At 57.2% G+C, this 45083-nt stretch carries 42 protein-coding genes, 1 tRNA gene and 1 riboswitch (1 of these 44 running past the window's edge); of the genes, 26 read left to right on the top strand and 17 right to left on the bottom strand.

Annotated features, from left to right (window positions below; genetic code table 11):
• Positions 1-337: 337 nt before the first annotated feature.
• Complete coding sequence (locus tag QEH57_RS13620) at positions 338-1330, top strand: 2-hydroxyacid dehydrogenase (protein WP_309007301.1); 993 nt, start codon at positions 338-340, stop codon at positions 1328-1330.
• Between the two features lie 321 nt (positions 1331-1651).
• On the opposite strand, the gene QEH57_RS13615 is transcribed toward QEH57_RS13620, so the two are convergent.
• Positions 1652-2101, bottom strand: a complete 450-nt coding sequence (locus tag QEH57_RS13615) for a CopD family protein (protein ID WP_309007300.1) — start codon at positions 2099-2101, stop codon at positions 1652-1654.
• A gap of 679 nt (positions 2102-2780) precedes the next feature.
• Here QEH57_RS13615 and QEH57_RS13610 point away from each other — a divergent pair.
• From QEH57_RS13610 to QEH57_RS13595, 4 genes are all read left to right on the top strand, one after another.
• The gene (locus QEH57_RS13610) at positions 2781-3512 is read left to right on the top strand and encodes an NYN domain-containing protein (protein ID WP_309007299.1); all 732 of its coding nucleotides are present in this window, start codon (positions 2781-2783) and stop codon (positions 3510-3512) included.
• A 234-nt stretch (positions 3513-3746) separates the two neighbouring features.
• The gene (locus QEH57_RS13605) at positions 3747-6086 is read left to right on the top strand and encodes a hypothetical protein (RefSeq protein ID WP_309007298.1); all 2340 of its coding nucleotides are present in this window, start codon (positions 3747-3749) and stop codon (positions 6084-6086) included.
• A 4-nt stretch (positions 6087-6090) separates the two neighbouring features.
• The gene (locus QEH57_RS13600) at positions 6091-6561 is read left to right on the top strand and encodes a hypothetical protein (RefSeq protein ID WP_309007297.1); all 471 of its coding nucleotides are present in this window, start codon (positions 6091-6093) and stop codon (positions 6559-6561) included.
• Positions 6562-6724: 163 nt separating this feature from the next.
• Entirely contained in the window at positions 6725-7078 is a 354-nt protein-coding gene (locus QEH57_RS13595) for a hypothetical protein (protein ID WP_309007296.1), read from the top strand.
• Positions 7079-7143: 65 nt separating this feature from the next.
• Here QEH57_RS13595 and QEH57_RS13590 read toward each other — a convergent pair whose 3' ends face one another.
• The 6 genes from QEH57_RS13590 to hemW form a co-directional block, all read right to left on the bottom strand.
• Positions 7144-7635: a hypothetical protein gene (locus tag QEH57_RS13590; protein WP_309007295.1), complete on the bottom strand. Its 492-nt coding sequence runs from the start codon at positions 7633-7635 to the stop codon at positions 7144-7146.
• Between the two features lie 595 nt (positions 7636-8230).
• The gene (locus QEH57_RS13585) at positions 8231-8536 is read right to left on the bottom strand and encodes a hypothetical protein (RefSeq protein WP_309007294.1); all 306 of its coding nucleotides are present in this window, start codon (positions 8534-8536) and stop codon (positions 8231-8233) included.
• A gap of 65 nt (positions 8537-8601) precedes the next feature.
• Positions 8602-9240, bottom strand: a complete 639-nt coding sequence (locus tag QEH57_RS13580) for an RDD family protein (protein WP_309007293.1) — start codon at positions 9238-9240, stop codon at positions 8602-8604.
• A 235-nt stretch (positions 9241-9475) separates the two neighbouring features.
• Complete coding sequence (locus QEH57_RS13575; RefSeq protein ID WP_309007292.1) at positions 9476-9709, bottom strand: hypothetical protein; 234 nt, start codon at positions 9707-9709, stop codon at positions 9476-9478.
• A 37-nt stretch (positions 9710-9746) separates the two neighbouring features.
• Positions 9747-10163 carry a hypothetical protein gene (locus QEH57_RS13570; protein ID WP_309007291.1) on the bottom strand — a complete coding sequence of 139 codons (417 nt, stop codon included), beginning with the start codon at positions 10161-10163 and terminating at the stop codon, positions 9747-9749.
• 69 nt (positions 10164-10232) lie between these two features.
• Positions 10233-11399 carry a radical SAM family heme chaperone HemW gene (gene hemW / locus QEH57_RS13565; protein WP_309007290.1) on the bottom strand — a complete coding sequence of 389 codons (1167 nt, stop codon included), beginning with the start codon at positions 11397-11399 and terminating at the stop codon, positions 10233-10235.
• Positions 11400-11512: 113 nt separating this feature from the next.
• Here hemW and QEH57_RS13560 point away from each other — a divergent pair, with 113 nt between their 5' ends.
• The 8 genes from QEH57_RS13560 (at position 11513) to QEH57_RS13525 (ending at position 20487) form a co-directional block, all read left to right on the top strand.
• Positions 11513-12430, top strand: coding sequence for an IPT/TIG domain-containing protein (locus tag QEH57_RS13560; RefSeq protein WP_309007289.1), 918 nt, complete (start codon positions 11513-11515; stop codon positions 12428-12430).
• Between the two features lie 185 nt (positions 12431-12615).
• Positions 12616-12729, top strand: a riboswitch (TPP riboswitch).
• Positions 12730-12806: 77 nt separating this feature from the next.
• A complete protein-coding gene (gene thiC, locus QEH57_RS13555; protein WP_309007288.1) occupies positions 12807-14717 on the top strand; it encodes a phosphomethylpyrimidine synthase ThiC in 1911 nt (636 codons plus the stop codon).
• A gap of 418 nt (positions 14718-15135) precedes the next feature.
• Positions 15136-16392, top strand: a complete 1257-nt coding sequence (locus tag QEH57_RS13550) for an RNA polymerase sigma factor (RefSeq protein WP_309007287.1) — start codon at positions 15136-15138, stop codon at positions 16390-16392.
• A gap of 172 nt (positions 16393-16564) precedes the next feature.
• Positions 16565-17419: a YciI family protein gene (locus tag QEH57_RS13545; RefSeq protein WP_309007286.1), complete on the top strand. Its 855-nt coding sequence runs from the start codon at positions 16565-16567 to the stop codon at positions 17417-17419.
• Between the two features lie 15 nt (positions 17420-17434).
• Positions 17435-17797 (top strand): YciI family protein, encoded by a 363-nt coding sequence (locus QEH57_RS13540; RefSeq protein ID WP_309007285.1) that lies wholly within the window; start codon positions 17435-17437, stop codon positions 17795-17797.
• Between the two features lie 12 nt (positions 17798-17809).
• A complete protein-coding gene (locus QEH57_RS13535; RefSeq protein WP_309007284.1) occupies positions 17810-18181 on the top strand; it encodes a DUF1428 domain-containing protein in 372 nt (123 codons plus the stop codon).
• 15 nt (positions 18182-18196) lie between these two features.
• Positions 18197-18667 carry a VOC family protein gene (locus QEH57_RS13530; RefSeq protein ID WP_309007283.1) on the top strand — a complete coding sequence of 157 codons (471 nt, stop codon included), beginning with the start codon at positions 18197-18199 and terminating at the stop codon, positions 18665-18667.
• A gap of 161 nt (positions 18668-18828) precedes the next feature.
• Positions 18829-20487 carry a Na/Pi cotransporter family protein gene (locus QEH57_RS13525; protein WP_309007282.1) on the top strand — a complete coding sequence of 553 codons (1659 nt, stop codon included), beginning with the start codon at positions 18829-18831 and terminating at the stop codon, positions 20485-20487.
• 584 nt (positions 20488-21071) lie between these two features.
• Here QEH57_RS13525 and QEH57_RS13520 read toward each other — a convergent pair.
• From QEH57_RS13520 to QEH57_RS13495, 6 genes are all read right to left on the bottom strand, one after another.
• On the bottom strand, positions 21072-21515 hold the full coding sequence (locus QEH57_RS13520; protein WP_309007281.1) for a hypothetical protein: 444 nt from the start codon (positions 21513-21515) through the stop codon (positions 21072-21074).
• Between the two features lie 676 nt (positions 21516-22191).
• Positions 22192-23112: a DUF2059 domain-containing protein gene (locus QEH57_RS13515; RefSeq protein ID WP_309007280.1), complete on the bottom strand. Its 921-nt coding sequence runs from the start codon at positions 23110-23112 to the stop codon at positions 22192-22194.
• Between the two features lie 470 nt (positions 23113-23582).
• Positions 23583-24158: a hypothetical protein gene (locus QEH57_RS13510; protein ID WP_309007279.1), complete on the bottom strand. Its 576-nt coding sequence runs from the start codon at positions 24156-24158 to the stop codon at positions 23583-23585.
• Positions 24159-24234: 76 nt separating this feature from the next.
• Complete coding sequence (locus tag QEH57_RS13505) at positions 24235-24576, bottom strand: hypothetical protein (protein ID WP_309007278.1); 342 nt, start codon at positions 24574-24576, stop codon at positions 24235-24237.
• Positions 24576-24926, bottom strand: coding sequence for a hypothetical protein (locus tag QEH57_RS13500; protein WP_309007277.1), 351 nt, complete (start codon positions 24924-24926; stop codon positions 24576-24578). The genes QEH57_RS13505 and QEH57_RS13500 overlap by 1 nt, the downstream gene beginning before the upstream one ends.
• An 87-nt stretch (positions 24927-25013) precedes the next feature.
• Complete coding sequence (locus tag QEH57_RS13495) at positions 25014-25955, bottom strand: PIN domain-containing protein (protein WP_309007276.1); 942 nt, start codon at positions 25953-25955, stop codon at positions 25014-25016.
• A gap of 237 nt (positions 25956-26192) precedes the next feature.
• Here QEH57_RS13495 and QEH57_RS13490 point away from each other — a divergent pair, with 237 nt between their 5' ends.
• Positions 26193-26405: a hypothetical protein gene (locus QEH57_RS13490; RefSeq protein ID WP_309007275.1), complete on the top strand. Its 213-nt coding sequence runs from the start codon at positions 26193-26195 to the stop codon at positions 26403-26405.
• Positions 26402-26566, top strand: a complete 165-nt coding sequence (locus QEH57_RS13485) for a hypothetical protein (protein ID WP_309007274.1) — start codon at positions 26402-26404, stop codon at positions 26564-26566. Before QEH57_RS13490 ends, QEH57_RS13485 begins: the two co-directional genes overlap by 4 nt.
• A 427-nt stretch (positions 26567-26993) precedes the next feature.
• Here the strand turns inward: QEH57_RS13485 and QEH57_RS13480 are convergent.
• Positions 26994-27084: transfer RNA gene (locus QEH57_RS13480), tRNA-Ser, on the bottom strand.
• Positions 27085-27233: 149 nt separating this feature from the next.
• Here QEH57_RS13480 and QEH57_RS13475 point away from each other — a divergent pair.
• On the top strand, positions 27234-28016 hold the full coding sequence (locus QEH57_RS13475) for an MBL fold metallo-hydrolase (protein WP_309007273.1): 783 nt from the start codon (positions 27234-27236) through the stop codon (positions 28014-28016).
• Positions 28017-28022: 6 nt separating this feature from the next.
• Here the strand turns inward: QEH57_RS13475 and QEH57_RS13470 are convergent, their stop codons facing one another.
• Positions 28023-29075: a LacI family DNA-binding transcriptional regulator gene (locus tag QEH57_RS13470; RefSeq protein WP_309007272.1), complete on the bottom strand. Its 1053-nt coding sequence runs from the start codon at positions 29073-29075 to the stop codon at positions 28023-28025.
• Positions 29076-29281: 206 nt separating this feature from the next.
• Here QEH57_RS13470 and QEH57_RS13465 point away from each other — a divergent pair, with 206 nt between their 5' ends.
• The 5 genes from QEH57_RS13465 to QEH57_RS13445 all read left to right on the top strand — a co-directional run bounded on the left by QEH57_RS13465 (position 29282) and on the right by QEH57_RS13445 (position 34474).
• Positions 29282-30475, top strand: a complete 1194-nt coding sequence (locus tag QEH57_RS13465; protein WP_309007271.1) for a Gfo/Idh/MocA family oxidoreductase — start codon at positions 29282-29284, stop codon at positions 30473-30475.
• Entirely contained in the window at positions 30472-30786 is a 315-nt protein-coding gene (rhaM, locus tag QEH57_RS13460; protein WP_309007270.1) for an L-rhamnose mutarotase, read from the top strand. Before QEH57_RS13465 ends, rhaM begins: the two co-directional genes overlap by 4 nt.
• 20 nt (positions 30787-30806) lie before the next feature.
• Positions 30807-31076 carry a hypothetical protein gene (locus QEH57_RS13455; protein ID WP_309007269.1) on the top strand — a complete coding sequence of 90 codons (270 nt, stop codon included), beginning with the start codon at positions 30807-30809 and terminating at the stop codon, positions 31074-31076.
• Between the two features lie 65 nt (positions 31077-31141).
• Positions 31142-33559, top strand: coding sequence for a sodium/solute symporter (locus QEH57_RS13450; protein WP_309007268.1), 2418 nt, complete (start codon positions 31142-31144; stop codon positions 33557-33559).
• A gap of 27 nt (positions 33560-33586) precedes the next feature.
• Entirely contained in the window at positions 33587-34474 is an 888-nt protein-coding gene (locus tag QEH57_RS13445) for a glycoside hydrolase family 43 protein (RefSeq protein WP_309007267.1), read from the top strand.
• On the opposite strand, the gene QEH57_RS13440 is transcribed toward QEH57_RS13445, so the two are convergent.
• Positions 34467-35549 carry a PKD domain-containing protein gene (locus QEH57_RS13440; protein ID WP_309007266.1) on the bottom strand — a complete coding sequence of 361 codons (1083 nt, stop codon included), beginning with the start codon at positions 35547-35549 and terminating at the stop codon, positions 34467-34469. The genes QEH57_RS13445 and QEH57_RS13440 overlap by 8 nt on opposite strands.
• Before the next feature lie 22 nt (positions 35550-35571).
• Entirely contained in the window at positions 35572-36231 is a 660-nt protein-coding gene (locus tag QEH57_RS13435; RefSeq protein WP_309007265.1) for a DUF6250 domain-containing protein, read from the bottom strand.
• Positions 36232-36383: 152 nt separating this feature from the next.
• On the opposite strand from QEH57_RS13435, the gene QEH57_RS13430 reads away from it, so the two are divergent.
• The 5 genes from QEH57_RS13430 to QEH57_RS13410 all read left to right on the top strand — a co-directional run.
• Positions 36384-38399, top strand: coding sequence for a beta-galactosidase (locus QEH57_RS13430; protein ID WP_309007264.1), 2016 nt, complete (start codon positions 36384-36386; stop codon positions 38397-38399).
• Positions 38400-38416: 17 nt separating this feature from the next.
• Complete coding sequence (locus QEH57_RS13425) at positions 38417-40921, top strand: glycosyl hydrolase (protein WP_309007263.1); 2505 nt, start codon at positions 38417-38419, stop codon at positions 40919-40921.
• Between the two features lie 22 nt (positions 40922-40943).
• Entirely contained in the window at positions 40944-41906 is a 963-nt protein-coding gene (locus tag QEH57_RS13420; protein WP_309007262.1) for an acetylxylan esterase, read from the top strand.
• 109 nt (positions 41907-42015) lie between these two features.
• Positions 42016-43974, top strand: coding sequence for a family 43 glycosylhydrolase (locus tag QEH57_RS13415; protein WP_309007261.1), 1959 nt, complete (start codon positions 42016-42018; stop codon positions 43972-43974).
• Between the two features lie 399 nt (positions 43975-44373).
• Positions 44374-45083 carry the 5' end (the start) of a TonB-dependent receptor plug domain-containing protein gene (locus QEH57_RS13410; protein ID WP_309007260.1) on the top strand. The gene runs 2971 nt beyond the window's last position, so 710 of the gene's 3681 nt are visible here — the first part of the coding sequence; it begins with the start codon at positions 44374-44376; the stop codon falls past the right edge of the window.

Below are 45083 nucleotides of genomic sequence, written 5' to 3'. Positions count from 1 at the left end.
TTCGTTTAGTTAGTCGTACTGTGTGATGAGGGAAACGCGGCGTGCCCGGCGGTCCCGCCCTACCTTATGCGAATGATCAAACGAAAAATGCTCTATGAACGCCTCGCGCTTTAGAGCGGCTAATTCGTAGGGTCGGCGCTCGTCGCCGTACCGCAGAAGCGAGATCAAACCGGTGCGGTGCGGCGGCAAGCGCCGACCCTACGAGCTATTTTACCAAACGAGTGCGGCGGAAGCGCCCTCTGCGGCGACCTCGAGCGAACGTCTGCTCGGGTGGTTACAATCGCCACGGTCCGCTTAGACGTTGAAAGCTGCGCGGCTTCGGCTTTAGCTCGTCCCAATGAAAGTCGCCTTCTTTAGCAGCAAGCGCTACGACGAATCCTTCTTTAAGGAAAACAACGACGGCAGTCACGAGCTCTCGTTTTTCGAGACGAAGCTGGCTCCGCGTTCCGTAGCCCTGGCGGAGGGAGCTCAAGCGGTTTGCGTCTTCGTCAACGACCAGGTCGACCGCAAGACCCTGCAAGGCCTCAAGGCTCGCGGGATCGAGTACGTGGCCCTGCGCTGCGCCGGCTACAACAACGTTGATTTGCCCGCCGCCCAGGAGCTGGGGATCAAGGTCGTGCGGGTTCCCGCCTATTCCCCGCATGCGGTAGCGGAACACACCCTCGCCCTGCTGCTCACCCTCAATCGCCGTATCCACCGCTCCTACAATCGCGTTCGCGAAGGCAATTTTTCGTTGGAAGGCCTAGTCGGCTTCGACCTGCACGGACTGACCGTCGGGATCATCGGAACGGGAAAGATCGGGAGCATCGCCACCGAACTTTTCCAGGGCTTTGGTTGCCAGCTTCTTTGTCACGACAAGTACGAAAACGAGAGCCTCAAGGCCAAGGGCGCCGCGTATGTGGATTTGGATACGCTCTTCGCTCGTTCCGACGTCATCAGCTTGCACTGTCCCTTGCTCAAGGAGACGCATCACATCATCGATGCTGCAGCCATCGCCAAGATGAAGAAGGGTGTGACGATCGTGAATACAAGCCGCGGCGGACTGATCGATACCTCAGACGTGATCCAAGGGCTCAAGACCGGCCACATCGGGAACCTGGCGATCGACGTCTACGAAGAGGAAGAGTCGATGTTTTTCGAAGATCAGTCCGCGTTCGTGATGCAAGACGACGTCTTTGCCCGCCTGCTCACCTTTCCGAACGTGCTAGTGACGGGGCATCAAGCCTTCTTCACCGATACCGCCCTCACGCAGATCGCCCGCGTCACCCTCGCCAACCTCAGCCAGCTAGAATCCACCGGCAGCTCGGAAAACGAGGTCGCCCTCCCTTAGATGGGCTAACAAGCGAGCCTCAACCAAGCCAGTCCTCGCCCGGAGCGCAGCGAAGGGATCCTGGCGCCGCAGGCGATCCAGCGAGGCACGAGCGATGTTAAAAAATAAAGACCTATTAACTTAGAGGTTCGTATTAACAACGCTGCGCTTGACCCGCTACGCGGCGAAGATCCCTCCGCTGCGATCCGGGCGAGGACCATGATGAAGTCTGACAATGCTGTTCCCCCGCCATCGCCCTACTCCCCAATATCCCACCAATCTACGTAATCTGCGGGCAAAACACGCACCGCGTCCAGCTCCATGCACGCGATGCGAAGCTGATCAATAGAGCCAACCGATACGAAAGGAGGCGCCAACGAAGATCTGCAGGACTGCGAGCAGCGTGATGGCCCAAAGATGCCACTTCAGGCGGCCCGGTCCGCGCGTCTCGACTTGCGGCGCGAGGCGCAGCATCGCGTCCAGCAGGACGGCGAAGCTCGCCGCGAAGAGGAGCACCTTGAGACCGATTAAGCGGCCCATGGGGTTCTCGAGATCGAACCAGAGTCCGATGTCCGGGGTGTGCGCGTAAGCGAGCGCGAAACCGGTCAAGGCCTGCACGGCGAAGGCCGGGAGCCCGAGGTTGCGGTAAACCGATTCGATCCGATCCCAAAGGAGACCATCGCCCTCCTTCAGCAACTGCGGCATCAGCGAGCCCGCCAGCACGAAGTGCCAGCCCGCCCAAACGCAGGCTCCCAGCAAGTGCAAAACGATTAACGCTCCATAGGCATTCATAGGAAATAGGGCCCACCAGTCAGGGCCGCCTGCTATCAAGAGCCAGCTTTCCCCAAAGCTCAACCCGTAACGACCTGACTCCCTCCGACCGCCCGAACCAGTCCTCGCCCGAAGCGCAGCGAATGGATCCTGGTGCCACAGGCGGTCCAGCGAGATACGAGCGTTCTTAATACAACTAACACCTAACACCTTTTAGCTTAGAGGTTCGTATTAACAACGCTGCGCTTGACCCGCTACGCGGCGAAGATTCCTCCGCTGAGCTTCGGGCGAGGACCATGATGCGTTCCGATAAAGATGAGGGCTCCACGCCTGCTTACCGGCCATCGCCCTACTCCCCAATATCCCACCAATCTGCGTAATCTGCGGGCAAAAAAAGTTCAACCCGATCGAGACTCTAGGCACGATCAGGCTAAGTATTTCCTGCCAATAGCCTTGCCTCAACTAACAGCCGTACGTATTCATCTCGGCATTTCCTGTCGATCCCATCCTTGTATCCATGCCCCGTCTCTCATCTCCTATTTCATCTCGCTTGATCCTGCCGGACTCCCGCCCTGCCGCTGCGACCGTGGCCTGTACTGCGATTTCGAATACGGAAACCCACGCTAGACCAACTTTAGAATCGCCCGACCTGGCCGCCACTATCAAAGCCTAACCCAAACAACATCCTGACACTATTATTATGGCTAGCAACGTAACCGCTACGGACAACATTGCCCTCCTCATCGACGCCGACAACGCGCCGGCCTCGAAGATCGACTTCATCATCGCGGAGCTCGCCAGCTACGGCAGCGTGAGCATTCGGCGAGCTTACGGAAACTGGACCAAGCCGGCCCTGCGGGGGTGGGAAAAGGTGCTGCACGAGTACGCGATCCAGCCCATCCAGCACTTCGACCTCATCAAGGGCAAGAACGCCTCCGACATGGCCTTGCTCATCGAGGCCATGGACATTCTCTACACCAAGGACGTCGGCACCTTCTGCCTGGTGTCCTCCGACTGCGACTTCACCCCGCTCGTGCTGCGCCTGCGCGCCGACGGGAAGCAAGTGGTCGGATTTGGCGACGCCAAGACGCCCGACCCCTTCGTGGCTAGCTGCACGCGCTTCCTCTACCTCGACGACGAAAAGAAGGCCAAGGTGAAGCAGGCCGACAAGAGCGGCCCCACGCAAAAGCTCAAAAGCGACCGCAAGCTCATGAACCTGCTGCGCACGGCGGTAAACGCCACGGCCGACGAGGACGGCTGGGCCCGGCTCGGCCACGTGGGCCAGCACATCCAGAACCAAGGTTCCTTCGACTCCCGCAACTACGGCTTCTCCAAGCTCAGCGAGCTCTTCGCCGCCATCGACACCTTCGAAGTCAACAAATCGGAAAACGGCAGCGGCTCCGTCTTCTCCGTCCGCCTGCGCGGCAAGTAGGACCTCGATACGGGTTTCGAAGCTCGCCCTTAAAGGCCAGTCTATCCGCGCAAGAACCTCAAGTCTCCGCTCTTTTTCGTGAATCCTCGCTCTTTAGTTGTTACCGCCGTTGCATTAGCCGTCGCCTCTTTCCTGCAGGCTAGTCCCGTTAGGGATGCCTCTGTATTGAAGTCGCTGGAACGAGCGCGGAGGCCCCATATCCAAGAGTTCTATTCGGATACGGTTATACGCACGTTGAGCGGTGTTTGGGATTTGGATACGGATACTCAGTTAGCCAGCGGTGACGCTTTTGGCAGCTTTCTCGACTTTGACCTCAAGTCCGGCCTCGCTCTGTATCGGCAGGAAAACTACGATCCCATCACGGGCCGAGACTGGTTTACGGTGGAAGTACGGAACAAGGTCGGAGACTTGCTAATGAGTCTAGAGGACGAGGTTTCCCACGAGCCTGAAGCCTTCTTTGTCTCGGAGGGACAGTACGTTCTCAAGCGCACGAACGATCCCGACAGCTTGGAACTAACCCTTGAACTCTATCGCGTCGATTCAGGCGAACGGGTCTGGCGGCGCACCCCGGGCGGAAGTCCTCGTTGGCGGCTTTCCCAGGACTCGCGAACCCTCATTGAATTGCTCTCCGAGCGAAGCGAAAACGCGTTCCATACCGCGATCGCCTTCGATACGCTGACTCTGGCGGAGGTGGATCGCTGCGACTTGAGCGGATTTAAGGTCAGACGGGAAAGAAACTACCTGACTGAATTTAATACTCCCGTGGTTCCCTTGGCAGGGCAATCCGGAACCTTGCTGTTCCATGAGCCAAGCCAAAGCTTATCCGCGCTTCCGGAACTCACCTGGGGATTCAATTCCATGAGCGGCTCCCCAAAAACATCAGCCGATGCCGATCGCGTTTTACTGCATAACTATAGCAGTAGCCGAGGCAATTTGGCTTGGGCTGTGTTCGAGGCTCGAACGGGCAAGCGAATCGCTACTAGCGATGAGTTGCAAAACAGTCCCTACCCCTTTCTGAGAATCCAAGACCCCGCCCTTTCGCCGAGCGGGGAAATCGTTTTCCGAATCGTCGAAAATGGGCGAATCGAGGCCTGGAACGTGCAAAGCAAGTCCCTTGCCCGAGAGTTGTCCTATTCGAACGCGCCCTTTACCACGCTGGTTCCGTCGGCCGACGATCGCTACCTACTCGCCCTGGTGCTCGACGCCGCTGCCGACGACTTGATGGTCTTGATCGATACCGAGACCAACCAGTCGGTCTACACCAAGCTCAAGCGGGATCCTGACATTTTTTATCCGCCTGGCAACGGCTCGACTTTCGTCGTTGGGTTTACGCGAACCTTGAAGCTCTCGCCGTCGGGCACCCGCTTCTACCTTTCCACCGTGCAAGGATTCGAGGCCTTCGATTTGCTGACGGGCGAGACGGTCGAAGATGGCGCCGCGTTCGTGGGCAAGGCCATTGCGTCGCGGTACGTCGCTGGGGAAAAGTGTTGGGTCACGGTTTTCGAAACGGGCCGGGTGAGAATTGAACCTGACGACGCTTCGGCCCCGAATCGCTGGCTGCAACTGCCATCCACGACGGGAGTCGAATACGCTGCTATCGACGTGCAATCCGGGTCGGTCGCTTTTCAGCGCGACACAGCCTTCTACATCACCCACCCCTTCGACGAACGGGAGGACCAATGGATCGGCAATCTTAGCCTGGGCATCTATCCGATCAGCCTGCATGGCGGCGGCAAATGGTTGGCTGCCCACTACCGCGGTATTTGCGATTTGGAGACGGAATCTTGGCTCTCGCTCGGATCGGAGTTTTACGCGCGATACGCGATCGACAAGGAAGCGAAGCGCTGTGCTCTTTACGATCCCAGCCGTGACGCAATTCTGATCGCAACTCCGAGTACGGAGGCGCGGGTCGAGATCTCCTTCGCGGAAGGGTTTTCGATGTCGAACGCCCTCGCGTTCTCGCCTGATGGAGAACAGCTCTATGTCCTGGTCAGCCCCAAGGGCGGGGATTTCAACGCGCAAAGCATCCGCATCTTTGATATAGCAAGCGGTTCGATGCTCGACAGGGAGATCCCAATCAACAACGCGGCGGAAGAGTACCCCTTCACCCAAATGCGAGTTCACCCCAGTGAGAATAGTTTAGTGCTGGGGCGTCGCAACGGTACGGTTAGATCGATTAACGTAGATACCGGAGCGCTTTCGCTTCCTGCCTTTATAGAGCCTCTCTACTCGGCGGACTGGGACAACGGGATATACGACTTGTCCGCGCCGTCTCCAGATGGAGCGTATCGATTTGCGGACGAGTACGGCGACCTCTACGAGCTGCAACAAGGCGCGGCGCGACAGGTCCCTCTGACGTTAAACCTCACCGCAAATTCCGAAAGCGTCCTAAATTTCGAAAAGGCGTCTGACAGGACATATTGGATACAGTATTCCAAAGATCTAGGAACGTGGACGACCACCCCAGACCAGGACGCAGTAAAGCTCTGGTTCGCCAAGCAAGACGCGGGATTCTTCCGCGTGTTCGAAAGCGATCCAAGTCCGACGGAATCCCAAGCGTTAACAAATCCGTAGTGGCATGATCGTATTCAGTACCTTCTATATCTTCGGGAACGAGGTAGGCGCCGCTCATGGCATCTTAGGGTTAGTGGCAATAATCGCGGTCGCCATTGCCATGCGGATCGTGGCCGGCAAGTGGGACCGCGCTCGAATTAGAGAGGAGCTTGAGAGCAGCGGTTGTACCTTCGTCTCGGCAACTTGGGCCCCTTTCGGCAAAGGCTCCTTTGGCGAAGACAGTTCCCGTAGCTACGAGGTTTGCTATTTGAATCCGGACGGAGAAAGACAATACGCGTCCGTGAAAACCAGTCTCTTCACCGATGTATTCTGGTCAGGCGACGGTTCCCCGCAGCGATTTGGCGGCCGGAAACCGGAACCCTCACCCCAAGCCCCAATCCTCCCGAACTCCGAGGGAACTGATTGCTCAAACTGCGGTTTTTTCCTCGAGCTCGAACATCGCTTTTGCCCGCATTGCGGAGCGAAAAAGCAGTAAGCTTCAAAAAGCCTCCACTCGAGTTGAATTCCCGGATCCCGCCCCGCCCGAGCTGCCCGTGTCGAGAAAAGAACCTTTTCAACCTGGCACATTCGGGCCGCGTCTTCCGGCCTTTTTTAAACGTTTGCTTGAAGGGCGGATTCCTTGAGAGCATAGCGGCTCCATGACTTCCCTTTCTCCCAAACTGAAATTCGGACTGGCCATCGCTTTGGCCCTTTCCGTGATCGTCGCCCTGCTCGTTTTGTTCGGAAACCAAGAGAACCCCAAGCAGGTCTCGCTGCAACGCTTGGAGAAACTGGAGGTACACATCGCCGCCTTCGTCGAAGCCAACAAGCGAGCTCCGGCGAACCTGGCGGAGCTCGGATTGCCCGCGGAACTGCTGCAGGACCACATGGGCGAGCCCTTCAAGTATATCGTTAGCGACGAGTCAGTAACCGTGCTCAGCTACGGTTCCGACAAGCAGCCCGGCGGCAGCTTTTTCAAGGGCGACTACTCCGTAACGATCGAGCTGCCGTAGCGACCAGCTGGAGGGGGTTCGCCTGCTAGCAGGCATTGTTTTTTGGATACGCAGCGCCTTTCGGACTAAGCGCGCTTTTCGCCGCTGCCTTCGGCTTTGGCGTCTTGGCTGCCTTGCGGTTCGAATTCGCAAAGTCCGCGCCCTACGTCTTGGGCGTAAGCGAGCGCCCGTGCCCGCGTGGCGTAGTGCCGGTAGGTGCTGTTGGAAAGGCGTATGCAGTTCTTAGCGATGCCGAAGGTGCTCGCGTGCAGCCCTTCGAAAGTCGTCACCTGCAAGGTGTGGTCCTCGCTGATGAAAACGGAAAAGCCGGATTGTTGGAAGAAGGCGAAGAGAGTTAGCCAGAAAGGATCCGCTATTTCGGACAGGCGGTAGCTGAAGCGGACGATGTTGCCCGGCGATTGGGTATCTTCCTTTCCTAGGTCCTCAATGATCCGGACGTCGGGCGCCGTGAATACGGGAACATGCGCTCCGTCGGCCCGCAGCCAAATCGTTCTGTCCCCTCGCAGGGTTAGATCCTTGTCTCCGAAATGAGCTTTGAATATTTCGTCTGTAGTCAATGTAATGAGGATGGTTCGCTTCAGCCCAGCAGTTGGCATTCCAGAGGTCGCTAATAACGAAGCTTCGTTCGGTATTCCCAGTAAGTTGCTCTACCCTGCAATCAAATCTTTGTTTCTCAAGCTTAGATAAGCGCTTGGGTGATACGTTTTAGCGCATTTTCCGTGACGAGTTGACGGGTGCGAAGTTCGATTTAGCGCGAAGTGTAAAACCTAGTCGATTTCCCTAGTATCCAGGTTCCGGTTACAGCGTTTGGCGGCGCCGCTGCGCAGCGATCGTTACTGGACCTTGCTGAGCTTGCCTTCGCTAAGGCGCCAGAACGACTGGTCTGGAGTAAGGACGAAGAGATCAATGCGATGTAGGTAATTTAAGAATACGTGGGTTTCCTGGGCGCGTTCGCGCCACGCCTCAATGAAGGATACGAGTGCAGGGATCTGCGGCACGTCGCAAGCAGCCTTCGAGCTTTGAGCCTCGTCTCCCACGGCGACGGCCCTACACGTAAACGGCAATCCCACCGCTTTTGGTGGACGAACCCTTATGGGGGGAGGCTGTATAGCGAAGAGCAGACGAAATGATATAGCCTGACCGGCAGTTTGGCTACCTCCAGGAATGGTACTCCCCCTTTACGAGATGGTTGAGGAATTCCTCCACCAAACCGATCTTGCGGGGCGGCTCTTCCTTGCGGATCGCGTAGGGAATGGCGTCGACCTCCAAGCCGTCGATGTCGGCGATCAATTCTTCGCAGCTATAGGTCTCCTGGAAGAACCAGCCGCATTCCACGAAAATGGTGTTCCGGCAGGGCCTTTCGCTGAAGAAACGCAAAGCCGCAATTTTCGGCGACTCGGCTTCGATCGTCTTCGCGAATTCGGGCAGTCCGCCGTAGGCAACCTTATAGCGTTTCATTTCCTGCTGGGGTTCGTTTTCTGGAATCGCATTCCGGCTTCGTTTTCGCCCTGTATCGCGAGTCGTTAGGAGGCGCGCTCGAAGCGAGGCTCCTCTTGCTTCAGCTCGAGTTCTTCGGGAGTGGGACGGATCACCACTGTGCCGGCTATGAAGTCGTGCAAGGCGCGGCGCTTTTCGTTGGTCAGCATGGTTACGATTTCCGCTAGGAACCAAAACCCGAAAAGAGCCGGTACCCAAGCGACGTAGGGCGAGCTCTCGAAGTCGGCCATCCCTGCTTGCGAGAAAGCGTAAGCATACAAGAAAAGGGCCAAGGCCAGGGGAACGATGTCGCGCAGCAGGGCCTGACGCATGCCGATGGGCTGCTCGGTCTTGGCGTCCACTACCCGAATCCCCGTTTTGAGCTTACCGATCGTGCCTCCGTAGGTTCCGTGGAAATAGATCGAGTAGCCGTAGAAAAACAGGGTGACGGCAATGTTGACCGCTGAGTACGCCGCGGGAGCCAAGTCGAAAACGATAACGGGCAGCAGCGCGGTGACAGGCCACAGGATTACGCCGTCGATCGAGGGCGACAGGAAGCGCGGCCAGAAAGTGGAGTAACGTTCCCCCGGCGCCGCGACCCGGCTTTTGTAGTGATTATAAACGAGGGCCGCGATCAAAAGGGCGACGGCGAGGTTCACCAGCATGTGGATCAAGGAATTGGGCATGAGGGGGAGGATCTTTATTAGTTAAGCGAAGGCCGCAGGGGGCCGCTTGAGGAAAAGGAAGGAGCTTCCTGTATTCATTGTTCCGCGACACCGTTGGCGCCCTGCCGCGAGGGCGGAATGGGAGCGAAGCTGGATCGCAGGCGAACGGTGCCATAGCATTACGCAATAATACGGACAGTCAACCTGACAAAACGCCAAATAGCGCCGCCCCCTTTCGAATCGCCTCCGGGCAGCTTCAATAGCCCTGCTCTAGTTGTCGTCGAACCAGCAGGACGATTGCGAAGGCGACATGCACCACAATGCCGCTGGCCCAAGTCAGGCTGTACAGGCCTCCCAGGACCTGCAGGGCCAGCCCGACCGCAAAGACCATCACCGCCAGCAAGGTGGGCAAGGGGCGGATCGGCGGGGAAAAGACGAACCAGCAGAGCATGAGAAACGCGACGACGGGCGGAAGCAGGGCAATTTTCATCGGCCGGGAATTGGAAGGAAGCGGGCGGATCAGCTGCCTACAGGTCGCGGGTCAAGCGACTCAGGCCTTTGGCGTACTTCTTGAGCTGCTTGTTGGTGGGATTGTCGGCCAAATTGGAAATCATGTCGGCGATCTTCACTTTGGTGGCCAAGGGATTCTGGGCGACCCGTTCGAGGTAGTCCTCGTAGTCGCAGTTCTCCGGCTTGCTCAAGAGCTCCACCGCTTCGATGCAATGCTCGGGGATCCCGGCCTCGCGCAGTTGCTCCGCCGTGACCTCGCAATCTTCCAGAACGTCGTGCAGCCAGGCTACCACCTGCTCCTCGACTCCATTGCCCACGCGACTGACGACAGCCTTCGGGTGTTCGATATAGGGAACCGTTCCGCCGCGGCGAAACTGGCCTTGATGGGCTTGGGTAGCGATGCGTTGGGCGGCGACGGCGATGTTGGGATCCATGGACGAAGCATCGGCGATGCGCCTGGCCGGCACAACCTCGAAAAGCGCGTCCGCGACCTCCCTTCTCGATCAGCCGAAGCTTCCCAGCAGCGCTTCGCCGACCGCGTCGGCGACCATGCGTCCCTTGGGGGTGAGGCGCAGCGACGGCCCTACCCGCTCGGCCTGACCTTCCTCCACCAGCTGGTCGAAGAGAGCGATCTGCGTGAGGTCGCGGCCGAAGCGCTGTCCGAGCTGGGCCAGGTCGACGCCCTCGTTCATGCGCAGGCCGAAGATCAAGGAATCTTCCAGCAGCAGACCGTCGTTTAGCACCACGCGATCGACCAAGCCGCGCTCCCCTCGCTCCAAGCCTGCCAGCCAATCCTTGAGGTCGGGAGTATTGGTGTGGCGGGTCCCGGCCCATTGGCTGGATGCGGAGGGGCCGACGCCGATCCATTGGGCCATTTTCCAGGTATTCACATTGTGGAGGCAGGCGTGGCCGGGGCGAGCGTAGTTGGAAATCTCATACTGTTCGAAGCCTCCCCTTTGGGCTTCTTCCCACATCGCCGTGTAGAAGCGGGCTTCGCGGTCCGGATCGATGGAAACCTTGCCTTGCTGAAGCTTGATAAAAAGGGCCGTGTCCTCCTCGAAGGTCAGGCAGTAGGTCGACAGGTGATCCGGCTCGAGGGCCAAGGCGCCGCGTACGTCCGCTCGCCATTCTTCCTCCGTTTGGGTGGGGATGGCGAAGATCAGATCGACGTTCACCGAATGGAAGCCGACTTCGCGGATCAAGTCGTAGGCCTTGTGGATTTGCTTGAGCGAATGCTGTCGTCCTAGGGCGTCGAGCAAGCGCTCGTTGAGGCTTTGGATCCCCATGGAGATGCGAGTCACGCCGGCTTCCTTGAGGGCTTCGAGCTTGTCTCGCTTCACTGACGAAGGCGCCATTTCGACGGTCCACTCCTGGCTCGGCATGCCGAGCTCGTCGGTAATGGCCGCCCCCACCTTCAGCATGTCCGCCGCGGGCAAGAGGCCGGGCGTTCCCCCACCCCAAAACATGGTATCAAGTTTTCGGTTACCCGCGTCGACCAGTTCCAGCTCTCGCTTCACACCGTCGATGTAGCTCAGGATGCCCTTGCGGTCGGACTGGATCTGGTAGAAACCGCAAAAGTCGCAAGAGGTGGAGCAAAAGGGCACGTGCAGGTAGAGCCCGAGCGGCGTTTCTTGCTCGCTAGAGGCTTGCTTGGGTTTGCTTTTGCTCACGCTTTGTTCTCCATTTCCATTAAATCGCTGCGGACCGGTGAACTATTTGCTTCACCGCAAGTCCGTTATGTGATTGCAATACAGGCATTAATTCACTCTACCAGCCCGAAAACATGGACAAGCCAATTTCCAAAACCAACCGTAGAACCTGGCTCGCGATCATTCTCGCTCCGATTGCCCTATTCCTCGCAGGGTGCGACTTGAAGCTCGTCGACCTCACTCCGTCGACCCATAAAGCCAACCCCTCCCGCACTTACTCGATTACGGCCCAAGTTTCCGTGAAGAACAATGCGGTGGTGGAAGGCAGCGTACGTCCGGAGATCATCATCGACGGAAAGGCCCACGCCATGTCGCGCGTGCCGGGCAGCGATTCGCTCTACGAATACGACTACACCATGCCTCCGGGCCGCGAAAAGGCAGCCTACTACCTGCTGGTTCGCTACCAGCGCAAGACCGCCACCGCAGTGGTGTCCAAGGAAATTCCGACCGACGTCAAAACCATCCACGTGGAAAACCGCTACTCGGTCGAGCTCGAGGTCAATCGCGCTCCAGTCGGCACCCGCATCGCCATCTTGGGCCGCGGATTCACCCGCGACGACAAGGTTATCGTAGGCGGCACCCCAGCGGTGACCCAGGTGGAGAGCTCCACATCGCTCGCCTTCTACGTGCCGAGCCTGCCGGAAGGCCGCAACTACAACGTCACCGTGCTCGGCCTCAACGGCGAACTCTCCGCTGGCAGCCTGCGCATCGACGCCTCCAACATCCGCGTTTCGCCCAGCAGCCTCAACCTTCGCAAGGGTCAGCGCGGCATCCTCGCCTTCTCCATCCCCACCGAAGCCCCTCCGGGCGGCCTCGCCGTGACGGTTACCACCGACGTTCCCGACAGCGTGATCATGCCGGAAGTCATCATCCCTGCCGGCCAACGCTCCACCAGCATCCGCGTCGAAGGCGGCAATCCCGGTTCGGGCAACCTTTACGTGGAACTCGGCGGCTACTCCGACGTGGTGATCCCCATCACCGTTACCAACTAGCCCGCAAGCGCAGTATTTTCCAAGCCCCGCCGCTCCGCCAGAGCGCCGGGGCTTTTTCGTGCCCGGAAAAGGCTGGCTTCCAGCCCCGAGCGGCCGCAGCGAAAGGCAGACGGACGGGCTCGGTTTTTACCGAGCGCAGCGAAAAATTCCCTTTCCCTCCCAAGCTTCATCCCTCAAGGTTGCCGCTTCAAACATAGGGGAGTCCCGAGCGCGGGGCCGAGACAGGAGGACGAACGCTTCCCATACCCTCTGAACCTGATACGGGTCATGCCGTCGAAGGGAATGTTACCTCCGCAAGGAGAGCCCTCCCGCCGCTGACATGGCCTCGAATCGAAACGCTCGCTTCGCCCTTTCTCAAACCAGCACTTCAACAGCCATGTCAGATACTGAAACCACCTCCGCCTCGACCTTCGAGCCCCTGCCTAATTCCCGCCGCGTGTACATCGCCGGCTCCCGCGACGACATCCGCGTGCCCATGCGCGAGATCAGCCTCTCGGACACCCTCAAGCCCGACGGCAGCAAGGAGCCGAACGAACCGGTAAAGGTCTACGATTGCTCCGGCCCCTGGGGCGACCCCGACTACCACCGCGACGTCGAAAAGGGCCTCCCGGAAATTCGCCGCAACTGGATCCTCGAGCGCGGCGACGTCGAGGAGTACGAAGGACGCGAGCTCAAGGCCGCCGACGACGGCTACCTCTCCGACGTGCACCGCTCCAAGGCCGAAGAGTCCGGCAAGCTCAAGCGTTTCGACAATTCCAAACGCAAGCCCCTCCGCGCCAGCAAGGGCACGCCCGTCACCCAGCTGCACTACGCCCGCCAAGGGATCATTACGCCGGAAATGGAGTTCGTCGCCATCCGCGAGAACGCCAAGCTGCAAAACGCCAAGGAGTCGCTCAAGATGAACGCCAACGCTCCGCGCAACTCCTTGCTCAAGCAGCACCCGGGCAACCCATGGGGAGCCAACATCCCCGACGAGATCACCCCCGAATTCGTGCGCGACGAGGTGGCCCGCGGCCGTGCCATCATCCCGGCCAACGTCAACCACACCGAGCTGGAGCCCATGATCATCGGGCGCAACTTCCTGGTTAAGATCAACGCCAACATCGGCAATTCCGCCATCGCCTCCTCCATCGAAGAGGAAGTCGAAAAGATGCGCTGGGCCACCAAGTGGGGCGGCGACACCGTGATGGACCTCTCCACCGGCAAGAACATCCACCAAACCCGCGAGTGGATCCTTCGCAACTCTCCAGTGCCCATCGGCACCGTGCCTATCTACCAAGCCCTCGAGAAGGTCAACGGCAAGGCCGAGGACCTCACCTGGGAAATCTACCGCGACACCCTCATCGAGCAATGCGAGCAAGGCGTCGACTACTTCACCATCCACGCCGGCGTTCTCCTCCGCTTCATCCCGCAAACCGCCCAGCGCATGACCGGCATCGTCTCCCGCGGCGGTTCCATCATGGCCAAGTGGTGCCTCAGCCACCACAAGGAAAACTTCCTCTACACGCATTGGGACGACATCTGCGACATCTGCGCCGCCTACGACGTCTCCTTCTCCATCGGCGACGGCTTGCGTCCCGGTTCCATCGCCGACGCCAACGACTACCCGCAGTTCGCCGAGCTCGAGGTTCAAGGCGACCTCACCAAGCGCGCTTGGGCCAAGGGCTGCCAAGTAATGAACGAAGGCCCCGGCCACGTACCCATGCACATGATACAGGAGAACATGGAGAAGCAGCTCGAGTGGTGCCACGAAGCCCCCTTCTACACGCTCGGCCCGCTTACCACCGACGTCGCTCCCGGCTACGACCACATCACCTCCGGCATCGGCGCCGCCATGATCGGCTGGTATGGATGCGCCATGCTCTGCTACGTGACGCCCAAGGAACATCTCGGCCTGCCAAACAAGGACGACGTCAAGTATGGCGTAATCACATACAAGATCGCCGCCCACGCCGCCGACCTCGCCAAGGGCCACCCCGCGGCCCAGTACCGCGACAACGCCCTCTCCAAGGCCCGCTTCGAGTTCCGCTGGGAAGACCAGTTCTCGCTCAGCCTCGATCCCGAGACGGCGATGAAGTACCACGACGAAACCTTGCCGCAAGACGCCGCCAAGACCGCTCACTTCTGCTCCATGTGCGGCCCGAACTTCTGCTCCATGAAAATCACCGACGACGTGCGCAAGTACGCCGCCGAGCACGGAGTGGAAACGCCGGACGAAGCCCTCGCGGCCGGCATGGAGGAAAAGTCCAAGCAGTTCCGCGAAAGCGGCGGCGAAGTCTACCAGTAGGCCACGGCGCCTAGTGACGCCTCATGCATCAAACGTAGCGCTGCGCTTCAGCTAGAGCCTTTTTTCGTTTGATCATTCGCATAAGGTAGGGCGGGACCGCCGGGCACGCCGCGTCGCTCTAGCGTCCGCGTTGCAGGATCCATTCTCCACGGTCGCTGGCTTAAGTGAGGCTTGTCGCTTCGCTCGGGTCAGCGCTACGTGTCATACGAGATTGGATGCATGACAGCACGCAAGCCGCCTTCAAATACAGCTACGCCCGTTACCGCTTCAGCGGGGTTTCATCGAACAGATCCTGCACAGGTTCGCCACTAGTGCGGGAACTCCAACTTTCTTGATCCCGTTTCGTCGCCTCTGCGGATGCAGCCAAAAATACGATTGGCGCGGAGCCAAGCTCTGCTAGAGCTTGGCTTCGTCCAACATGCCCTCCGATCTTAGCCTGCAAATCGAAGCCGTCTACCGTGCGGAATCCGGCAAAGTGCTCGCCACCCTTGCGCGGCTTCTCGGTGACATCGATCTGGCCGAGGAGGCCCTGCAGGAAGCCTTCGTCGCCGCCCTCAAGGCCTGGCGCCGCAAAGGCATCCCCGCCCAGCCCGCCGCCTGGCTGATTTCGACCGGCCGCTTCAAGGCGATCGACGCCATTCGCAAGCGTTCCCGCTTGCACGAACTCGAGCCGGAGCTGCAGGCCCGCATCGAGGATATCCAGGCCGCGAACCTCTCCTTCGCCGAACGCGATATCCAGGACGACCGCCTCCGCCTCATCTTCGCCTGCTGCCACCCCGCCATCGATCCGAGTGTGCAAGTCCCCCTCACCCTGCGGGAGGTTTGCGGGCTGTCCACCGAGGATATCGCCGCGGCCTTCCTGGTGCCTACCGCCACCATGGCCCAACGCATCGTGCGCGGCAAAAGCAAGATCCGAGCGGCCAAGATCCCCTTTGCCATCCCCGACGCCTCCGAGCTGCCGGAGCGACTCGACTCGGTCCTCTCCGTCGTCTACCTCGTCTTCAACGAAGGCTACTCCGCCTCCTCCGGCGACTCGGCCCTGCGTGGCGAACTATCGCAAGAAGCCATTCGCCTCGCCCGCCTGCTGCTGCAGCTCTTGCCCGACTCCGAAGTCAAAGGCCTGCTCGCGCTCATGCTGCTGCACGAATCGCGTCGCACGGCTCGCACCGACGCTCGGGACGATATCGTGCTGCTCGAAGACCAAGACCGCCGCCTTTGGGATCGTGGCCTGATCGAGGAAGGCTTGCAGCTGGTCCAAGCAAGCCTCGCGACGCAGGAGTTCGGCTTCTACACCGTGCAAGCCGCCATCTCCGCCGTGCACGCCGAGTCGCCAAGCAGTTCCGCCACCGATTGGGCCCAAATCGTAGCCCTCTATAACATCCTGCTGCAAATCGACCCCTCCCCCGTCGTCGAGCTCAACCGAGCGGTCGCCGTCGCCATGCGAGACGGCCCGCAGGCGGGTCTCGAAATTGTGGATACGCTGTTTGCGAAGCAGGAGCTGCGACGCTACCACCTCGCCCACTCCGCCCGAGGCGAGCTGCTCCGGCGACTCGGACAAGAGAGCCAAGCGGAATCCGCCTTCCTGACCGCCCTATCCCTTGCCAAGCAGGAACCGGAGCGCCGCTTCCTGCAGCGCCGCCTGCAGTCCCTCGGCGCCAGCGAGAGCGCGAAATAGCCCGCCATCACTCGGCGCAACGAGGAGCTCCCGAACCCCGAAATACATTTTTTTCAGAAAAGAATACGAGCCCTGTCGAAAGCGCGGCCTCCCAAGCGACTAGTAGCTGAAAACCAATTCCGAAAGGGGATCGCTCCCCGACGAAACAATTAAAAGAGAAAGCGCTACGACAATGAGAGTAATGGTAATCGTAAAAGCCACCGGAAGTTCCGAAGCGGGAGAGATTCCCGATCCGGAGCTCATGGCGGACATGGGCAAGTTCAACGACGAGCTGATCGCCGCTGGAATCATGAAAGCCGGGGAAGGCCTGAAGCCGTCCTCCGCCGGGGTTCGAGTTCGCTTCAGCGGCAAAAATCGCACCGTAACCGATGGCCCCTTCGCCGAAACCAAGGAGCTCATCGCGGGCTACTGGCTTTGGGAAGTGCGGGACCTCGACGAAGCGATCCAATGGGTCAAGCGCTGCCCCAATCCCATGCGGGAAGATTCCGATATCGAAATACGCCCGCTCTACGAGATGGAGGATTTCGCTTCCATGGACGACTCCGGCGAACTGGCCCAGCAGGACCTCGCCCAGCGGGTGGAGGTTTCGATGCAATCCGCCCAAGTGCAGCCCTACCTGTTTTTCGGAGGGCGATGCGAAGAAGCGCTCGAGTTCTACAAGCAAGCCCTGAACGCCAAGGTCGGCATGCTTTTGCGACACTGCGACTCCCCGGAACCCGCCCCCGCAGGCACCCTGCCGGAAGGCTTCGAAAACAAGATCATGCACGCGGAATTTACGGTGGGAAAAGCCACCCTCATGGCTTCGGACGGCTGCGGAGATTCCGTGGATGGCGGAGGCTTCAGCCTAGCCCTCACCGTTCCCACCGAGGACGATGCCCGTCGCGTATTCAACGCCCTCGCCGCAGGCGGCAAGTCCGTCATGCCCCTCGAGAAAACCTTCTGGTCGCCTTGCTTCGGCGTTGTTGCCGACCGATTTGGCGTTGGCTGGATGGTGATGGTGCCGGATCCCAACCAACCACAATCCTAAACCTTGTACCCAATTATGAAATACATGCTACTTATCTACGGCACCGAAAGCTCTTGGACCGAACAGGAGCGAGAGGATTGCATGCTCGAATCGATGGCGATCTGCGACGAGCTGGAAGCCCAGGGGAAATGGATAGCTTCCTCGCCCCTGCACCCCGTTTCCAGCGCCACCAGTTTGCGGATACGCGACGGCAAGCGCCAGATCACCGACGGTCCCTTCGCAGAAACCACCGAACAGCTGGGCGGCTACTATATCATCGACGTCGAAGACCTCGACGAAGCCATCAGCATCGCGGAACGCCTTCCGCCAGCCAAGAAAGGCACGGTCGAAATACGTCCCATCTTCCCGCTTCCCACCATTAAAACCACAGAAACCTAAGGAGAAATTGCCATGTCAGAATACATCGACGGATTCGTTATCCCACTTCCCAAGAACAAGCTCGAAAGCTACCGCAAGATGGCGGAAGTCGCCAATCAAGTTTGGCGCGAGCACGGCGCCCTCGACTATCGGGAGTGCATCGGCGAGGACCTCGAGGCCAAGGAGGGCTGCGGCTCCTTCCTCGCTGGCCTAAACGTCAAGGACGGCGAAACGGTCGCCTTTTCCTGGATCACCTACAAGTCCCGCCAGCACCGCGACGAAGTGAACGAAAAGGTATTCAAGGATCCGCGGCTTGCCGAGATGTGCGGCGGAGACGACATGCCCTTCGATCCGCAGCGCATGCTCTACGGCGGTTTCCAAGGCTTCGTGCCGGGCGACAAGTAAAGGAACGTTTGTCCGATGCAAATCACTACAAAAGTAACTCCTTGGCTTGGGTTTAAGGACCAAGCCGAGGACGCCGCTCGCTTCTACACCTCGATCATCCCCAATTCTCGGATACACAGCGTAACCAAGAATCCGGGAACCGGGGAACCCTTGGTCGTGCAATTCGAACTCGGCGGGCTCCCCGTCTCCGCCCTCAACGCCGGACAGGACTGGAAGTTTACCACTGCCTTTTCCTTCTCCGTGGCCTGCGACGACCAAGCGGAGCTCGACCGGCTCTGGGACGCCCTGTCGGAAGGCGGCGCCGAGATGGAGTGCGGATGGGTCACGGACAAGTTCGGCCTCTCCTGGCAGATCGTTCCCGCCGCGCTTCCCAAGTACCTCGATCCCGCCACGCCGGAGCGGGCCGCCCGCGTGCTGCAGGCGGTTTGGAGCATGACAAAGCTCGATATCGACGCCCTCGAAGCCGCGTATTCAGATAACGGATAAAAGCAGGCCTGCCAGAAGCGCTGGCAACGCCCGGAAAGGTCAAGATACGCCTGCCCGCCGAAAACGTCCCCGTCCCTCCGGCCGGGGATTTTTCGTTTCCTCGTCGCGTTATTCGGATTTGCCGCTTCACACGCAGCAGTTCCTATGTCACTCTCCTTCAGATGGATACCCCAAACTTCGCCTCCCTATCCTTTTCGCTCCTCGGCGGACTCGCGATCTTTATCCTCGGCATGGGCCACATGACTCAGGCCCTCACCAACATCGCCGGAGCCCGCATGAAGGAACTGCTCGCTTCCTTCACCCGCAACCGCTTCGCCGCCGCCGCCTCCGGCGCCGCTATCACCGCTGCGGTACAGTCCTCCTCCGTGACCACCGTGTTGCTGGTCGGCTTTTCCTCCGCAGGCCTGATCAGCGTTGTGCAGAGCGTGGGAGTCATCCTGGGAGCCAACCTCGGCTCCACCGTCACCGCTCAGATCATCGCCTTCAAGATTTCGGAAGCTGGCGCCATCCTCATGGCAGTCGGGCTTGCCATTACCTTTATCCGCACCCGCGAACGCATCGCCCAGATCGGAACCTTGCTGCTCGGGCTCGGAGCCATCTTCTTCGGCATGCAGCTCATGGGGGACGCCACTCGGCCGCTCCGCGGCTACCAGCCTTTTCTCGAGGCCATGCAAGCCATCGAGAGCCCCCTCTGGGGCGTGGCTATCGGGCTCGTATTCACGGCTATCGTACAAAGCTCCGCGGCGACGATCGGCCTTTCCATCATCTTCGCCAACCAGCAGCTAATCTCCCTCGAGGCAGCCATCGCCATCGCCTTCGGCGCCAACATCGGGACCTGCATTACCGCGGCCTTCGCGGCTCTGGGCCGTCCCGCCGCAGCCTGGCGAGTGGTATTCATCCACGTCGTCTTCAACGCGCTCGGCGTAGCGCTCTGGTTTGCCTTCATTCCCCAGCTCGCAGGGCTTAGCGAGCTGGTAGGAGAACACCTCCTGCACGACGCTACCCAAGGCCGCCAAGTCGCCATTGCCCACACCCTCTTCAATCTCTGCAACCTGATCCTCTTCATCGGCTTCACGGAGCCGCTGGCCCGCCTCGCCACCCGAGTCGCTCCCGACAAGGTCAAGCAAGCCAGCCAAGGCGGAAAGCCGCTCTACCTGGATCCCCTCTACCTCGCGACCCCCTCGCTCGCCATCGATCGGGCCCGCATGGAGTGCGGACGCCTCGCCACGCTCACCGTATCCATGGCGGAAGACATTCCCCACGCGGCCTTACGAGGAGACCTGTCCGACCTCAAGGCCCTGGCCCGCCGCGACGACCAAGTGGACGAGCTGCAAACCGCCATTCTCAACTACCTGGCCCGCATCGACGCCTCGAAGCTCGACACCAAGGCTCAACACGCGATCAACCAAACCATCGCCCTGATCAACAGCTGGGAGAACATCGGCGACCTGCTCGACACCCATGTGCTTCCGCTCGGCTACGACCGCCTGCAAGCCGGACACCCCATCGGCGATGCGACGCTGGAAACCTTGTCGCAGCTCCACCAAGCCCTCCTGCAAGACCTGCGCTTAGCCCTGCTGGTAACCACCAAAGGCGATCCCGCCGACATCGAAAAGCTGCTCGCCAGCAAAGCAGCCTTCCGTCAGCTCGCCGAAGACGCCGAAAGCGACCTGCGCAGCAGCCTCGTCGGACGCGACCCCGAACGCATGGAGCTCTTTCGCCTCGAGTCCGACCTGATCTCGAACTTCAAGCACATCCACCACCACACCCGCCGCCCCGCCAAGCTCCTAGCCGAGGCGCTGAAAGCCAAGACCGCGTGATCCGCAACCCGTTTTCCAAAATCCAGTAACAACAACGACAGAAGCCTCTCCCTGTTGAAAGTTCGGAACCGGTGCGCAAGTCAGCCTCTACCACTCCCTACCGTGTTTGGCTTAAGCCAGGTTTCGACTCAGCTCGAATACTCTCACGAAAAATATGATCATGACAACAAACGCGGCCAATGCTGCGTAATGCCCAATGAAGGGGACAAAACTCACGAGCGAGCAGATACAGATCGTCAATGCCAGTGACGCTCCCATGTCTCCAGATGGCCTGCTTTCACTCTGGGCGTAGTAGCTTTTTAGTGATTCTGAGATCTTAGGATATACGAAAAACTGCCATAACAGGGAAAACAGAGGAACCAACAGGAGGAAGCTCATGGCCGGATGTTGTTGTCGGTGTGGCTCAGGAATCCGGCTTAATACGATATAAGATAAAACCGCTGGAATCACCATAGGAACGAACAGTACGAAAAGGAAGGTCCACTCAGACCACCCGAGGTTCATGAAAGCTAGGATTTGGTGGTTTGTTATCATAAAATCTTTTTAGTAACCTGAAGGCCTTATGCCTAGGCAAGTGTGGTGCACTACCCAGTGCTGCGTGCACCGACTGCTTCTGGATTTTCTTTCGTTAGCCTCTGGATCAAAATCATGAGAATCGATGCTAATCCGAAGAGCAACAGATTGTTTTCTACGGGAAACTGAAAGTTCCAGGTTTTCAAGATCCCTTCCTCAACCCATACCTCCCTATGCGTCGTATACTTGGGCACGCTGACCAGGATCGGAATCAGCAAGAGTATCGGCAAATAGGAAACCTTCCTACGACCTCTCGCCTTCTGTAGTTTTCTCAACACGACGACCACAATGATGGCTGCAATAAGGATCATACTGGAGATTTCAAAAAAGGAAGTAACATTCACCACGTTCAAGCTCGATCCTTCCGAAAGATCCTTTTCTTGCTCCTCGATTCGCCAGTTTCCCAGGATCGCAATAACTGCGATCGCGACATATACTAAATAGACCTTTTTCATATTTCTCTAACTATTTATATAGAGCCAACGACTTCACCATTTGGTGAAAGGAGTACCCTTTCGTTAATCAATTTTCCATCCACTGGTTCGCATTGTCCTCTTCCAGCCAATTTCCGTTTCCACCCTACAAGGCACTGGAATGAACAAGTCGTTTCGCCAGTTATCTTCAGTTCTACGAACATAGGGTCCGTTTCGCCACTTTGATTGGCGGTCCTTCCTACGAATACGTTGTTCTCGAGCACCCAAGCCTGAGTGAAATCCCCTTGCGGGCGACCGCCTTTTTCTTGTTCCGATCGCTTATCAACAAAAACATCGCCGTCTTATCATAATAAACCTGATGCTGCGTACTTCGTATTTTCTCCTTACTGCCGTTGTTTAGCATTACGGTGTTTTCGGTCCTGCTAGATGCGAGAAAATCGAAGTACCAATTTCGAACCTCATCCTTCGCCGATACCAGATTGAACATCAACAGGGTAACGATTATGATGTATGTATTTTTCATTGTTTCTGAATTAGAGCCAAGCCAGTTCAAAAATGATAACGAAAATAGTTGGGGCATTCCTGTAATTTCGTCGAACGCAGAGGTGTCACGCGGAGGTAAGCGCGGAGCGCTGGCCAGAGCCGTATGCACAACTTGTTGGCGGTTTTAGATGTTCAATTATTTTTTCCCAAACGATTATGGACCAGGGCTCCGACCAAAACTTGAACTGGTGTCGAATAAGATCCTGTACCCAGAGTGGGTGCAATACAGCTTATTGTCTTCAAGGAAGTAAGCATCTCCGGAAACAGATTTACTTTCGTATTTTGTCCATTTTCGATTGTTCGAGAATCCCTTCATCAATGCTTCAATCTCTGCATCCGAGAGTTGCGTTCTCATCTTTTCAACATAAGTGGCATTTTCATCCGGCAAACGAATTAGCGCAATTTTTGTCAGTTCGTCCTCTATAAAAAGAGCGTCGTAGTGATACCCTGCCCAATCTCCTTTAAGCACCGTGAATGATCTGCCTTCGGTCTCTAATTCCATGCGCTCTACCGGTGATCCAAATATTCTAGTAAACGCTGCTTCACCGAAACCGAAAACGCTCAATGCGTACTCGCCGTTATACACCAGTTCTGGGCTTGTTGTGCGACCACCGACTATACCTTTGTAGAATGGGGTCGTCCATTTTGCATCTGTGAGGATGGCTGTAACGTAACTGCGAGCTTCCGATCTACGAGCATTGACCCAGTCCGTTGCGGATTCATTCAAAGGTGGAACGTTAAAGCCACCCTTAGGGCCTGTTGAAGCGAGCCATTTTCGCCCAACTTCAGACATGTTGAAACTTAGAATAGCGTTAAGTTCCTCATCGGTGAACTCCTTCACGAGGTAGTCGACTAAGTCAGCTTCTAGCAATGCTTGGTTATACTGGCATTCATGTTCGAATGTGAGTCGCTGTTCATCTGTTAAATTCTGCCAGTGCTGCCAAGGCATGTTCAGTTTAGCTTCGATCATACCTGTTGATTGTACGACCAGCCTTGCTGTCTCTCGAATCTCCGCGAACGAAAAATTGGTTACAAAATGCGAAACAAGCAATATGAGGAGTGAAGCTCTGGTCATCGTCTTTAATTTTTGGTAGTCTTATCCTTCTTGATTAGAGTGTTTATTACGGCATTTGAGAAGATTCCATAATATGGATGAGGCTCAATTTTAGGGATCGTGCGTCTAGACTTGTTAGCCATATGTTCCTTCGTGTCCGGTGGGGTCAGCGTTACTGGAAGCCTTGCCCCGAATGGGATGGTTCGCTTGTCTTTTATCGCAGGTTCGAATTTAGCTTTCTTTCGAATAACGCCGAGCTCAGGCGACAAGACCTAGGCTATGGTTTGAGTTCTTTGGGCCATTGGGTTTCATGGGGTCGTCTTGAAAGACGCCGACCACGGATCTGACGCACTGGACCATCAGCATGTACTTTATTGGTTTGGGCTTCGGTTCCTTAGGCGAGCTCATTTAGGGTCGGATTCTTCGAAGTTAATTTTTGCTCAACATAGAGATGAGGCGCGGCCGTAAGCCGTTGCCTCGACTTGCTCAAACTACATCTCTTTGATGATTTGCTCTGACAAATTTTCAATTTCGTCCCGCTTTTCTTTTAGATATTTAACCTTGTCATCTACGAATTTGATGAGCTCTCTTTGTAGTTTTTCGGCTTCTTCGCCTCGATTGTCTGCAACAGAAAACTCATACGACAGCCCATCTAGACGATCAAAGACATCATCAATGTCGTTTATTATCGAAGTCTCCCTACACTGAAGTGCTCCTAGGAAATTCTCGATCTGCGACATTTTGCCAGCGGCTACTGTAGCTCTGACAGGATTGAACAGCTGGTTAAACTCGTCGCACAGCTCATACAAACTTCCGCAGATATGGAATTTATCGCAGGTATCCAAGAGTTCAGCTCGCGCATTTCTCAGATAGTCTACCTTGCCTTGCTCAATTGAAATACTCTTTGCGCCTTCAAGATAGTTAACAATCAGAGCAACAGCTCGGCCTAGGTCAGAAGATAACCGCAAGACACAGTTTCGTATCTTACTTCGGCCATCGCCGTTCATGGTTTTACCGACTGATATAATGCTTCTTGCCGCTTTTATAAACTCAGTTAATAGACCCATATTTTATTCCTTTCTTCGAACGCTAAGCACAGACGGCGAGCGCTTGCGCTCGTTTTCTGCTGCGCATTGTTGTGCCTTACTCGTATCTTCCTTTTTTCGATTTTATCACCTTTACGACGCTGTCATGAAGTGACCCATCAATGACGTCTTTCAGAATCAATTGATTCGTATCTTTGTTGTACTGCACGTGAATCCTCCACCCTGAGATTTTACCTATGTCGGCACGGTATATGGCCTGCTTTACTCCTGATACCTTGTGCAACCTAGTTTTAGGAAATATTCTAGTTCTGTGACATTCATTGTCTTCGAGCTCAGCAAGGGATTCCAAAAATAGCAGTTTGTGCTCCTTGTCTGGAAGCGTCTTATTTGCTTCGTGAATGATTCCGAATTGATCTAACAGTATTTTTATTTCAGCCATCAATCGTTATCCTCCAACTCAAGTAGCTTTTTTTGATAAATAGAATCAGCCATACTGCTAAATGCCTTTTTCATCCCGTCGTGTGATACAACTCTCAAAAGGGTGACGATTGTTTGTTCGAACAGCGGGTCAGGATCGATCGTCAAAACAATTCGTACTTTCGGCGTTGCTCGATAGACGTAGAGGGTGGAATCAAGACCTTCCGTTAATTTGATAGAAAGCGGTCTGAGCAACTTGATATTGTGGCTGTGGCCCTGTGTGGATACTTCGTGGCCTAGTCGATTGATTGCAGAAATCGTTCTCTTTTTCTCCTCTGGGCCGAGCTTAGAGATGCCTTTCTCAAAGGCCATAGTGCTCTCGTATGTTATTTCCATTATTTTTTTCACAACGCCGTGTACAGGCGGCGAGCGCTTGCGCTCGTTGTCTGCTGCGCTTTGTTAGGCATTCTTCCCTGAGTTTAGGATGTCATCGATAATTTTGTCGATATCGTCCTCTTTTTCCTTTTTTATGTCGGCCAAAATAGAATTGATGATTTGATCAAAAATGGGATTTGCTCTGTAGTCAGATTCCGAATCTGAATGACTTTTTGATTCGAGGTGAGAAGACGACTTTTTTAGTGATCGAACTTCCGCCTCGGATTCTTCTCGTGTCACTTTTACCTCTAATGCTTTTAGTGCCTCAGTTAGCTTTTTTGTGAATACTATCGATTTGTTTCCAACTCGCTCTCGAAATTCTTTCTTCAATTGGTCGTTTAGAAAGTAAGAACTATTGTGTTCGCAACCGTAGTCCCCATCGCGAGAAACAATATAAATTCTTCCCTTTAGTTTTTTGCTTGTTTCGATAATCCATTCCCAGTTTATGGCATCGCCATAGCTCGTGTCCTTCGCTTTTCGAGGTGGATATCCCAAAAGAAATCTTTTGTACGCGAGCTCTTTGATTTCCTCCTTGATTGGCATGTCTCGAGTTAATACGTGCTCTGCTTCATTGCTGAATATGCCTTCGAGAACTCTGTAAACTCGATCTTTCCCGTTGGGGTCAGATAGGATTGATGATATCTTTTTGTTGATTTGAGATATCTTTGTTTTCGAATTCTTTCGTATCTTTTCGAGTGCTTCCTTGTTATTCGAGTCTATGGCTACAGCAGGAATCGAACCTGTAGTTGTACTAGATATTCCATTTATAGTACCGAGAAGAGTCGTCTGGCGGTTCTTTAGAAATTCCATCTCTACTTGATAGGTAGATATAATCCTGTGGCGTACCGAGTTGAGCTTCTCAAGAAGGGTCAAGTTTGCCTCGTTGCTTGTTCGGTAGAAATCTAGAAAGATGTTCGTGTCTATGAAAGCGTAGGACTGTATCGGGGCCTTGGTTCTTTTTTTCATTTTTCTACACAACAGGTGATTGTAAGATTTCCGAATAATATCCTGACCGAAACGGCCGGAGGCAACTCATTTCTAAGTAATTACGCTTAACCCTAATCATTGAACGCCTTTTTTTCGGATGTTATCCAAACGTTTGGATAATATCCTGTGGTCGGAATTCCCAAACGTGCGCTGGAACCATTCCAGGACGCACTCGCAAACGAGCATATCCTAGAAAGGCAGAGGCAATTCTACGAGATGTGGCTCCGATTCTACCTCGACTTCTGCGACAGGAACGAATGCCCGGAAGGCAACGCAGGCAGTGTCGACCTTTTCGTCATCAGCCTGGAGAGCAGAGGCAAGGAGGCCTTCCAACAACGGCAGGCTGCCAATACGGCGGAGCCATCCGGTCCGCGGTCACCGCGAAGCCCGCACGGCACCTCGTTTTCCAACCGGTCCACCTTCGAGTGAGCAGACTCTGTTTCGAAGCCAACCTGCTGACCCTTCCAAGCGGCAAGGACGATCAAGCCTGCATCGCCCCCTCCCCGCCTTCCGAGGCTGGCAAGCCAGACCTCCTCTTACTTGCGAAAGGCAGGGCTAGCGCCATGGGAGCCGTAGCTCGGAGAGCGTAGACTGCTCGCGGCAAGTCCACTCCCAGCACTCGGACGATCGTGCCGGCGTCGCGGGGCATTCGCCGCGAAATCGTAAAGCATTTTGCTAAGGCAAAAAAATGGCGGAGTACCGAGGAGCATCGCGACGACACTTGAGGAGCGCAGCGACGAAACAAGGGGGATTGGTTGAACTGCGTCCAAGTCCTGCGGACTCACGCTGAGCGTGCCCCATCTTCGCTCGCATGCTCGCTTCGTCGAACTCCCCCTCGGGGGCTCTCATCCCCCTTGGCCACATCAAAAATGCAAAAAACGCCGCCCGGTTGGACGACGTTCATAGAAATTTAAAATGGCAGAGTACCGAGGAGCGTCGCGACGACACTTGAGAAGCGCAGCGACGAAACAAGGGGTTCCCCGATCGGAGCCATTTTTTTTTGCTAAGGCAAAAAAATGGCGGAGAGAGGGGGATTCGAACCCCCGGTACGGTTTACCCGTACGACGATTTAGCAAACCGTTGCCTTAAGCCACTCAGCCATCTCTCCGCTAAGGAGTTGGAACACTGTTAATTCAGTTTTGGAGATCAAGCCCTAAAACCGCATATTCGCCAAGAAATTTACTTTCCCCCTAAAGCTCTCTGCGAGAAGGCTTTTTGCTTGGATTTTGAAAGCGGAGAAGTTGGAAATCTCCCTCTATGATTTTGAGCTTCATGGGAACTGGCACGTCGCAGGGCGTTCCGATGATCGGTTGCGACTGCCCCGTCTGCCACTCCGCAGACCCGAGGAACACCCGCTACCGCACCCATGCCCACGTGCAGATGGGCGGCCTCAACATCCAGATCGATGCCGCCCCCGAGTTTCGCCTGCGGGCCTTGGAATTGGCGATTCCCAAGATCGACCTCGTCCTCCTGACCCATGGGCACGCCGACCATATCCAGGGCTTCGACGACCTTCGCCAGTATTGCGACCAGCGGGGTGGCGAGGCGATCCCCGTCTATTCCAACAACGACGGCCTCGATCGCCTCAGGGAGGTCTACCCCTACGCCATTCGCGACAAGGCCGTCTTCAAGAGCTACCCTGCCTTCAAGGCCCTCGAAATGCCGGGCGTCCTGGACCTGGGAAGCGATGGTCGCGTGTATTCGACCGTGCAGGACCATGGCAGATTCGAAACGCTGGGCTTTGTCTTCGAGGAAAGCGGATCCGGCAAGCGCCTCGCCTACTTCACCGATTGCAGCGGGGTGAGCGAGGAAGCGGAACAGCTGGCCAAAGGGGCCGACGTGGTGGTGCTCGACGCCCTCCGGCCGATGAGCCACCCTTCCCACATGACGATCGGCGAGGCAATCGAGGCCGCCCAGCGGATCGGAGGCGCCCAAACCTACCTCATTCACATGACGCACCACGTGGAGCACGAATCGGTGGATACGGATTTGCCCGAAGGCATCCAGCTGAGCTTCGACAAGCTCGTGGTGGAAATCTAGCTTCCCTTAGCGATTGGAGTCGACGGCTTCCCTCCCGGCCGCCTTTAGGTCGCGGGTGGTCGGTCCATCGATCCAAATGGCAGGGATGGTAGTCGTAGACGCCGTATCCGGAATCCCATACGCGTTGCGATGCAGCTGCCCTACTAGCAGCTCGATCCCGCGGCGGCCAATCAAGTTCGGTCGCAGGTCCAATCCGCTGCAAGGCGCATCGCTCATCATGACGTTCAAGCAGCAAAAGCCGTGCGTCTGCGGAACCTTAGCCCCCATTTCCTCCATCCAGCCAAGCACCTCGGGGCGATGGCTCAACACCACGTCAGGCTCGCTTTTATCGAACCACTCCTTGAAGGACTTTTCGTTGATGTCGTCGAGGACCAGCGGCTCCAGCGCCTCGAAGTTGTCCGACCTCGTATTCTGGATACGATAGGCAGCCTCCCAGCGGTAGAGCAGACGCTGGTCGTGGGCTCGGTGCAGCACCAAGCCGGGACGCTGGTAGCCAAGCTCCTCCAGCTTGCGCATGGCGACGACCATGGAGCGGAAGTGGTCCGAGCAAACGGAATCCAAGGCAGGTTGCTCGATGATATAATCCGTGTAGATGCCCGCATAGAGATCCCAATCCAAATTGCGGATATCCGGAGTGGTAGCCGCCGGCAACACCAGCAGCCCGCGCACGCCGCGCGACTTCAGGATGGTATTCAGCCGGGACACGGTAAGTCCCTCCGACCCGAGCACGAAAATCTCCGTCTTGAAGCCGAGCTCCTGGGCCATCTTCTCCGCTCCCGAATAGACCTCGCGGTGGTAGCGGCGGGCGGCGGAAACGCGTTGGTCCGAGCTTTCCAGGTCGACCACCGCAAGCACGCCGCGAAAGGCTCCCGCCCCCGATCGACGCATCTCGGACATCAAGGCTCCCGCCAAAGGGTTGTGCTTATAGCCGGCTTCCTTCGCTGCCTTTAGCACGCGCTCGCGCGTCTCCTTCTTGACTCGCGGCTTGTTTCGCAACGCGTCGGAAACGGTCGTGTGCGAGAGGCCTAGGGCTTTGGCAAGTTCTCTTACGGAATTCATGGGGCTCAGGGGTCAGGTAAACGCCAGAACGGGAGCGCGAATGCAGTCCTTCGGGTTTCTGACTGTCAGAACTCTCGCGGTTCGCTCGCCCTGACAAGTACAAATTTACTGCGACCATCATTTTTTGATACTAAACGGGTCCGCCCGAGCTAATCGACTCGTTCGGAAATCGGTTCCCGATACCCTCAGCCTTTCCTTAACCCTAAATGATTCAAACCGCAGGAATCCCTCCCCGTATCGCGCTCATCGGCGTTTCTGGATACGCCGAAGTCTATATAGACTGGCTGCTGGAAGCCCACCGAGACGGCTCCATTCGCATGGCAGCCGCGACCATCCTCCCGAACGAACGCAAGCTCCCTTCCGCAGTGGCGCTGCAAGCTATCGTATCCAAGATCTATGACAGCTACGAAGACATGTGCGCCGCCGAAGCGGGCAAGCTGGACATTTGCTTCATCCCAACCGGCATCCAGTGGCATGCGCCCATGGCTATTGCCGCGTTAAAAGCGGGTTGCAACGTGCTCGTGGAAAAACCCCTTGCCGGCTCCATCGCCGACGTGGATCGCGTCCGAGCTGCGGAAAAGCAGTACGACAAGTGGATCGCGGTCGGTTTCCAGGATATGTACACGGCGGAAATCCTGCAGCTCAAGCAAAGCCTGCTGAACGGCATCATCGGCAAGATCCAGTCCGTATCCATGATCGGAGCCTGGCCGCGTCCGGTCTCCTACTACGAGCGAAACCAATGGGCCGGCAAGCTGGAGGTCAACGGCAGCGCCGTGATGGACTCTCCCCTCAACAACGCCTTCGCTCACTTCGTGAACCTTTCCCTTTTCCTAGCGGGCGAGGAGCTGCGCGCCTCCGTGAACGCCAAGGTAGACCAGGCGGAACTGTTCCACGCCCACGATATCGAAAGTTTCGATACAGCGGTCGTGCAGGCAACCGCCGAGAACGGCGTTTCGCTCTGGTTCGGCGTCACCCACGCCAGCGCCGAAACGATCGAACCACGCATCCGCATCGTCGGCGAGCGGGGCTCCGTCGTTTGGGAGCACGAAAAGGACTGCACCATTTTCGCCGACTCGCAGGAGCCGGTAACCGTCCCGGTCCCACGCTACGGGCAAACGCGCAAGAAGATGTTCGAAAACGTGATCGCCCGCCTCGCCCAGTCGAGCACGCCGATCTGCGACACCTTGATCGCGAAGTCCCACACTTGCCTGATCGAAGGCATCCACAAGAATGCGGAAATCGCCCCGATCCATCCCGATCTGGTCGAGGCGGTAAACATCGGGACGGACAAGCAGTCCATCCCCGCTATCAAGGAAATCGGCAGCTTGCTCGAGCGAGCGTTCGAGACTGGCAGCGGCTTGGGCGACCTGAGCGTAAACGCGGTTCAAGCGGAACGATGATCAGGAAAGCTTTTGTCATGTCGGTGGCTTCCGGTCAGGAAACTGAATACGAACGCCGCCACTCGCCCATCTGGAAGGAGCTCGACCAGGCGCTTAAGGACCACGGCGTCAGCAACTACTCCATCTTTCTCCATCCGGATACGCAGCAACTGTTTGGATACGCCGAGATCCAAGACGAAGAACGATGGAGCGCTATCGCCAACACCGAGGTCTGCCAAAAATGGTGGAAGCATATGGCGGACATCATGCCGAGCAATCCGGACCACAGCCCCGTATCCACTCCCCTGAGGGAAGTTTTTCACCTCGACTAGAACACACTGGACTCCCCCCGATGACACCCATCCAGACCCAAATTTCAGTCGATGCGGAATGTATCCATTCCAAGACGACACACTACGATAACGATCTCAGCGACCTATCCGCCATGGACTTCTCCTCGAGAAGCCTGCCCCAGCTGGGGAGCGAGCGGATCGATGCTGGCCAAGGAAGTCGCGTCGCCGACAACGCCTATGTAGGAAGCGCGTCGGGGGGCGCGCTTTTCGGCAGGCGCGACTTCCGGAAGCCAGACCAACCGCAGCTTTCGCTAGAACAATCCTCTTGAAGCTCTAGTCATCGTCCCGACTATAGACTCCGTTCCGATCCGAGATCCCCTTTCATCAAAACCCGATGCCCCAACTTCGTTCCAAAATCTTCGCGCTCCTCGTAGCCGCGAGCTTGCTGATCGCCAACTCCTTCGCCGAAGAAGCCAAGACCTTCCAAGAGCTACTGCTCGAACCTCAGAGCAACTTCAAGGCGGAGGTCTCGAACACCCAGTTCGTGAAGCTAGGCGGCGCCCTGCTCTCGATATCGCTAAGCGACGGCGCGATACGTTCCTATTCGCCTGAATCCCAGGAGTGGTCCCAAGTCGCAACCCTGGAAAGGTCGCTCGAAGGATCCGCCTTCGCGAGCTCCGGAACCTCTCTCTACCTCGTCGAAAGCCAAGGCGCCCAAGCGAAAGCTGTCACGCGAATCGACTGGCTCGAGTCCGGCCAGCTCTCCCTTGCCTCGCTGCCCAGCCTGCCCGAGCGCCTGCAGAATCCCACTGCTCTCGTAGCGGACGGCAAGCTCTACCTAGCGGGAGGCTCAGCCGATCAAGCCACCCACTTCCTGGCCCTCGACCTCTCGCCCCTCGCCTCCGAGTGGAAGCAACTTCCCGATCTGCCGAGCCCCGCTCGCTCGGGCGGCAAGCTCTTCAAGGCCATCGAAAGCATCTACTACATCGGCGGCTACGACGCCGCAGGCCAGCGATTGCCCGTCGCTTACTACCATCCGCTCTACGGTTGGCGCGAAAAGGACACGCCTCCCGCATGGTCCGCCAAGGCGTCCCTGTCCGCCATCGGCGATTCGCACTCCGTCATCTTGCTAAACCACGAATCCCGAGCCCCCGAGATCTACTTGTATCACGCAATTGGAGACAGCTGGGTAAAGCTAAAGGAATTGAACGAACTCAGCGGAGGAGAGGCGCAGCTGGTCGGAAGCAACAACGACATGCTGGCCATCGCCAAAGACTCGTCGCTGCGGCTCTCGTTTTCCGATCCAGAAACCAACTACGGCTGGTGGGACCACTTAGCGGTCGCGGGCTATTTCGCGATCATGATCTACGTCGGCTTCTACTTCACCAAGCAAAGCAAGACGTCCAACAGCTTCTTCCGCGGCAGCAACAACATTCCTTGGTGGGCTACGGGCATGAGCTTGTTCGCGACGGGAGCGAGCGCCTTGAGCCTGCTTTCCATGCCCGGCAAGTCGTACTCCACCAATTGGACCTTCTTCGGGATCAGCATCTTTTCTGTCATTTGCCTGCCGCTCTCCATGTACCTGCTGGCACCGCTCGTGCGTAAGTTGAACTTCGCGACCGCTTTCGAATACTTGGAGCATCGCTTCGGGATTTCGGTGCGCATGTTCGGCAGCGCCATCTTCGTAATGCAGCAAATCCTCGGACGCATGGGCCCCGTCATGCTGCTGCCCGCCATCGCCATGAACGCGATCACCGGCATCGACGTCAAAACCTGCATCATCGCCATGGGGGTCGTCACCACCCTCTACACCTTCCTCGGCGGGCTCGCTGCGGTGATCTGGACCGACACCATCCAAGGCTTCGTCATGATCGCCGCTGTCCTCGGCTGCCTGGTTCTGGTTTATATCAAGATCGATATGCCGGCCAACGAGATGCTCAGCATTCTCGACGCCGGCGACAAGCTCCACACCTTCAACTGGAGCGCCAACTTCACCCAAGACAACGTGATGACGATGTTCTTCGGTATCCTCGCAATCACTCTCTTCGGTATCAGCGACCAGAACTACGTGCAGCGCGTCCAGTGTACGCCCACCCTGGGCGACGCCAAGAAGGCCATCGCGACGCAAATGGCAGTAGCCGTTCCCATCAACCTGCTCCTTTTCGGACTCGGCACCGCCCTCTTCCTCTTCTACCGCAGCAATCCCGGGGACTTGAATCCGGTCATGAAGACGGATGGGATTTTTCCCTTCTTCGCCGCCCAGCAACTGCCGCCCGGCGTTTCCGGCCTCGTGGTCGCCGCCCTTTTAGCCGCAACGATGTCCACCATCTCCAGCGCTATCTGCAGCGTATCCAATCTCGGGGTCGACGACTTCTATCGCCGCTTCCGCGCGGGAACGACCGACCGCGAAGCTGTCATTATGGGACGGATACTAACCGTCGTTGTCGGAGCTCTCGGCATCGCCGCAGCCCTCTTCCTCGCCGATTTCAAGACACCTTCCATCTGGGACTTGGCCAACCGCCTGATCAGCTTTATCACCTCCGCGACGCTCGGCATCTTCGCCCTCGGACTCTTTAGCAAAAAGGCCAACGAGATCGGAGTCATCGCGGGCATCATTGCCGGTATCGCTTCCACCTACTACCTTAAGACCTATACTCCGCTGAGCTACTGGTTCTATCCCTTCACCGGCTCCGGCGTGACCTACGTGGTAGGCGTAGCGGTCAGCTTGGCCTGCGGCGGCAACCGCAAGCCTATCGAGGGTCTTACCGTCTACACCTTGCGCTCTCGCAAGGGCGGCTTGGACGACCAATAGGCAAGCGAGATCGAACGGTTTCTCGAAGTGGACACGGTACACCTTTTCGCCTACTTCGTAGGAAACGGCCAGCAGGGCATGCGGCTTGCCAAAAGCGAGGACGGGCTGCATTGGAGCGACGTTTCCGATCGCTTTTTCATCGCCCCCGACGCGGGACTGATGAGAGACCCGTTCTTGCTGCGCGGTCCGGACAAACGATACCATCTGATCTGGACAACCGACTGGGAGTCACAAGATATCGGATACGCGAGCTCCCAGGACCTCGTCCATTGGAGCGCACAGAAGCGACTCCCCGTTATGGCAAGCGTTCCCGGGACGCGAAACTGCTGGGCCCCGGAGATGAGCTACGATCCGGTGAAGGAAACCTTCCTGATCTACTGGGCATCCACGGTCACGGGCCTGTTCCCCGAGAGCGCTGGAAGCTCCGAGAGCAACTACAACCACCGTATGTGGTGCGCGACGACTAAGGATTTCCAGACCCTAAGCAGCCCGAGCGTCTTCTTCGATCCGGGCTTCAACGTGATCGACGTCACCTTGATTCAAGAAGCGACCGGAAACGTTCGCCTCATCGGCAAAGACGAACGCTTGCAGCCGGAAAAGAAAAAACTGTTCACCTGCCAAGCCGATTCCCTCTACGGACCCTTCTCCCCGCCAAGCGCGCCTTTTACGAAAGCGTGGGTGGAGGGCCCCGCCACTCTGAAGGTCGGCGACTGGACCTACGTGTACTACGACGTGTACCGAGACAAACGATACGAAGCGAAACGTACCCAAGACTTCGAGGCCTGGGAGGACGTAGCCGAGCAAATCCGCTTTCCGGAGGGAGCTCGCCACGGAAGCATTATCAGCGTCAGCTCCAGCGAGTACCGAGCCTTAGAGCAGGCCGTGCTCGGGAGAGAGGCAAGCAAGCCTACTTGAAGCTGACATCCCACACGCGGCTAAACTGGGAACGCTCGCCCGCTTCATTCGTTACGCTTAGGGTGACAACGTAGTGCCCCGTTTCAGCGTATCGATGGATTGGATTCGCTTCAGTCGAGCTATTGCCGTCGCCGAAATCCCAGCGCCACGATTGGATTTCCCCAAAGGATTCGTCGAAGAACGCAACCATGCGCGACTTCCGGTCCACGATCCGACACGACCAAGCAGCCTGGAATTCAGGCAGCCGTTCCGACTCTCGCGGCATCAGTCGAAACGCCACAAGCTCATTCGCCTTGCCGTACATGGTATGCGCTCGCGATAGGTTCCAGAAGCCATTGTTCCTGTCGCTATCGACGTTGTCATAGTCGATAATCGCCCACGACAATCCGATCAGCTTCCCTTCCTGCAGTTTCGACTCCACCGAATTCTCCGGTCCCTCCGGACTCGCGAAGTCGAATGGCGTTATCCAAAACTCTAAAGTCAGTTTCCCGGATTGGCCCGGTTCGAAATCGTACCGGTACGCATAGTTCGAATACGGCAGCTCCTTAATCCACTGGGCCGGTCCCCACAGCATGCACCAGTCCTTGTCCCGAGCTGGCGTAAAGATGTGGTAGTTCTGGGCGTGGGCTCCGTGCATTGACAGCCAAGCGTCCGCGACTTCGAGGCGCTCTGCGTTGTTGCGAAAGCGATCGATCAAAGGCCCGCCCGAAAGATCCGCGTCCACCACCACCTCGAAGGTGTCGTTCTTCAGGCCCGGGAGCGAAAAGTCCCAGTAGTCGTCATAGGCCTCGTACAGGAAATAAAGCCGGTTCAGCCCTTTGACCCAGGCCACCTTTACCGACACATCCAGGCTTTCGGGCAAGGTCCCTTCGTGCTTGCCGGAGTCCTCCCAGAGCTCTTCCGTTCCCACCGCGTAGGACGAAGGCACCTGCGACCAATCCGTGGCATCGCCATCGATGCGCGGAATCTCGTCCGCGCCGAATTGGTAAATCTGGAAAACCTTATCCGCCCTCTCTAGCGCTGGTAAGGCCCAAGGAATACAGAGGACGGCAGAAACGAGAGCAAGGGGACGCATACGGGCAAATGGGGTGGCTTACTTAGCGGTTGAGGGACTCGATTTTCAAGTCGCTGATCGTCAGGTGACTCCAGACGGTGCGAAAGCCGAACCATCCTTTCGTCAAGGGTTTCGGATCCGCGTATTCAAAAATCAATTCGCCATCGCGAAAGTACTGAGCTTTCACCCCGTCCGCAACGAGCTCGATGCGATACGGCTTATCGGGTTTGATCAGGAATGCCGGTTCGGAAAGGTCGAACCCCGACAGCAAAGGCTTCTCGCCCCGTCCGAGGTAGCGACGAAAACGAGTCGTCGCGTTGTAGTTGCCTCCGTAGCCCACATAGTAGAGCTGCAAGTCGTCGTATTGGGCAAAAGCGCCTTCGCGTCCATGCCCCTCGGCAAAGAGATCGTCTAGATGGTCCAGGTCGCTCGCCATCCAAAAGCAGTTGATATCCGACACGCGCTCGGTCGATTTCGCTGTCACCGTGTAGCTGATACGCACCGGCGCCTCGACAGGGTGACGATACCAAACCGTACACCCTTTCTTGTCCCTTATCTCCAGGGCTCCGTCTTCCACCGTAACGCTGCCGCCCGGCTGCTGCTCGACCACCCAGTCAGTCAGCGGGGCTTCAAACGCGACTTCAACGGCGTCCGGGCGAGCCGCCTGGGAATTGGGAGCGCTTCCAAATAGGGTCATTGCCATGCTTGCGATCACTAGGTTCCAAGGGGTACGAAAAGTCATCGCCTCCGAATAATGCAGGCCTACCCCTTTCCTACAAACTCACCCTGCGTCTGACTGTCAGAACTAGCCATCCTATCCTGCGAGGCGTCTGCACCATATTGTTTCCGGCTTCTATGATTATCCCAAAACTAAGCGGTAAGATAATTTTCGGTTGCGACTACAACCCCGAGCAATGGCCGGAGACCATTTGGCAAGAAGACATGCGGCTCATGCAGCGCTGCGGGGTCAATTTGGTGAGCGTCGGCATCTTTTCCTGGGCCAAGCTCCAGCCGAGCGCTGACACATGGAATTTCGACTGGCTGGATCGCGTGATGGACTTGCTGGCGGAGCATGAAATCTTCGCGTGCCTCGCAACCGCAACCGCATCGCCTCCCGCGTGGCTCACCAAGCAGCACCCCGAAATCCTTCCCCTGACGCGGGACGGGAAGACCCTTTTCCCAGGATCGCGGCAGCATTACTCGCCCTCGAGCTCCGCCTACCGCAAAGCGGCAGCCACCCTCGTCGAAAAGATCGCCGAGCGCTACCAGGACCACCCCGCCCTCGCTGTCTGGCATATCAACAACGAATACGCCTGCCACATGCAGGAATGCTACGGCGAAGAATCCACCCAACGATTCCGACTGTGGTTAAAAAACAAATACAAGACTCTCGATTCGCTGAACGAAGCTTGGGGCACCGCCTTTTGGAGTCAGATCTTTGGCGACTGGGACGAGGTTCACCCGCCCCGCGAAGCGCCCTACTTTTCCAATCCCACCCAACAGCTGGACTTCAAGCGCTTCACCAGCGACGCGTTCCTCGATCTGTTCCTGATGGAGAAGGAGATTCTCAGGAAAAGGACTCCCGAAATCCCCATCACCACCAACTTCATGGGCTTCTTCAAGCCCCTCGACTACCACCGCTGGGCAAAGGAAGTCGATTTCACGGCCTGGGACAGCTATCCCGACCCCATCGACGAAAAAGCCGCCCGCCAAACTCACGCCGCCGGCAACGACCTGACGCGATCCCTCAAGCCCGATCAACCCTTCGTGCTGATGGAGCAGGCATCCTCGGCCGTAAACTGGCGTGACATCAACCTCCCGAAGCGCCCCGGCCTGATGCGTTTGATCAGTCTGCAAACCGTCGCCCGCGGCGGGGATGGCGTGATGTATTTCCAATGGAGAGCTTCCAAGGCTGGGACCGAAAAGTACCACAGCGCCATCGTGCAGCACGTCGGAGCAGAAAACAGCCGCGTATTTCGAGAGGTCGAAAAACTGGGCGCCGAACTCAAGCAACTCGCTCCCGTATCCGATTCTCGCGTACAAGCTGAAGTTGCCATCGTATTCGATTGGCACACTTGGTGGTCGCTGGAAGTCGATTCGCGTCCGAGCAAAATCGACTACCCGGCCGGCGCCAACCAGATCCACGACTGGTTCTATCGCCAAAACATCGCCGTAGACTTCGTTTCTCCGGATGCGGACCTTGCGCGCTACAAGCTCGTAGTGACTCCCTCGCTCTACATCGTCGACGACGCCTGCGCCGCTTCCCTCAAGGCCTTCGTAGAACAGGGAGGCACCCTGCTCGCAACCTACTTCTCAGGCATCGTCGATGAAAACGACCATGCCCAACTCGGCGGTTATCCAGCAAAGCTGCGGGACTTGCTGGGGCTTTGGGTCGAGGAGTGGCACCCATACTCCACCGGTCAGGGAAATCGCATCCGTTCCTTTGACGGCAATTCTTCCTACGACTGCGAGCTCTGGGCGGATATAGCGCACCTGGATGGGGCCGAGCCATTGGCCAGTTTCGAGGAAGGTTTCTTCAAGGGCGGTCCGGCGTATACGAAAAACGACTACGGCAAGGGCGCGGCTTACTACTTGGGCACTCGACTCAAGTCCGAGGGACTCGACTGGGTTCTACGAAACATCTGCTACCAGTCGGCCGGAATCGAGCCGGCCCTCACCCTGCCGGAAGGCGTGGAAAGCGCGATTCGCACGAACGAAAACGGGGAGTTCCTCTTCCTGCTTAACCATACCGACGCCGCTCAAACCATTGACCTTTCGGCTCGCTCTGGCGTAAACCTTGCAAGCGGCGAACACCTTTCAGGAACGATTGAGATTCCTCCGCTGGACGTGTTCGTCATCCAACTACAGTAAGCCCTTCGACCACCCCTATGCGCTGCCCCAAACTGATTTCCCTCCTCTCCTTAGTCGCCACGCTCGGCCTTTTCCAAAGCGAAGGATACTCCCAAGACTGGGCACCTGCGAGCTCGGTCAACAAACCGTGGACGCGTTGGTGGTGGCATGGATCCGCCGTGAACAAGGAAGAGATCACTCGCGAGCTGGAGTCGTTTTCACGGCTCGGACTGGGTGGCGTCGAAATCACCCCCATCTACGGCGTGCAGGGACTTGAAAGCCTGGAAACCCAGTTTCTTAGCGACGAGTGGCTGGAGCTGGTCGAGCACGCTTGCCTCGAAGCCAAGCGCTTGGGCATGGAGGTAGACGTGGTGCCAGGCACGGGTTGGCGCTTAGGCCACGAAAATGTACCGGAAGCGGAGCGGGCAGTTGAGCTGAAGCTTCACAAGTCGGGCAGCGGGCGCGATATCCACTACGAAGTCAAAGCCGAACTGAGCGGCGAACGGGTCAAGCGCCCTGCGCCGGGAGGATCTGGATACACCATCGACATGCTCGACCGCGACGCTGTCGCGAACTACATCGACGCTTTCAATCATCGCTTCTTCCAGCGCATCTCGCCGGATCTCGTCCGAGCCGTCTTCCACGACTCCTGGGAATACGAAACCAATTGGTCCCACGACTTCGAGAAGGAGCTTATCCAGCGCGGCCGCCTGTCCTCGCCGCAAATGTATTCGATTTTCGATACGGAGCGCACCGATATACCGCAAGACACTCTCGAGCGTTGGCGCTACGACTATCGCATCACGCTTGAGGAGCTGTTGCTGGAGAACTTCAGCGATACCTGGAACCAAAAGACGCACGCCTACCACTTGCTCACCCGCAACCAAGCCCACGGTTCCATCGCGAATCTCTTGGATGTCTATGCCAAGACCGACATTCCCGAAACTGAGATTTTCGGCGACAGCCAGGATTTCCTCATGCATAAGTTCGCCTCTTCCGCGGCCCACGTGACCGGCAAGAAGCTTGTATCGGCCGAGAGCTACACCTGGCTTTCCGAGCACTGGACCAGCGATCTCGCGAAGATCAAGAATGCCACCGACTACCTCTTCCTCTGCGGCGTAAACCACTTGTTCTACCACGGAACCGCCTACTCGCCCGAAGACGCAGCGTGGCCGGGCTGGGTCTTCTACGCGTCCACCCAGCTCCACGACCGCAACCCCATCTGGCACCACCTCCCCGCCCTCAACAAGTACATCACCCGCGTGCAGACGCTGCTGCAATCCGGGCAACCCTACGCGGACCTCTACCTCTACTCGCCGATGGCCGACCCTTATTCCGAGGCGCCGGGAACCAAGCTTCGCCAAAACATCGACGGCAAGCGTTGGTTCAAAGGCACCGGCCTCGAAGAGAGCGCTCAAGCCCTCTGGGATGCAGGAGTCCACTTCGATTTCATATCCGATCGCCAAATCGAAAAACGCGTGCTGAGCTCGGCTCCGACCCCAACGATCGTCCTGCCAAGGCTCAAACGGATTCCGCTGCGCACCGTAAAGGCTCTCAAGCAACTTGCCCTGCAAGGAGTCACAGTCCTCTCGCTCGAAGACCCGCAAAATTGGATCGTACCGGGCTTCCAAAACCACGAGGAGCGCCAGGCGGAGCTGCAGGAGCTCGTCGCATCCGCCCTTTCGGAGAAACGCATCGAACAGGTTTCGCTACAGCAGATTGCGCAATCCGCATCCGACAGCTGGCAAGCGTCTATCCCGATTCGCTGCATTCGCCGTATCCAAGAAGACGGTACGCAAACCTACTTCTTGGTAAATCGCAGCAATCGGAGCGAAAGCGTTTCCCTTTCCTTTTCCGGAACGCCTTCCGCAGTTCAGCGCCTCGACCCCTGGACCGGCGAGAGCGGCTCTCTTGCACTTCAAAACGGAACCCTTCCACTCACCCTCCAGCCCCATCAGTCTACCCTTATCCAAACCATAGCCAAGGCCGCTTCCCTTCCGCCATTCCCGCAAGCGGCCTCTGCAACGGGCGAGGTGGTTGAACTGGACGAAAGCTGGCACCTCAGCTTCATGGACGGTGGCCCCACCCTGCCTGCAAGCCGCCGCTTAAAGCAGCTCCTTCCCATTACCGAATTGGGCGAAAGCGAACTGGAAAATTTCGCCGGCTTGCTTGCCTACGAAAACACCTTCACCCTCGAAGCCGAAAAGCTCGGAAAGCCGCTGCAGCTCGATCTCGGCCAGCTCAGCAGCAGCGCCCAAGTATTCGTCAACGGCGAGCTTGCCGCGACCTGCATCCAAGCTCCTTTCCGCCTCCAAGTCCCCACCGCGCTGCTGAAGCCTGGCAGCAACGAGCTCCGCATCGAAGTCGCCACCTTGGCCACCAACCGCATCCGACACCTCGACCGGAGCAAAACGCCTTGGCGCATCTTTAAAGACATCAACTTCGTCAACATTGACTACAAGCCCTTCGATGCGTCTGAATGGGAGCTGACTCCCTTCGGTCTGCTGGGTCCGGTAACGCTCCGGCTGCAGGCCACTAACTAAAAGACTCATACGTATCCGCTCCATGCCTCTCGTAGACAAGCCGCTCCACGAACTCAAAACCTACCAGGGAACCAATCCGCGTCCCCAGGATTTCGATACCTACTGGGACGACTCCCTAAAGGAACTGGATGGCATCGAGCCCGACCCCATCCTCGTCCCCAACGACTCGATTTCCCCCCGCAATGCGGACTGCTTCGACCTGACCTTTACCAGCGTCGGCGGCGCTCGCATCTACGCGAAGTACCTGCGTCCCAAAAACGCGGCCAACTGCCCCGCCGCTCTCATGTTCCATGGCTACAGCGCCGAATCGGGCGAATGGAACGACAAACTGGCCTACGTTGGCGAAGGCATCGCCCTCGCCGCTATGGACAGCCGGGGACAGGGCGGCCTTTCCCAAGATGTCGGGGGAACGCTCGGCACCACGCTGCGCGGACACATCGTACGCGGCCTAGAAGATCCGGACCCGAAGAAGCTGCTGTTCCGCTCCCATTTTTTGGATACGGTTCAACTGGCTCGAGTGATCGCCAGTTTCGAGGAAATCGACGCGGACCGGATCGGTTGCTTCGGTGGTTCGCAAGGCGGTGGATTGGCCCTCGCCTGCGCGGCCCTGTCCCCGCTCATCAAGCGCTGCGCCGTCTTTTTCCCTTTCCTTTGCGACTATCGCAGAGTTTGGGAGATGGATCTCGCCAAGGATGCCTACGAAGAACTCTCCTACTATTTCCGCCGCCGCGATCCCGCCCACAAAACGGAAGAAGCTGTATTCGAAAAGTTGGGATACATCGACTGCCAGCACTTGGCTCCCCGAATTACAGCCAAAGTCCTCATGCAGTCCGGCTTGATGGATACCATCTGCCCGCCTTCCACCCAGTTCGCTGCCTACAACAAGATCACCTCCGAAAAGGACCTGATTGTCTACCCCGATTTCGCCCACGAAGTTCCTACCGGCGGCTGGGACCAGGTCTTCAACTTCATGACAAAACTTTAAGCTGCCCTCAAAAAGCCTGTCGGGATTCGCAGCCAAAGAGCGCAGGTAAGGGTGGGCAGACCTCAGAAACTAGGCTTCTCACTCCCTTTGCCCTTCCAACCATCCAAGCATGAATCGTTTCCGCTCCCTATTGATCCTATTTCTCGTCATGGCTTCCACCTTGAACCTGCTCTCTGAAGAGTATCCGAATCCCCTGGTCCTGCAGCGAGCCGACCCGTGGATACACAAGCACGACGACGGCTTCTACTACTTCATCGCCACCGCTCCGCAGTACCTCCGCATTGAACTGCGTCGCGCCGAAACCATCGCAGGCCTGGCATCTGCGGAACCGTTCACGATCTGGAACGCCCACCAAAGCGGCCCGATGGGAAATCACATCTGGGCCCCCGAACTCCATTTCCTCGACGGGAAATGGTACATCTACTTCGCGGCCGGTGACGCCGAGGAAAAATGGCGCATTCGCATGTACGTGCTCGAGAACGATGCCGCCAATCCGCTGGAGGGGAACTGGGTGGAAAAGGGTCAGGTAAAAACCGCGTGGGACGACTTCTCGCTCGACGCCACCGTGTTCGAAAACCAGGGAAAGCGCTACTACGTCTGGGCCCAGATGGACAAGGAGATGGGCGTCAATTCCAACCTCTACATCTCGGAGATGGAAAACCCCTGGACCTTGAAGGGCCCCTACGCCCTCTTGACTACGGCGGAATACAGCTGGGAAACGATGAAGTACAAGGTCAACGAAGGCCCCGCTATCCTGAAGCGAAACGGCAAGGTCTTCATGACCTACTCGGTCAACGCCACCGATCGCAATTACCGCATGGGACTGCTTTGGGCGAGCGAAGATGCCGACCTCCTGGATCCTGCGTCCTGGACGAAATCCCCCGGCCCCGTCTTCCAAACCTCCGAGGACAACGGAATCTACGGGCCCGGACACAACGGCTTTACCCAAGACGAAGAAGGCGATGACATCCTCGTGTATCATGCCCGCAACTACAAGGATCTCGAAGTCTTCTCGCTTCTCGACTGGAACCGACACGCCCGAGTGAAACCTTTCACCTGGACCGAAGGAGGATTTCCCGACTTCGGCCAACCCCAGCCAGAGACGCCTGCCAAGGTCGCCTCCAAGCCGCTCTTTCGCGATCCGATCCACGACGGCGCCGCCGATCCAGTGGTCATCTGGAACGAGCTCCGGGGACGCTGGTGGATGTTCTACACCAACCGCAGAGCCAAGGTAGAAGGCTTAAACGGAGTGCAATGGGTACACGGCACCCACATTGGCATCGCCGAATCCACGGACCAAGGCGCCACTTGGAAACGCTACAGCCAAGCCTCCATCCACGGCTTGCCGCCGGAGTTGCAGGTGAAGGATCCGACCCACTGGGCCCCGGAAGTTATTCGTGGCCCCAACGGCGATTACCACATGTACCTGACTTTCGTTCCCGGCGTATTCGACGATTGGGGACACCCACGGGTCATCATCCACCTGACCAGCCAGGATCTCGAAAACTGGCACTACCAGTCGACGCTGCCGCTAATCAACGAAAAGGTCATCGACGCCTGCGTCATTCAGCTCGGTGAAAACCATTGGCGCCTTTGGTACAACAACGAGCTCGATGGAAAGTCCATCTACTACGCGGACAGTTTCGACCTCTACCACTGGGAGGACCAAGGCAAGGCGGTCGGCGACAAAGCTGGGGAAGGCCCCAAGGTTTTTCGGTGGAAAGGCTTCTACTGGATGGTCACGGACGTTTGGGCCGGCCTCGGGGTCTACCGCTCCGATGATGCGATCCAGTGGCAACGCCAAAGTGGCGACAACCTGCTCGAAGCTCCCGGAAACGGAGCGGACGACGGGGTCATCGGCGGACACCCCGACGTGGTCGTACAAGGCGATCGCGCCTTCCTGTTTTACTTCACCCACCCCGGCCGCGCGAAAGCGTCATTGCCTGATGGATACGAAACTCGACGCAGCTCCATACAAGTCGTCGAACTTCGCTACGAAGACGGAAAGCTGCAAGCCGACCGCGATCAAGAGACCCGCATCAAGCTCGACCCGCGCTTCGCTCCCTAGGGGATACGATTAACATCGACTACCTTATCCCCTTTCCCACGAGCACGTATCCACTCCGTGATACGTGTTTTTTTGTCGATGGAAAATGTCGGCTCAAAGCTCATCGAAGCCGCTTAAACAGGAGGCTCACGCAACAAGAGACATCGCGGCGCCTCCTAAATCTTACTGTCAGAACCTAGCTTCGTTGGAAAAAGCGCAAAGCTGTTTCTTTATATATGTAATCACCCCCAGACCCGCTCTGGCTGCCTTCAAACGACAACTACCTCACCGGACCTCACCCCAGCTCGCGGTCCTGTTTTCTTCAAACGCCCAACCCTCGCTTAGACTTGACCACGTACCCCTGAGACACGTGACGGCTGAGCCATTCTTAAACCTTTGCATCAAACCTACTACTCAAAGATGAAACAAACGAAAAAGAACCCAATACCCCGGTTCCGAACGTCACTAGCGCTATCGCTATTGCTCGGAGCCTGCAGCGTCGGCTACTCGCAAGAGACCGAAGACGACGAGATCTTCGAACTCTCTCCATTCGAGGTAAACTCGAAGGAAGACGCTGGCTACTATGCGGAAAATACCCTCGCCGGTAGCCGCCTCAATACCAAGGTCAGCGACCTCGGAGCCTCCATCTCGGTTATCACGATGCAACAGCTCGAAGACACTGCATCCGTCGATATCAACGACGTCTTCCGCTACGAAGCCAACACCGAAGGTTCCGCTACCTACACGCCAGGCATACAATCCATGCGCGGCGACGGTGTCGTGGACGTGAACGCCGGCTTTACCGCTGGCAACAACGGCGCAGCCCTGACCAACAACACCGCAAACCGAGTCCGCGGTCTTGGTGTTCCCAGCACGGCGACCAACAACTACGTATCCAATCCAAACGTACCCTTCGATTCGTACAACGTGCAATCGATCGAGATCAGCCGTGGCCCGAACTCCTTGCTGTTCGGTATGGGCAGCCCCGCAGGCGTGGTCAACAGCAACACCGCTTCCGCAGTGATCGGCACCTCCACGAACAAGGTGCAGGTCAAGTTCGACGACCGCGGCTCGCACCGGGCCAGCTTCTCCTTCAACCGCACTCTCGTGGAGGACAAGCTCGCCGTTTT

Source organism: Pelagicoccus sp. SDUM812005 (assembly GCF_031127875.1).
Classification (GTDB): domain Bacteria; phylum Verrucomicrobiota; class Verrucomicrobiia; order Opitutales; family Opitutaceae; genus Pelagicoccus.
The sequence above is the reverse complement of the archived record's forward strand: the minus strand, read 5'-3'. Positions and strand labels throughout refer to the sequence as shown.

What these genes read in the sequence shown, in the direction of transcription:
- QEH57_RS13620 (WP_309007301.1), top strand. Translation starts at nt 338, where the DNA reads ATGAAAGTCGCCTTCTTTAGCAGCAAGCGCTACGACGAATCCTTCTTT.
- QEH57_RS13615 (WP_309007300.1), bottom strand. Translation starts at nt 2,101, where the DNA reads ATGAATGCCTATGGAGCGTTAATCGTTTTGCACTTGCTGGGAGCCTGC.
- QEH57_RS13610 (WP_309007299.1), top strand. Translation starts at nt 2,781, where the DNA reads ATGGCTAGCAACGTAACCGCTACGGACAACATTGCCCTCCTCATCGAC.
- QEH57_RS13600 (WP_309007297.1), top strand. Translation starts at nt 6,091, where the DNA reads ATGATCGTATTCAGTACCTTCTATATCTTCGGGAACGAGGTAGGCGCC.
- QEH57_RS13595 (WP_309007296.1), top strand. Translation starts at nt 6,725, where the DNA reads ATGACTTCCCTTTCTCCCAAACTGAAATTCGGACTGGCCATCGCTTTG.
- QEH57_RS13585 (WP_309007294.1), bottom strand. Translation starts at nt 8,536, where the DNA reads ATGAAACGCTATAAGGTTGCCTACGGCGGACTGCCCGAATTCGCGAAG.
- QEH57_RS13580 (WP_309007293.1), bottom strand. Translation starts at nt 9,240, where the DNA reads ATGCCCAATTCCTTGATCCACATGCTGGTGAACCTCGCCGTCGCCCTT.
- QEH57_RS13575 (WP_309007292.1), bottom strand. Translation starts at nt 9,709, where the DNA reads ATGAAAATTGCCCTGCTTCCGCCCGTCGTCGCGTTTCTCATGCTCTGC.
- QEH57_RS13570 (WP_309007291.1), bottom strand. Translation starts at nt 10,163, where the DNA reads ATGGATCCCAACATCGCCGTCGCCGCCCAACGCATCGCTACCCAAGCC.
- QEH57_RS13560 (WP_309007289.1), top strand. Translation starts at nt 11,513, where the DNA reads ATGGACAAGCCAATTTCCAAAACCAACCGTAGAACCTGGCTCGCGATC.
- thiC (WP_309007288.1), top strand. Translation starts at nt 12,807, where the DNA reads ATGTCAGATACTGAAACCACCTCCGCCTCGACCTTCGAGCCCCTGCCT.
- QEH57_RS13550 (WP_309007287.1), top strand. Translation starts at nt 15,136, where the DNA reads ATGCCCTCCGATCTTAGCCTGCAAATCGAAGCCGTCTACCGTGCGGAA.
- QEH57_RS13545 (WP_309007286.1), top strand. Translation starts at nt 16,565, where the DNA reads ATGAGAGTAATGGTAATCGTAAAAGCCACCGGAAGTTCCGAAGCGGGA.
- QEH57_RS13540 (WP_309007285.1), top strand. Translation starts at nt 17,435, where the DNA reads ATGAAATACATGCTACTTATCTACGGCACCGAAAGCTCTTGGACCGAA.
- QEH57_RS13535 (WP_309007284.1), top strand. Translation starts at nt 17,810, where the DNA reads ATGTCAGAATACATCGACGGATTCGTTATCCCACTTCCCAAGAACAAG.
- QEH57_RS13530 (WP_309007283.1), top strand. Translation starts at nt 18,197, where the DNA reads ATGCAAATCACTACAAAAGTAACTCCTTGGCTTGGGTTTAAGGACCAA.
- QEH57_RS13525 (WP_309007282.1), top strand. Translation starts at nt 18,829, where the DNA reads ATGGATACCCCAAACTTCGCCTCCCTATCCTTTTCGCTCCTCGGCGGA.
- QEH57_RS13520 (WP_309007281.1), bottom strand. Translation starts at nt 21,515, where the DNA reads ATGAAAAAGGTCTATTTAGTATATGTCGCGATCGCAGTTATTGCGATC.
- QEH57_RS13515 (WP_309007280.1), bottom strand. Translation starts at nt 23,112, where the DNA reads ATGACCAGAGCTTCACTCCTCATATTGCTTGTTTCGCATTTTGTAACC.
- QEH57_RS13510 (WP_309007279.1), bottom strand. Translation starts at nt 24,158, where the DNA reads ATGGGTCTATTAACTGAGTTTATAAAAGCGGCAAGAAGCATTATATCA.
- QEH57_RS13505 (WP_309007278.1), bottom strand. Translation starts at nt 24,576, where the DNA reads ATGGCTGAAATAAAAATACTGTTAGATCAATTCGGAATCATTCACGAA.
- QEH57_RS13500 (WP_309007277.1), bottom strand. Translation starts at nt 24,926, where the DNA reads ATGGCCTTTGAGAAAGGCATCTCTAAGCTCGGCCCAGAGGAGAAAAAG.
- QEH57_RS13495 (WP_309007276.1), bottom strand. Translation starts at nt 25,955, where the DNA reads ATGAAAAAAAGAACCAAGGCCCCGATACAGTCCTACGCTTTCATAGAC.
- QEH57_RS13490 (WP_309007275.1), top strand. Translation starts at nt 26,193, where the DNA reads ATGTGGCTCCGATTCTACCTCGACTTCTGCGACAGGAACGAATGCCCG.
- QEH57_RS13475 (WP_309007273.1), top strand. Translation starts at nt 27,234, where the DNA reads ATGATTTTGAGCTTCATGGGAACTGGCACGTCGCAGGGCGTTCCGATG.
- QEH57_RS13470 (WP_309007272.1), bottom strand. Translation starts at nt 29,075, where the DNA reads ATGAATTCCGTAAGAGAACTTGCCAAAGCCCTAGGCCTCTCGCACACG.
- QEH57_RS13465 (WP_309007271.1), top strand. Translation starts at nt 29,282, where the DNA reads ATGATTCAAACCGCAGGAATCCCTCCCCGTATCGCGCTCATCGGCGTT.
- rhaM (WP_309007270.1), top strand. Translation starts at nt 30,472, where the DNA reads ATGATCAGGAAAGCTTTTGTCATGTCGGTGGCTTCCGGTCAGGAAACT.
- QEH57_RS13455 (WP_309007269.1), top strand. Translation starts at nt 30,807, where the DNA reads ATGACACCCATCCAGACCCAAATTTCAGTCGATGCGGAATGTATCCAT.
- QEH57_RS13450 (WP_309007268.1), top strand. Translation starts at nt 31,142, where the DNA reads ATGCCCCAACTTCGTTCCAAAATCTTCGCGCTCCTCGTAGCCGCGAGC.
- QEH57_RS13440 (WP_309007266.1), bottom strand. Translation starts at nt 35,549, where the DNA reads ATGCGTCCCCTTGCTCTCGTTTCTGCCGTCCTCTGTATTCCTTGGGCC.
- QEH57_RS13435 (WP_309007265.1), bottom strand. Translation starts at nt 36,231, where the DNA reads ATGGCAATGACCCTATTTGGAAGCGCTCCCAATTCCCAGGCGGCTCGC.
- QEH57_RS13430 (WP_309007264.1), top strand. Translation starts at nt 36,384, where the DNA reads ATGATTATCCCAAAACTAAGCGGTAAGATAATTTTCGGTTGCGACTAC.
- QEH57_RS13425 (WP_309007263.1), top strand. Translation starts at nt 38,417, where the DNA reads ATGCGCTGCCCCAAACTGATTTCCCTCCTCTCCTTAGTCGCCACGCTC.
- QEH57_RS13420 (WP_309007262.1), top strand. Translation starts at nt 40,944, where the DNA reads ATGCCTCTCGTAGACAAGCCGCTCCACGAACTCAAAACCTACCAGGGA.
- QEH57_RS13415 (WP_309007261.1), top strand. Translation starts at nt 42,016, where the DNA reads ATGAATCGTTTCCGCTCCCTATTGATCCTATTTCTCGTCATGGCTTCC.